This is a genomic window from Kribbella antibiotica (assembly GCF_004349055.1).
In the GTDB taxonomy this organism is placed as follows: Bacteria; Actinomycetota; Actinomycetes; order Propionibacteriales; family Kribbellaceae; genus Kribbella; species Kribbella antibiotica.
The window spans coordinates 1-54,212 of the sequence record NZ_SMKX01000009.1; the positions used below are offsets into that span (position 1 = coordinate 1).

The following is a 54,212-nucleotide window of genomic DNA, read 5'->3' on the forward strand; positions in this document are numbered from 1 at the left end:
CCCCTCGCCCCCGAGCGGCCTGCCCTGTTCCGCGCCCCGCGAGTGAACCCACCGTGCTCTCGCGAGTGAACCCACCGTGCTCTCGCGACTGAACCCACTGGGCTTCCGCGAGTGAACCCACCGTGTCGCGCCGAATCGAGTGGTACGAGCGTGTTGCCGGCAACCGATTTCCGGCGGCAATCTCCGCACGCTCGGTGGCGCGCCTCGTACATTCGCCGAGTGGGTTCACTCGGCGCACCCGCCCGCCGCGAGTGAACCCACTGAGCTTCCGCGAGTGAACCCACTGGGCGAGTGTGCGGAGTCGGCTGTCGAGTGGAAGGAGTGTGTCGCTGGATGGCGCTTTCCGGCGACACACTGCCGCCACTCGAGTGCCGTCGGCCGAGTGGGTTCAGTCGGCGTACCCCGCCCGCCGCGAGTGAACCCACCGGGCTCTCGCGACTGAACCCACTGGGCGAGGGGGCGGAGTGGGGGTCGTGTGGGGAGTGCCGGATCTGCCGCACTGTATGTGCCGAATTTGCCGCTGGTTGGACGCCGAATTCGCCGCAGGTCTCGTGCCAGATCTGCCGTCGGGGTGTTGCGGATTCCTTGACCGGGCCAGCGACCCATGACAGATGTCATCTCACATCTGGTCATCGGAAGGCTTAGCTTGCTGCAAGGTCAATCGTTCTGGGAGAGGTCATCATGGGTATCCGCATCTCGCGGCGGATGGTTGCCGTCGGTACGGCGGCAGTCGCGGTCACGTCGGTGGTCGGGGGAGTGGCGTATTCGGCGGGGGTGGCGGCGCAGCAGCCGGCTATTCAGACGTCGACGCCGCACAAGGAGCGCGATGTCACGAACATCGACGTGTTGCGGCAGCAGTTGCGGAACTACTACGGGGACCCGCTCGGTACCGGGACGTTCGGTGCCAGCAGCAACTATGTGCGGGAGGCCGTGGCGGTGGCGCAGGCTGGGAAACGGTCGTTGGCGGCGCCGCACCACAGCCGGAAGAAGAAGGCGATCCTGCTGGATGTCGACGACACCGCGTTGGCCACCTGGAACTACGAGATTGCCAGCAACTGGGCGTACACGCCGGCGAGCAATGCGGAATTCGTGCTGGGGCAGAAGTTTCCCGCCGTACCGGGGATGGTGGACCTGGTGAAGACGGCCGAGCGGGAAGGGTATGCGGTGTTCTTCCTGACCGGGCGGGGTGCTGCGCAGGAGCCGGCGACGTTGGGGAATCTGACGGCGGACGGGGTTGGCGTCGATGCCGGCTATCCGAAGCCGACCGGGTTGCCGAACGGCGAGGACGGGTTGTTCACGAAGCCTGCGGTGGCGGACTACCCGGCGTACCTGAAGCAGGCTTGTGCGGCGGACCCGAAGGGATCGTGTACGACGATCCACTACAAGTCGGCCACTCGCGCGCACATCGAGTCGCTCGGGTACGACATCGTCGCGAACTTCGGCGACCAGTACTCCGACCTCAAGGGCGGTTACGCCGACCGCACCTTCAAGCTGCCGAACCCGAACTACTACCTGCCCTGATCACTAGCGGGGGAGGACGCCGGTCAGCAGCGTGGTGAGGTGCTCGCGCAGGGTCGGCTCGAACTCCATCCGCAGTGGCGCGAGGGACGGGTCTGCGTCGAAGGCGCAGATCATGGCCGGGGTGGGGTGGGCGTGTGTCCACAGCGCCCCGGCCAGCATGCTGGCCGGGGGGATGAAGCGCATCGCGCCCTCGCGGCCGATCTCCGGCAGCGCGATCGTGACGATCTCGATCATTCGCTCGAACGCGCCGGCCGCCGTTCTCTTGAAGGCGAGTGCCGTCTCGGTCGAGATGTTGCGCTCCAGGACCGACGCCTGAGCGCTGATCAGGTCGCAGAGGACCGGCCGGGCGCTGACGCTGCTGACGACCACCTCCACCAGTAGCGCAGAGCGCTCCGCCAGCGAAGCGGACGACGGCATTGCGGCAACTCCGGCGGCCAGATCGTCGACCCAGGCGAGCAGTTCGGTCCCGGACAGCTCCAGCAGGATGGCTTCGCGAGAGTCGAAGTACTTGAGGACGTTCGACTTGGCCAGACCGACGCGGCGGCTCAGCTCGTTCAGGCTGACGTCGCTGACCGGCATCTCGGTCAGCATCTCCGCGGCCGTGGCCAGGATCGCCTGCCGCCGGACAGCCCGCTGCTCCTCGCTGCGCGCTCGCTGAAAGGTCGTCACGGTCACAGCCTACAGACCGACGGTCTGTTGTTATCGGACCAGCGGTCTGATAACGTCGAAGTCATAACAGACCAGCAGTCTTTTATCTCGGAGGCTCTCATGTACGTCGTTCCCGACCAGACCGGCAAGCTCGCTGTCGTCACCGGCGCCAACAGCGGTACCGGCAAGGAAGCCACCAAGCGGCTGGCCGCGGCCGGCGCCCGTGTCGTGATGGCGGTCCGGACTGTCACCAAGGGCGAGGCCGCCCGTGCCGAGATCCTCGCCGAGGTCCCGAACGCCCAGCTCGAGGTTCGCCGCGTCGACCTGGCCGACCTGGCTTCGGTGCGCGAGTTCGCCGAGGGCCTGGCCGCCGATGAGCCGCACCTCGACCTGCTGATCAACAACGCCGGCGTGATGCACCCGCCGACCCGCTTCGGCACCGCCGACGGCTTCGAGCTCCAGTTCGGCTCGAACTTCCTCGGCCCGTTCGCGCTCACCCTGCACCTGCTCCCGCTGGTGCTGGCGGCGCCCGCCCCGCGCATCGTCACGATGAGCAGCGGGACGGCGAACTATGGCCGAATCAACTTCGACGACCTGAACTGGGACAAGCGCTACAGCGCGGCAATGGCCTACGCCCAGTCCAAGCTCGCCGATCTGATGATGAGCAACCACCTCGCCAAACTCGCCACCGATCGCGGTTGGAACCTGCTGTCCGTCGCCGCGCACCCCGGCTTCACCGACACCAACCTGCAGAGCGCCGGCGCCTCCCTCGGCAACGATCGCTCGGAGCCTTTGGTCAACCGCATCCTCGGCCGTGTCCTCCCCTCCCAGGAAGTTGCCGAAGGCACCGAACCACTCCTGTACGCCGCCACCAGCCCGGACGCCCGCCATGGCGCCTACTACGGTCCCTCGGGCTTCTTCGGCCTGGTCGGCGCCACCAAACTCACCAACCAGCCGAAGCGCGCCCGCAACGAGGCCGATGCCGCCCGCCTGTGGACTGCTGCCGAGAACCTCACCGGCGTGACGCTCACGTCGGCGGTCGCTTAGCCGCTCAGCCAGTCGCTGCGCAGGACGCCGTACAAGAGGTCGTCGGTCCACTCGCCCTTGATCCACGTGTGCGATCGGCGCAGGCCCTCGCGCTGGAAGCCGACCCGCTCGAGGAGTCGCGCGGATGAGGTGTTGCGGGCATCGCACTCGGCCGACACTTTGTGCAGGTTCTTCACGGCGAACAGGTGATCGAGCAGACCGCGCACCGCCTCGATCGCGTAGCCCTTGCCCTGGTACGTCGGTGCGAGGGTGAAGCCGAGGTCGGCCTGCATCAGGTTCTCGTGCAGGTTGACCCCGAGGTCTCCGATCAGTACGCCGTCCAGGTCGGCTGCGTACTGGAACCAGCCGGGCGCATCCGGATCTCCCTCGCCATAGCTGGTCACCGTGGCGAGCGGGTCGGGGATCGGCACCTCCCACCCCTGGTAGCGGGCGACCTCGGGGTTCGATCGATAGGCCTCGAACGCGGCCGCATCGCCGGGGGTGAAACGGCGCAAGGTCAACCGCTCGGTGTGCACGAACATCGCGCCATCATGTCAAAGCTGCACCGCTGGCTCCGTCTATTTATCGAGAGGAGCCTGCCGATGAGATTCCTGTTGATCCTGCACGGCGAGACCCGCGCTGACCTGCACAGATCCACCTTCGAGCAAACAGCTCACGAAGCCGGTGAGCTGATCGGCGGTGAACTGCTGGCCCACCAGCAGCTCACCGTGACCTTGCCCGACCGCGCCGGGCCTGCCCCCATCGACGCCTACTACCTGATCGACGTCGAGGATCAGGCGCGCGCCGTCGAGCTCGCCCGGCTCCTGCCGGACGCCTGCACCGAGGGCCGGTACGTCGAAATCCGCGCGCTGATGCGGCGAGCGCTAACGCAGTACGTCGAATCGTGAAGTGCTGCCGGGGTGAGGCTGGAGCCGGATGTTGCGCCCACCCGGCTCGGCAAACACTCGCGTACCGTCGCCGAGAAAGACCGGCAGGACGAGCAGCAGCACCTCGTCGACCTCATCGGCCGCGAAACACTGGCGAGCGATATCGGCGCCGATGATGTTCACGTACTTGTCCCCGGCCGCGTCCTTCGCCGCGGCGATTGCCTTGGGCAACTGATCGACGTACGTGACGCCTGGTTCCGTTGTCTCCGGCAGCCGATGCGTGACCACGAACAGCGGTCCGTCCCACCCGCCGCCGAACGCCTCGCCTTCGCCCGGCTCACCCTTGTGCGGGTCGTCGCCGTCGTGCGAACGACGACCCACCAGGATCGAACCGATCTGCGGGATCAGCTCATCGATCTCCGCATTCGGTGCCAGGTACGACTGCATCCACTGCATATCGCCGTTCGGTCCGGCGATGAAGCCGTCGGCCGACATGGTCACCGAATACAGGAGTTTTGCCATGGGGAACGAACGTATCAGGAGGCCGGGCCCACATCGGCCGGGTAGAGCTTGCGGGTTGCCGGGGTGACGGCGGTGTACTCGTCTGCGCCGACGTCGGCGCGACCGGATCGGGGCTGACCGTCAAGGTCGAGCGATACCGACGAATAGGTGCGGCTGGCGGCGTCGATGGCCGGGCTCCCGGCGCCCAGCCGCTTGACTCCGTCCGCGAAGTTGGCGAGCTTCGGATCCTGACGGCTGAATCCGCCTGCCGGGATGTTGCCGTTACCGGCGGCGCCCCAGAGGATGTTGCCGGACCAGGTGATGCCCTGCAGGTACGGCATCGAGACCAGCTCCCGGCCGGCCTCGCCGACGAGCAGGTTGTCGGCGATGACGCAGCCCGCGGGAGCGATGGTCCGGATGGACTCGCCACTGATCGCCGTCGGCGACGACAGGACGGTGTTGAGGGCGATCGTCACCCGGTCCGGTGCGTCGTTGCCCTTGCGGCTCTCGGCGGAGTCCTCGGGTTTGTGGTCCTTGACGTTGCCGCTGCCGAGCACGATGCCGGCCAGCGTCAGGTTCTCCAGATAGTTGTTCACCACCAGGTGGTCGTTGCCGTAGATCCGGATGCCGTTGCCGCCGGCGACGACGAAGTTGCCCTCGACCCGGCTCCCGTTGCCGTGCCGCAGCACGATCCCGCCGACACTGTTCCGGATCGTGTTGGCGCGGATCAGGTTGCCCGACGACTTGGTCGAGATCGCCTCCGGGTCGCCGTTGCAGCGCTCGAACAGGTTCTCCTCGACGGTCGCCGCGGCGTCGCTCAGCGACCGGCCGCTGAGCCCGAGCCGGATCGGCTCACCACCGTTGGCGCCGCCGTACGTGTGGTCGGCGAAGTAGTTCCGGACGATCCGTACGCCGCGCGCCATCCCGGCCGAGCCGGGCCCTTCGACGGCGAGGAAGACGCCGAGGGTGGACTTGTGGTGGAAGTGGTTCCGTTCGACGACCGTGTTGTCGGCGCGGACCACGACGTAGTTCACGCCCTCGGTGTTCGCGACCTGGATGTCGTTGCGGCTGATCCGGATGTTGGTGCAGGTGGTCGGGATCTCGAACGTGGTCTTCTGCCGCAGCTTGAAGCCGGACAGCACGATGTACGACGAATTGGCGAGCACGAAGCCGCGGTCGCCGTTCAGCGTCACACCGCCGACCGATGCGGCCCGTACGACGATCGGTGCGGCCGCCGTACCGTGCCGGCCGGAGACCGGGATGCCTTGGCTGCCGCTGACGGTGTAGGTGCCGTTGGCGAGCACGATCTCGGCGCCGGGCTGGGCCGACGCGATGGCCTGGCGCAGCGCGTCGATGCTCTGGACCTGGACGGCTTGGGTGGCGGCGCGCGCCGAGCTGGTCCCGGCGAGGGCAGCGGTGGTCGCGAGAGTGGCGGTCAGGAAGGTACGGCGGCCGAGTGGCATGGGGTTCTCCGGGGGAAATCGGGGCGGTGGAGGCGAAGCTGGCGCTCAGTGTGTGGTCGCCGTACCGGTGCTGGCAAGCGTTTACCACCGGGGTTGCCCGAATCTCCCGCGGGGCGGAAGATTCGGAGTGGGAGTTCCGCGACGCGCCCCGTTTGCGGGCGTGGGCCGGGTGCGCGATAGCCTTCCGGGCAAGTTGGCTTTTCGGATGTTTTTCTCGATAAACGCAGTCGGATTTTTGGAGCGAGGTGGTTCGGGCGATGCCGGAAGGTGACGTCACGCGCCGGATCGGGCCGGAGCTCGATCTTCATCGGCCCTCCGATGCCCGCATCTACGACCTGATGCTGGGCGGCAAGAACAACTTCGAGGTCGACCGGCAGGTCTTCGCCGAGCTGCTCAAGACGGCCCCGGAGATCCCGCAGCTGGCGACCGAGAACCGGCGCTGGATCGCGACCGCGATCGCCCGGATGGCCGAGGCCGGAGTCGACCAGTTCCTCGATCTCGGCTGTGGTCTGCCGTCGGCGCGCAATCTCCACGACGTCGTCCTCGCCGCAAACCCCTGGGCCCGGACGCTGTACGTCGACAACGACGTGACCGCGATCTCGCACGGGCAGGCGCTGCTCGCCGATGACCGGAGCGCGTTCTTCGCGGCGGCCGATCTGCTTGACCCGGCGACAGTGCTGGAGCACCCGGCACTGACCCAGGCGTTCGACCTGAAGAAGCCGGTCGGGCTGATCTTCGGCCTGGTGCTGCACACGCTGGCCGACAACGGCAAGCTGCGGCAGCTCTTCGACGACTACCTGGCCCCGCTGCCCTCGGGCTCCTTCATCGCGCTCACGCACCCGATGAACCCGAACGACGGCACCCGGCTGGCCGGCTTCGCTTCCTCGGTCGAGGGGAAGTTCCGCGAGTACTTCCCGCGGCTGCGGTTCCGCACCTATGACGAGATCACCGAGGCAGTGACCGGCCTGGAGATCTTCGAGCCGGGCATCACGGACCTGGCGCACTGGTGGCCGGCCGGGGAGCAGACCACGCTCAGCCCGACGGGCGCCGCCCGCCTGGTGATCGGCGCGCTCGCCCGCAAGCCGTAGTTATTCGGTGGTGCCATCTGGCTCCGCGATCAATGATGGGCGGCACGCCTGTCCTTGAGGGATTGCCGATGTCCGACTTCGAGATCGCTTGTGACGAATCCGGGTTCTCCGGAACCAACCTGCTCGATCCGGCCGCGCCGGTGATCACTCACGCCTCCGTCGACCTCAGCATTCCGGAGGCGGTCGAGCTCCTCGGCGGTGTCAGGGCTCGGACGACCAAGGAGTACAAGTCGAACCGGTTGCTGCGGCCGGACCAACGGGCGGCGCTCGAACGGTTCCTGATCGCGCTTGACGGCCGGGCGCATGTGCACGTGATCGACAAGACGACGTACGTCGCGACGCGGGTGCTCGAGCTCTTCACGGGAGAACCCTCGTACGGCGATGGGACGCGACTCGGCAGGGATTTCGGCGCGAGCATCGACGTACTGCGGTTTCGAACGGAGTTCCTGCGGGCGTTCTTGGTGCTGACCCGGACCAAGCGGTTGCGGCTGCTCGACCATGAGGCGATCGACCGGTTCTTCGCCTTGCTGCCGAGTGAACTGCCGGATGAGTTGCCGATCGAGCGGAGTCGCGTCGAGGAGATCGTGCTGCGGCTGATCGAGGACGATCCGGCGATCCCGCCGCCGCTGGAGCCGCTGGTCCCCGCGCTGGCCGAGACCGCGCTGTTCTGGAGCGCTGGGCAGCGGTCGGTGGCGGTCGTGCACGATGAGCAAAGTGCGCTGACCCGGCATCGGGTCGCCCGATTGGCCAGTTACCTTGCGGCGTCCGCCGTACCGGCTCTGCCGCCGTTGGTTGGCGTCCGGCAGGTTGATTCGCGGCACGATCCGCGGGTGCAGGTGGCCGATCTGCTGGCCGGTGTGGCACGCCGCGCGGCCGAGGTGCCGGAGCTGGCGAAAACTCTGCGCGCAGAATGTCGAGGACTGATCAGCGGCTCCGACGTCGCGGGTATCCAACCTAGGAGGCTGTCGTGAAGTACCTGATCCTGATCCACTCGAACCCCGAGCCGTGGGGCCACCCGACCATCGACTTCACCGAGATCGGCCGGGCGATTCCGGCCGCCGAGAAGGAAGCGATGAACAAGGATTTCGAGGAGCTCCTGACCGACCTGTCGGCCAAGGGCGAGCTGGTCTCCGGCCAGGCGCTCGGTCCCGCGGCCGGCGCCAAGCTCTACCGGACGGAGGGCCGCCAGCGGGTGACCACCGACGGTCCGTACGCCGAGGCCAAAGATCGTTAGACGCTTGTCGTGGTTTCATTGACACCACGGGAGGTCTGGGGATGAGTCGTAAACGGCACGTGTACGCGGACAAAATGGCGTTGTTGGCTGCTGGCGCTCGGATTATGGCGCTGGTTTATGCGCGCGCTAGTCAGGATGAAAAGAAGCGTGAGAAGTCGGTGGGTGATCAGCTCGACCTTGGAAAGGGAGAAGCTGGCCGGAACGGCTGGACGGTCCTTAAGACGTACTTCGACAACAATATTTCGGCTTCTAAGTATGCTCGGATCAAGAAGCGCCCGGATTATGAGGTTCTGCTAGAGGACATCGAATCCGGTGAAGGCGATGTCCTGATCATGTTCGAATTGGCCCGCAGTAACCGCGACCTCGCGGTTTATGTGCATCTGCGCGAGCTTTGCATTCGGGTCGGCCTGTATTTCTGGCTGATCGGTGGGCAACTGTACGATCTGCGGGTTCGTGCGGATTTGATGAGTCTCGGGTTTCAGGCTGTGCAGGCCGAAGACCAGTCAGTTGCAACTCACGAGAACGTCAAGCGCGGAAAGTATGGCGCTGCAATGCAGGGCCTTCCGCCCGGGAAACTCAACTTTGGCTATCGCCGGATCTATGACGAAAAGACTGGGGCATTCGTCGCACAGCTCCCCGATGATGAGCCGCAAGAGGGTATCCGCGCTGACGGGTCAATCTACCGATACACCCGTGCGAAGATCATCAGCAATGTATTCGAGCGTCTTGATGCCGGTATAGCAATTCATCGCATTGAGGATGACCTAGCGACGAACGGCGTATTGAGTCTCAAGGGTGGCCACATCGGCAGGGCTGTCATCCGGAAGTGGGCACTTAATCCTGTCTATATCGGGAAGAGTGTTCACCTGGGGGAAGTCGTCGGGCAGGGCCAATGGGAGCGGCTGGTTTCGGATGAGCTTTACTGGTCGGTCAATGAACTGCTGAACAGTGAAAAGCGATTCGTGACCCGTGCGGGAAGTGGAAAGTACGTCCTTTCCTACATTGGGTTGTGCGACAACTGCGGTAGCCCGATCAGCGGGCAACCGCCAGTTGAGAAGGGTTCCTACATCACTTTCATTTACAGGTGTTACCGAAAGAACTGCTGGTCCCTGCCCATGGAAGAACTCGACTCGTTCATTCTCTCAACGGTGGCCGCTTGGTGTTCCCGTGAGGACATTGAAGAACTTTTGCTTGCAACGTTCTCTGCGAATGACGAAGCGTTGAGTGATGCAAGGGCAGAAGTGAAGCGAATTGAAAGCGAGTGGGAAGCGTGGCTCAAGGAAGCTGCCCTGGCGAAGACAAAGCCGACGATCATTGCCCGGTTTGAAATGCAGTACGAGGCAGAGATTGCGGCGGCCCGTGACCGCGCCAATGAGCTTTCGATGCCCTCACTTCTGCGGAACGTGATCGGCCCGCAGGCGGAACGCAAAATCATGGCTTTGGAGATCGAAGCAAAGCGTGAGCTGATCCGGATTCTCGGGCCGTTCTCCGTCACGAAGGCGCTGCGCAAAGACAACATTCCCCTGACTGACCGCGTGCAGTGGCACGGCCTGTTGGGATCGGAGTTCGCCAACGGCGAATCGGATTCCTGACCTGCGCGCACAGCAAGACAAGAGGGCTGCAAGCAATTTGCTTGCAGCCCTCAGTCTTTGTTACGCAGAAGTTTTGTCGGGTTTGTCGTATCCGAGTATGCGCGCAATGCGCGCGGCTACCTCGGGTGGCGGTAATGGCATCTTTGCGACTAACGCCAGGATTTCGGGATCGTCCGGTTTATAGATCCGGGGTGGTTTTGGCTTCTCCTTTCTCGCCGTGGATTCGGCGGGGCTGTCGGATTGTTTACGGGCAGGCGTCGGCTATTCACCTCCAATCCGGCGTTTTGTGTTTACCGGCTGGGATAGTGTTTGTGTGTCGCACGCGCTCAACTTCGGAGTCACCTCCGGTCGTTGCGTGAGGCAACGGCAGGGCCAGCGCGTAACCCCTCGCGGTGGCCCTGCCACCGCCTCCCGCCACTGCTAGCGGCGATCGTCACTGACAGTGGCGGTCAGGGAGCATCGTTCCAAATTCTCAAGTTCTCGGATGTGTGCCTCAGCGTGCGGGCGCGCGCGAGATTTTGAGAATTTGAGAAGATCACTCAGAGTGAGATTCGGGGTCTCCTCCCGGCTCGCTCGGGTCGGCTGGGAAGGGGCGCATGGACCGCCACCGGCCGTGGCTGATCTGCGTGGCCTGGTCGGCTGCCCGCAGCGCGTTCAAGCGCCGGTAGAGGCTGGGCACGCTCTGGCCGGTTGCGGCCCGCAGATCGGCCACGGTGACCCCGTCGTCAGGCGCGGCTTGCAGAGCGGCCCAGAGCGCCATTTCCGGCCCCGAGACGCCCGAGGGTGACCCACTGGACCCCCGGACCCCCGAACGGGCCTGAGAACCGCTCTCAGGGCTTCCGGCTGGTCCTGTGTCGGCGTGCCTGGCGTGCAGCTCGGCTGTCACCCGGACTTCGCCGTCCTTGATCCGGTACGCCCTGCCGCGCCGGGGCGTGTCCAGCCCCGGGCCGTGCACGAGGAATTTCCCCGGTCCGTCGAACATGGTCGTATCCCATCCGGCGGAGAGTTTCCCCGCACCAAGAATGAGATCGACGTCCGGCCGCTCATTCACCCGCAGGCAGAACCGGATATTCATTTGGGACCGCAGCGCCGAACCTTCACCCATCGCTTTCTGAGTCGGTCGCTGGGTCGCGATAATCAGGTTCACGCACAACGCGCGGCCACGTCTCGCAATCGAATCCGCGAGCCTCTGACATTTCTTCGAGAGCTCCGCGTATTCGTCGATGATAATGAATAGTGCGGGGGCTGAAATTTTCGGATCCCACTCACGCCGGCCGGAGGCCATCAAAAAATTTGCGCGCTTTTCCAATTCATCAACCGCGGCTGCCAATAATTCTTCGGCAGTTTCGTTGTTCGTGGCAACTGGACGGTCAAGGACTCGCGACCAGGGCGCGAGTTCCATCCCTTCCTTGAGGTCGATTCCCCACATTGCGACGTCGCCACATTCAGCGAGCCGCGCGAGAATCACATTCAGTAGGCCGGACTTGCCCGAATCGGTAGCGCCACCGATCAAGACATGCTTGCGCAGGAACGGCACCGAAATGTCGGAACCATCCTCGAACACACCAACCGTGAGCGGCTGTGTGATCGACTGGTTGCGTTTCCCCGGACGAGGTACCCACTCGATCGGTTCCGCGTGCGGGTCAACCTCAACCATTCGCATTGTGAATGATCCGGCATCATCCGCTACCGACTCGACGCGCAAGGCGCCATTCCGGGCGCCCATGGCCGATTCCAGTTTGGGAATCGCGTTCATTGCTTCGGTCCAGTGCTGACCGCGCCTGAGTTTGATTCGCGCGGTCCAACCCCATTTGTCGATGACCGCCGACACCATTTTTGCGCCGGTGAGTCCGGCAGCGTCGGCGGTATCAGGGAACCGATCCCGCAGAATGCGCACCTTGGTCAGGCGTCGCCTGTCCTCGCGCCAAATCCACGGCACCGCAAACACGCACGTCGCGAGAAACGCGGCAAGCTCCATTCGTCCGGCAGTCGGGCCAATGATGGTCGCGACCGTGAGCCACGCGGAAATAGACAGGATAAATCCGGTTCCCCACAGCCGGACCCGCCACCGATTCAGCAACGGATAGCGAGTGACAAGCGCAACGGGCCGGAAGGCGAGTAGCACCAATCCTGTCAATCCGGCCAGCACAGGCAGGACCCACGCATTCGCCCCAATCCTGTGCAGCCACGCACCCGCCAGCATCGCGCCAATGAGCCAATACACGGGGGCCAGCTCGGCGCGGTAACGCCAGAGGGCACGAAAGAATTCGTCGCCCACGTAGAAGATGTCGCCGCCTTGCCGGACGGGAACAATCCACATTTCATCTCTCCGGCCATGGCGGCCGGGGCGGCCCCTCCCATAGGGAGAGGCCGCACCACGGTAATTCCGCCTGCGCATCACAGGGACTGACCACCCCACCGCCGCGCAGGAATCATCTGTGCCAGCGGGTGAAAAGCCGGAGGCATCGGCAGGGCATCGGTCACGAATACCCACGGGGAATCCGCAAACCACATGTCCAGCGGGCGAGGGTCGTACTCGATCGCCATGCCCAAACCAGCAAGGCAGGCAGCCTCAAGAATCTGCCAGCGTGCCCGCAGCCGGTAAACCTCAGTCACCAGCTCGGGGACATCGCACGACGACAGAACAGCCGCGCGGAAAAGGTCGTCCATCGTGCCCACGCGCAAAGTCGCCTCAAATCGGGCGCGGACAGCATCAATGTCATGAAGGGTCATACGAGGTACAAAAGACAACAGGTCACCACCAAACTCTTAAACACGGAAAATTGGATTCATGCGGTACTCCCTTCTAATCGCTTACTGAAAATGGTTTTCATCAGCCGGCCTGGGCCTAACAAAAAAATTTAGACCTTTATGGTTTTGGGCCGGAAAGGCGCCGGGTCCGGGAACAACAACTCCACCCCGAAAGACCGAACCCGGCAAGTGTTTCCGCGCCGATCAGCTAGCCCCCGTGATTCGCGAAATAAAATCCGCGATCTCAGGTGCCGAGCTCGTGCGGGCCAGGTAGAACCCGAATCCCGCAGCAATCAGGAACTGCAAAAGGCTGGTGCGCTTGAAAAAGAGCATCACGCCCGCAGCGACCCCGAAAGCAACGAACAGAGACACTGACAACAAAGAATCATCACCCCCTCTCGATCTCCTCGAATGTGAGAGAGAGGGCAACCCCGTTGATTGCCTGTGGTGAGGTTCACCGGCAATCTTTTGTGCGAGCGCCGCGCGCATAGCGGTAGCGGCTCATGCACTTCTTGCAGCCAGCTTGGAATTTCGCCTTCGGTGCACCACACGCACAGCGAGTCGAAAACCAACTTTGCTGACTTGAACGCAAGCAATCACCTCCTTCAGTCTTCGCAGCCTCGGGGCGGGTTCCCCTCGATCTCCAGTCCAGCACAAACCGCGCAACTGCGTCAGAAGCCCTGTGGATAACTAGATCCTGGCGCCTTCGATGCTGTCGGCAACAACCTCCCATCCGCTGAACAGGTCGACCATCATTGCCCCGAGCAACCACAGATACAAGACCCTTGGGTCTCGGTTGCAGGAACGTGCAATGGCCATACGCCCGCCTGTCAACCCCTTAGATCACCGTCGAAAGGCTCGCCGGTGAGATCAGCATCTCGCCTGCCGACCCTGCCGACCACCCGGATTACGAAAGCCAGGACTCCTGGTTTGCAACCCGGGGTGGTCGTGGATTCACACTCAGTCGCTGCACACGCGTTCGCATCCGCACTTGCACGTGCATTCGCACGTTCATTGCCCAGAGCAACAAGAAACCCGTGACCGCTACGGCGCACCTACCCTCAGTCGTTCGGGGGTAGGTACACCGTGAGTTGCGGTCACGGGCTACGTTCTTGGGTGAGACTTATTCAGTTGGTGAGTGCGGAATTCAGGCTGTCGGCAACGCGGGCATTTCCTCCGAAGACTCAAAAGCCGTGACCTGAACCCTTGAAGGTCCGTGGATCGGGTGATGCGCGCTAATCTCCAGCGTCACACCTGATTCCTGGTCGATCACGACCTCGATTCTGTCGAACTCACCGCCTGCTAACGAAACGCGGACGGCGGGCCGGTTAAGGAAGGCAAGTTGTTCTTCATCTGCCTGGTAAGGCTCCCGTACACCGAGCCATGCCAGAGCCGCTAAACGGCTCTGTAAGGCGACTGCCTCCGGCGCTGGGTGAGTGAACAACTCCCCGTCATCATCCTCACGGGACACGACCAGCGAGCCGTCCCCATTGCGATAAGTGACCGTATCCCCGAGGTCGAGCCACACCATTGCCCCCGACTGATCGCGCACCACAACATCATCATTCCGGAACCAGCATTCGAGATCCCGGGGCGCGTTCCTAATCGCACCGGTCGCGCGGATGCTGGCGTGCCACACGCTTGCATTTGCAGCGGTCGCAGTGGATGAATCCTCGGACGACATATGCCAATCGGCAGTGGTCATACGGTCACCTGTCTAGTATCCCTGGCACAAAGTTGCCGACTTCGATGAACCGTACGAGTGTACCGCCGCTGCCTCCGGGAACGCGGTCGATCGCGCATACACTCGGAAGATTCCGAACCCAGCTCCCTTGCAGGATTCGGAACTGAAACGATACGACTTCAACTTTACGGTTTCTGCGGAGCACCGATACTTCGTGCGGTCGTAGAACGTCCCGTAGTAGTCCTTCTCTTGCAACTTGATACATGTCTTCTGCGTTCCGAAAGCGCCGAAACACTCGGTGTACGCATCGAATCCAACGCCGGGTGAATCGTCAGCCATGATCACCTTTCCGGGCGGGTCAGCGTGGCCATGACAACCCCACGGCGCAGCGGACGCCTTCGGTGTCTGCTGACTTCCCATCGACCAATCCGCCGGAGGCCGCGACGGCTCAACCTCACCCGCCGACGCGGGAACCGCACTCAACCCACCAGTCAAAGCGAATGCAACCGCCACACAAGCGAACCGCGTAAACCTAGGCATGAAAAACCCTCCCGTAGATTTGGATACAAGCTATTCAGTTGTTGGGCCCCGGTGTTCCCCGCGTGCTCGGGCACGCGGAGAACAACGGGTTTTCACAATTCCTCGCTCGCTGTGAGGGCTGTACAGGGGTACGCCGCGAGCGGGGAATTGCGAGCTTTGGATACGGCAGGGCGCGCGTGGTTCTCTTTTCCGTATGGGCGGAATGGTCACGCCACGCACGCCCCGCCGTCGTCAGGTGTGAACGGGCATCCGGGAAGGCTCGCCCCTTCCCAAATGCTCACCAGGCACCCTGACGGGTCTACTCATATTGACTACGCCTGACTTCTCTTCTTGAAAACGGCCTTTGCCGCGTGAACTTTCGCGGCATCGTTCGGTGATGTGGCCTGACAATTGCATCCGTGCAACTCGTGTTCCGTCGTCTTTCTGCACCGATGCGATTGGAACCCGTCATACCAATAGTGATTGCACGACTTCCCCGACACGATTACTTCATCGGTCGCCGACGTCTCCCGATCACTTTTAGTTTCCGGTGCCTTCATTTCAATCCCCGCTAGTTGAGCTACGATTTACAGCGCTTAAAATCGACGTATGTCAGGGTGTGATGATCACTTCGATTCGACGGAACGTGAGTTCTTCAACGACCTTTAACGGGCTACCCCAGTCGATATCGGCGAGGTGATCAAGACTCGGGACAATGAAATACCTCTGCGCTGTACGGGCCAGTTCAAACAGAGCCGCCTCGAAACTACGTTGGCCCTTCGGTTCGTCGATAAACATGTAGTGGACTGTTAGTCCGCGAGAGTGCGCAGCGCGGAACATTCTCGACTGAAGCTCGGTAATGTCGGATTCCGACAGATGATCGAACCATCGCGCGTAGGCGGCAACCTTCATTAGTGATCCCCGTTATGAATAGCTATGTCCGGTTGCGCTTGTGATGCACCCAAGCCGCAGTGATCCAAAATCCGGCGCCGCAGCAGGCAAGAAAGATGCCAGCTTGCACAAGGGTCTCTTTGAAATCGACACTCATTAGTTGGCTCACTCGCCGATACCTTTGCAGCGGTCGGCGTCGTGCAACGGCCAGCCTTTGCCGTTCCTCGCAGGCTGCGCCGGTTGTGGCAGGGCAGTTCGCGAGATCTCCGGCCCGGCGTCCACCCATTCGATTTCGTAATCTGCGCCGTATTTGCTCAAGACATCGTGAATACCGGCCCAAATCGAGGTCGACGGCGGATATCCGGGGTGGTGCAGAGCAATAGCGCCGGATGACCAGACGGCACCCTCCGCTACGACCTGCGGAACTCTTTCCTTCGTAATCAGGTGAAACCGCCGAGCGGCTTTCCACTCCACCCCCGGACTAGCTTTGCCAACCTTTCTCAACGTCGCCACGCCCTCTGTCATCGCTTCGGCCCCCTGTCGGCTAACCCAAGTGGTATGGGATGGCTACAGTCTGTTACCGCCTAGGGCCGGTCGCTAGTGGCACTGCTAGTGGCAGTTTGATCCCGCGTAGTGACACCCCGAAGCGGTCGGCCGCTTCGCGAGGCACAATGGAGGTATGAGCCTCGGGGCACTGATCAAAGATTTGAGGGTCGCGCGGGGGTGGTCACAAAGCCGCCTCGCCGATGAACTTTGCATGCTGTCGGGCTCAAGCATTTCGCGCGAGTACATTTCCCGTAATTGGGAGTCGGGGAAATTCGAGCCAAGCGCTTTTTGGCTCCGCCACCTGTCCACCGCCTTGGACACGCCCCTGTCCGTGTTGGAGCACGAGTCAATGAAGCGTCGGACCTTCATAGCTGATATTGCGGCTACAGCAATTGCCCCCCGCGTAGCCGCCGACCTGATACAGGAAGGGTTCTCTGCTCGATTACGCGGGGACGGCCCGAGTATTGAAGATTGGGAAGCTAAGCTAGCCGCATATGGAACTGACTATATGTCGATGGGCGCTCAGGATATCCAACGTCGCCTAGCCAGTGAGCTAGTTACTTTGCAGCAACAATTAGACCAGCCTCGCATGTGGACGGTAGCGGCGCGTCTTATGACGCTCTTCGCAAAAACCATTCCTGGTTCGGATGGCGCAAAGGCTATTAGCTGGTATCGAATGGCCGCCGAGGCTGCCGATAGATCCGGTGATACTGACACCCGTGTTTGGGTCCGGGGAAGGGCATCAATCGCTCTGGGGTATGAAGGTTCGTCGCTGGGCATCGCCGACATGTTCGGTGATCAAGCCATGGCTATCTCGGACAAACCCAGCCTAGGAAGGCTGAACGCGGTGTTCGGTAAGGCTCATGCCGCCGCACTCCGTGGCGATCTCGGCACAGCTCGCGCTTTGATAGATGTAGGGCGCCGTTCCTTCGATACAAGCGGCTCATACGAGCAAACTTCTGATTACGCCGTCCCATGGTGGAGGGTGAACGTATTTCTGAGTCTGCTAGCTGCACGGCTCGGAGATGAACGAATTGCAATCGCAGCGCAGGAGGCGGCTGTGCATGAACTGCCCTCTTCGCTACCAAGATTCGCGACTCACCTTGAGCTACATCGTGGCCTGATGATGGCGCGTTCGGGAGATCCAGAAGGCGGCGAGCGCTATGCGCAAGCTGCGCTAGATCTCCTTCCACCTGAGAAGCACTCGCTGACACTGCGCATGCTCATTGACGAGATCAAGAGAGATGAGAGTTTACCGAAATGCTGATCGTTAACACGATTGAGTACAGGCTTGTAGAGTCCGAATATTTCGATGTGTTCGTGGTAGTGAACGAAAATAACCTGAAATTCACGGTGGAAGCCCGAGAGATTGCTGTCCGCTATGTTTCCTCCCCTGACTCGGTAGACCAACCGTCGATCAACGTAGTTGTTCACGGGGTAGAGCGTCTGGACAATGGGAAACTGTCGATGGGCGGACGCTCAACAGGCGTACCCGACCTGACTTCAATGCCGCTTGAGTGGCAAGCCCGCATCCGTCGCCTGACAGACGCTCAGACGCTGGTGACGGCGTCTGACGACTAGGCGGAGCGGGCAGGCTGCGGCGGGGCAGATGCCCTCTGACCTGCGGAAACGTGCTGTGGCGGCTAACGCAACTTGACTGAGGCGAAGGAGCACCTGGCCGGGTTCTTCGTGATCGACGTCGCCTCCCAGGAGCGCGCCGAAGCCATCGCGGAGCAGTTCGCGGGCCCGGGCGACACGATCGAGCTCCGGTCAACAATGTGAACCAGTGATCTAATTCCCATTCCGGCATCGGGCTCGACGTGACGTACGCCGTACCGCAAACAGGCCTGACTCACTTAAAGTGGTCCAACTTACCGAGAGTCAGGAGGCCACACAGTGACGACTGTTGTCCTGATGGGCCCGCCCGGTGCCGGCAAGGGCACCCACGCCAGCACGCTCGCCGACCAGGTCGCCGTACCGGCGATCTCTACCGGTGACATCTTCCGGGCGCATCTTGCGGCTGGGAGCGAGCTTGGCCGGACCGTGCAGCAGTACGTCGACTCGGGGGCTTATGTCCCGGACGAGGTGACGAACGCGATGATTCGCGAGCGGCTGGCCGAGGAGGACGCCCGATCGGGCTTCCTGCTGGACGGCTATCCGCGGACTCTCGACCAGGCCGCCGTACTGGATGGCTTGCTGGAGGCGCAGGGCCGCGACCTGACGGCGGTGATCGTGCTGCGCGTCGACCAGGAGTCGCTGGTGAGCCGGCTGCTGCGGCGCGCCGAGATCCAGGGGCGCTCCGACGACTCCGAGGACGTCATCCGCACCCGGCTCGAGGTGTACACCGAGCAGACCGTCCCGCTCATCACCCTGTACGGCGGTCGCGGGCTGCTGCACGAGATCGACGGCAACGGCGATATCGACGAGGTCCGCGAGCGGATTCTCGAGATCACGTACACGCTCACACCCGCCGGCTGACCATCACACCAGGCACCGGAACAACCCACCTGATCGGTGGGTTGTGATGGGTATGCATGGTGAGTACAAGGTGCCGGGTGGGAAGTTGGTTGTCGCGGATCTGGATGTGGTGGGGGACCACATTCGGAGTGCGCAGGTGAGTGGAGACTTCTTCCTCGAGCCGGATGATGCGCTGGAGCGGATCAACGGCGCCCTAGCCGGGTTGCCCGTGGTGACGCCGGCGGCTCAGGTGGCTGCTCGGGTCCGGGGCGTGCTGGGTGATGGCGTTGAGATGGTGGGGTTCTCGCCGGAGGCGGTGGCTGTTGCCGTACGGCGTGCGCTGACGGGCGCGACCGGGTGGCATGACCACCAGTGGCAGTTTGTGCACGATGTGCCGCGCGAGCCGGCGTTGCAGATGGCGCTGGATGAGGTGCTGACCGAGCAGGTCGGTTCGGGGGAGCGGCCGCCGACTCTGCGGGTGTGGGAGTGGGACCGGAACGCGGTGATCATCGGGAGCTTCCAGTCGCTGCGGAACGAGGTCGACCTCGACGGCGCCGCGCGGAACGACGTCACCGTCGTACGGCGGATCTCCGGCGGCGGCGCGATGTTCGTCGAGCCGGGGAACACGATCACCTACTCGCTCTACGTGCCCGAGTCGCTGGTTTCCGGACTCTCGTTCGTCGAGTCGTATGCGTTTCTCGACGACTGGGTGATCGGCGCACTCAACGATCTCGGCATCGCGGCGACGTACCAGCCGATCAACGACATCACGTCGCCCGCGGGCAAGATCGCGGGCGCTGCGCAGAAGCGGTTCGCGGGTGGCGCCGTACTGCATCACGTGACGATGGCCTACGACATGGACGCGACGAAAATGCTGCAGGTACTGCGGATCGGGCGCGAGAAGCTGTCGGACAAAGGCACGACGAGTGCCAACAAGCGGGTCGACCCGTTGCGCAGCCAGACCGGTCTCGAACGCCGCGAGGTGATCGACCGGATGGCCGCATCCTTCAGCAATCGTTACGGTCTGGCCGACGGCGCGATCGACGCGGACACGGTCGCCCGCGCCGAAGCCTTGGTAGCAACGAAGTTCGGCACCGACGAATGGCTCAAGCGAGTCCCGTAATCGGTACGGCGGTGCCGCTCACCCGGATCCTCGTGTCGTCCAGCCGCAGCTCAACCTGGATGCGGCTGGGCCTGCCCATGTCATCGCCTTGGTGCAGTTCGAGGGTGACTGGCGGCTCCACCAGCTTGAGCTCGCGCAGATAAGCCCCGAACGCCGCCGCAGCCGCGCCGGTCGCCGGATCCTCGACGATCCCGCCGACGGGGAACGGGTCGCGGACATGGAACGTGTCCGCCGACTCCCGCCATACCAGCTGCAGTGTCGTCAGCTCCCGCTCCTGCATGTAGGCGAGCAGCCGGTCGAAGTCGTACGCCAGCTCAGCAAGGCGTTCCCGCGTTGCCGCGGCCAGCACCAGATGCCGAGCCCCGGCGTAGGCGACATGTGGTGGAAGCGACGGATCGAGCTCATCCGCCTGCCAGCCAAGGATCTCCAGTACGTCGCCCAGGTCGCCGACCGCTTCGACGTACGGCTCGACGCTGGTGAGCGTCGCGCGCAATCCGTCGGCCGTGGACTCGACCACCACTGGCACCAACCCGGCCGCGGTGTCGAACGTCCACTCGCCCGGGCCCAACGCGACCGCGGTCGCAACTGTCGCATGCCCGCAGAACGGGACCTCGGACGTCGGCGCGAAGTACCGGACCGGAATCACTCCGGCGATAGGCCGTGGGCCCGCCACCAGGAACGCGGTCTCGGAATACCCGACCTCCGCCGCGATCGCCTGCATCGCGGCCGGGTCCAAGGTACTGGCATTGAGCACAACCCCCGCCGGATTTCCACCGGCAGGGTCGGCCGAGAACGCGGTGTAGCGCAGCACAGTCGTCATGTACTCATCGTCGCAGCTTGATCAAGGTCGCCTTCGGCACGTCCACCGTCGACTCCACCGTGAACTCCCGCAACGCCTCATCGAAAAACCGCTCCCCAGTGCCGACGATGATCGGCGCGATGAACATGTCGATCTCGTCGATCAGCCCGGCCCGCAGATACTGGCGAACCGTCGACGCACCACCGGCGATGACGACGTCCTTCCCGTCGGCCGCCTCGCGCGCCCGCTCCAGCACCACCTCGATCGGCTCACTGGTGAAATGGAACGTCGTACCGCCTTCCATGACCAGATCCGGCCGCACGTGGTGCGTGTGGACGAACGTGGCGTGCTCGTACGGCGGGTTCGCGCCCCACCAACCCCGCCAGGACTCGTCCTCCCACTCGCCGCGCTGCGGACCGAACATGTTCCGGCCCATGATGGTCGCGCCGACCCCGTCCTTGAACCGGTCGAGCTGCTCGACCGCGGGATTGGTCAGACCGCGCTCGCGCTCTGCCATGGCAAGCTCCATCCACTCGTGGAGCTCACCGGCCCGGTCGCCGAACGGTGCGTCCAGCCGCTGGTCCGCGCCGGACCCGTAGCCGTCGAGGCTGACCGTGAAGTTTGCTACCCGCACCTTGCTCATGACCTGCTCCTTCCGAGGGATGTTCACCCCTCGGTCGGAGCGGTCACGGCTGCGTTGACATCACTGGGGACATCAGGCCGGAAAAGTTCCGCCCGGACGTCGGTGGTGGTGCCGGCGGCGGTTCATGCCGCTGAAGATCGCGACCCAGAACACGCCCCACAACAGCCAGGGCGCGGCCAGTGTGACGGCCGTGACGACCAGGCCGACCATCAGGAACGGCAGGATCAAGAAGATCGGCGGCGGCAGCTGCGGATGCCGCCCGCGGACCACCTGCAGCTCACCCGACACCGGCAGATCTTCGAACAGCGGCTCCAGCTCATCGGCGTACCGGGCTCGTGTCGCCGTCTCGCTGCGTTCCTCGAACTCGTCCTGCGTCAGCCGCCCGGCGACGAAGTGTTCACCGAGCGACTCAACCGCGCGGTCGCGCTCCGAGTCGCCGATCCGCACCGCACGTCGCGAGACCCGGTTGGTGCGCTCGTCCCGATCATCGCGACCCGACCGCACCGATCGCAGCGGCCGGTTGCGCCCAGCCGCGTCGTACCACTCGGGGCCCTGCCACTGGGGCGTGCTCATCGCTCTTCGTCTGCCGGTCGGTCGTCGGCGAGGCGGTCGTCTACAAGGATGGCGTACAGCTTCCGCCGCAGCTCGGCTACAGCCTCCTTGGCCTGGGCCTGCTGCTCCGGTGTGCCGGTCGACATGACCTGCCACATCGCTGTGGCGACCTGGCCGAGCATCGGCTTCAACCCGTTGTCGTCGGCCTCCGGGGGCGCGCTCATCGCCTCCCACGGCGCTGCGACCTCGTCAGCGTGCTCTGCGACGTACGCGCGGCCCTCGTCGGTCAGCGTGAACGTCCGGCGCCCGGTCGCGGCGTCGGCCGTCACCAGGCCCTCGTCCTCGAGCTGCTGCAGGGTCGGGTAGATCGAGCCGGGGCTGGGCTTCCACGCGCCACCGCTGCGCTCGGCGATCTCCTGGATGATCTGGTAGCCGTTCATCGGCTGCTCGGCCAGTACGGCGAGGATGGCGGCCCGCACGTCACCACGTCGCGCCTTCGGACCGCGGGGGACCCACGGCGGGGGGCCGAAATGCTGACCGCCGAACATGCCCCACTGGGGGCCGCCGAACCCTTGGTGCCCACCGCGATGCCCGCGGCGGCCGTTCAGTGCGGTCTGCAGTTCCCGCTTGAGGTTCTCGAAGAAGTCGTCACCACAGTTGCGCTGCGCGCCGGCCCAAGGCCACCCCGCTGCATACGCCGATCCCGTCATTCGATCCACCGTCCTCCGAAGTAGCGATAGTTCGACGATATATCGCGAACGATCGGTACCCAACCCCTCGGAGGAGTGAAAAAAACCCGCCGCACCCCTAGGGGTACGGCGGGTGTCAGTCCAGTTTTGCACTCAGGTGGTGAGCTTCAGGTTCGCCGCCGTCGCGACCAGCACGACGGAGCCGCCCTCGATCACGACCTCCTTGAGACTGGCGTCGTACGGGAGTTTGGGCAGTGAGATGCCCCGTGAGAGCCGAGCCTGCAGCACGGCGCGCACGGCCTCGGGCACGCTGTCGGAGATCTGCTCGATCTTCAGCGCGAGCCGGCCCTTGTTTGCCATCGGGGTCACGGTGGCGTCGATCGAGATGCCCCGCAGCGACAGCTTGGTCTTCAGTTTGCCGTCGACGGCCTGCAGTGTGAGCCCGCTCAGCCCGGTGCCGCGCGCGGCCAGCTTCGCGACCTCAGCCGGCGAGAGCTTCAGCCGGATGTCGGTCGTGTCGACGGTGACCGCCGCGCCCGCATCGCCCGTGATCACGCCGCGCGGGACATGCACGCCGTTCATCTTCACTTCGAGGTCCTCACCGGGCACCTCGGAGAACGTCGGCTTCGTCATCGTCATGGTCACCGACGAGAACTCCTCCCGCGCAACCTGCGGCAAGAACCCGAACCCACCGATCTGGACGGAGGTGTCTTGAGCGGTCAGGTCGTACCGGGCCGCCTGCTGCTCGGCCATCGAGGCCAGCCGGTTCTCCGCGGCCCAGGCAGCAGCCCGGTCGGCCGCAACCAGCAGCACCCCGAGCACCACCACAGTGACCACCAGCCGCCGCACCCAGCGACGTGGTTTTCTCGAACTCATCCCAGCCCTTCCGGCTTCGGTGTCCCCGTCGAACCCGCACAGCCTAGGCTGCCTGTCCAACTACTGACGCGCGGTGGACCCTTTCGGTTCGATCATCTCCCGTACGGCGTCCGCCACGGCCACCGGTTCGATGCCGAAGGCAACAGTTGCCGCAGTGCTGTCGATGATGAACGGACGACGCCACTGGTACTGCGTCTCGACCGATGAGCGAGCGGTCTTGTCGACAAGCCCGGCCAACCGCAGCACGAACTCCGGCATCGAGGAGATCCGGGCCGGCGTCGTACCGGCCAGGTCTGCGGTGAGAGCCGCCAACGTGTGCATGGAGACCGGTTCGGGGCTCGGCACATGCCACGCGCGACCCCACGCGGTTTCGTCGCCGGCGACTGCGATCAACGTCCGCGCGACATCACCGACGTACGTCCAGCTGTGCGGCGCTTCCAGATCAGCCGGGACCGAAGCGGCCTTGCCTGCAACGAGTTTCGGGAGGGCAAGCACGCTGTACGGCGACACTGCGCCCGCGCCGAGGTAGTCGGAACCGCGGACTTCGGCAGTGCGGATCCGGCCGGCTTTGTGGGCTTGTAGTGCTTCGGTCCACACCTGCGCGCGGACCTTGCCCTTCACCGTGTTGGGCTGCAGTGGCAGGCCCTCGTGGATCGGGCCGTCAACCTGTCCGTAGCCGTAGAGGTTTCCGGTGGTCACGAGGAGAGAGCTGCTGAGCTCGGCCGCTCTGATCAGCCCGGCGCCGAGTGGCGGCCAGTCAGTGGCCCACTGGTGGTAGGCCGGTCCGGCGCACGAGAAGATCGTCTTGGCGCCCTCGGCAAGGCGTGCGAGATCGTCGCCGTTGGTTGCGTCGGCCGCTACGCCCTCGATGTCTGCCGGAGCGCCGCCGCGCCTACTGATGAGCTTCACGTGATCGCCGCGCTCCGCCAGCAACCGCGCAACCGCCGTACCGACCGGTCCAGCACCGACAACCACCTGCAACGTCATGGCACCAACCTACTGGCGGCTGTTGTGGGCCGGGTGATCACCATGCGTCAATAGTTTCTCCGCCTGCGGTAAGGATCGTCATGGACAGCTTGGTTCTGCAGACCGTCATCGGGCTGCTCTTCGCCTTCGCCGCGTTCTCGGCACTGGTCTCGGTGCTGACCGAGGCGGTCGCGCGCTACATCGGTCTGCGCGGTGAATACCTACTGCGCGGCATCCGGTCGCTGGTCGACGGCAAGAGCGACTTCGCCCTGAAACTGCCCGACCTGGTCCGGCGGACCTCTCGCGAACCGGAGGTCAAACCTGGTGAGCCGGTCCAGCCGATGGTGACGCAGATCGTCGAGCAGCCGATGGTCTCGCGGTCGGCCGACAAGGGTGCGGCGCCGGCCAATGCGGGTAACGCGCGGTTGAGCGCCAAGGACCGGCGGAGTCTGCCGTCGTACGTGTCGGGTCGTTCGTTCGCGCGGGCGCTGATCGGGGTGCTCGTACCGGATGCTTCCGGGACGATGACGATCGATGAGGTGCGTGCGAAGGTCGATGCGCTCGAGGCGGCGAACCCGCTCAAGCAGCCGCTGCTCAGTCTGCTCGCTGAGGCGGGAGAGGACCTGGCAAAGTTCCGCGCCGGCGTCGAGGAGTGGTACGACGACCACATGGCGAGCGTCTCCGGTTGGTACAAGCGCCATGTCAGCTGGATCTCGCTGGCCCTCGCAGCGATCGTGGTCGTGATCTTCAACGTGAACGCCGTCGAACTGACCCGCTCGCTCTACACCGACGAGGCGCTCCGGGGTGCGGTCGTTGCCCAAGCCACCGTGAACGCGGACTGCCCCGGCACGCCCGCAGAGTGTCTGGACAACATCCGCCAGGACATCCGCGACGCCCGTGCATCCGGCCTCCCTATCGGCTGGGGTGTGAACGCCACCTGCGCACGGCCGGACAGCTCCTGCAACTGGTTCGACCGTCACGGTCTCGGCAGTGTGAGCGGCGTACTACTCACCCTGATCGGCTGGGCCCTGATGGCACTCGCCACCCTGCCCGGAGCACGCTTCTGGTTCGATGCGCTGTCCCGCCTCGGCACACTCCGCTCCAGCGGCCCCAAACCACGCGCATCGTAAGCCTTTGGTCTTACGGCATTGAGGTCTTCTGCCTGATGCGTGCTGCCGGTCGGAATTCCTAGCGTGGCAGCATGAACTGGACAATCAGAAGTGTCGTGCTTGCTGCCGCAGTGGGGTTGCTGGCCACCAGCCCGGCGTATGCGATGACAGGCGGTACGCCGGCCCGTAGCGCGGACGCACCGTGGATGGTGGGGATCGCCAATGTGGGGGATACACCGTTTCTGCAGCGGTACCGGTGTGGCGGCGTACTGATCTCGCCGACGCGGGTGCTGACGGCTGGGCACTGCCTGGACTACTCGGCTCCGGGGGATGTGGAGTTCCACATCGGCGGCAAAGTCCTGCAGGCCAAGGCGTTCTCGACACATCCCGACTACCGGATGATGAGCTCGACTGTCGATCCGAACAACCCGCAGGCGGAAGTTGCGGTCGACGACCTGACCATCGTCGAACTTGCGCATCCGGTGGCCGGCGTCCGCCCGCTACCGCTGGCTCGAACCGCGCTGCGGCCCGGAACCACGCTGACCGTCTACGGGCATGGGATCACCGCGCCGCCGGGGCCAGGAACGTCGTACAGCGAGTTGTTGCTGAAGGCATCGCTAAAGGTGCAACCGGCATCGGTCTGCGCTGCCGAGGACAAGTCCGGCGCTGCGAGCGACCCATCGGTCCTGTGTGCGCAGGCGCCCGGTATGAACGTCTGCCCGGGCGACAGCGGCGGCCCGGTGGTCGCCTCCGAGTACGGGAGACCTGTATTGGCGGGGCTGGTCAGCTCCGGCGGCGAGATCGTCGGCAAGGAGTGTGTGCAGGGGGCGATCAACGAGTTCACCAACATCCCAGCGCTGCGTTCCTTCGCCACGCAGGCACACCCGGTCTGGGCGCCGCGCCTGCAGGGCTTGCTCAAGCTCGCCGGCACTCCGGTGATCGGTCAGACCCTGACCTGCGCGATCCCGGGCTGGAAGAACCCCAAGCCCGTCAGCGCGATCGACTACCACTGGGTGCACCGCAAGACTGGCAGCGATGACTGGTACTACGAGATCGACGGCGCCCGCGCGGCATCCTTCACGCTGACCAAGGCGCAGGCTGGTGAAGACGTGCGCTGCATGGTCACAGCGAAGAACCAGGGCGGCCACACCGAATACCTGACCGACCCAGTGCCCATCCCCTGAGTTAGGGCAGGGCGCGGCGCAGGCGGAGCTCGTCGCGGATCACCGGCGGCACCGGCAGTCCGTAACCCTCGAGGGCTGTCGTGTAGGCGACCAGTGCGGTCGTGAGGCGGTCGCCGTTGCTCCGGAGGCCGCCACCTGGTGGTCGCGTGGCGCGCCCGAGCCGCTCGGCCACCCGCGCCGACACGACAGCGGCGTACAGGTGGGAGAGGTCGTGGTCGGCGTTCGAGCGACGGCAGACGTCGCCATAGTCTGATGCCGCCTGCGCCTCACTCACTGTTTCGACGCCTCGATACCCGACAGCATGAACTGCGCCGGTACGGCGTTGTCTTCCGCGCTGGCCCGCTCCATCGCCAGCTCGGCCACGTCTTCCGGCGTGCCCGGCGGGATCGTCAGCAGGTCGAGCCGCCAGCCGTAGGAGTCGCGCATGGCGATCAGCAGGTTGAGCGGCTGGGTCGTGAAGTACCCGACCGTCACCACGCGCCCGGCCACCGTCAGGCGGGCCGGAAAAGAACTCCAGGACGGACGGTGCAGCACCAGCCGGGTGACCTGGCCGTCGCCGAGCTCGTCGAGTGCCATCACCAGCCCGGGAAGCTCCGCCACCGGGTCGTCCGAGCGCGGCCACCAGGCCCCGTTCAGCGGCAGTTCCTTGTTGGACGCAGACCGCAAGCGGACCCGCGGTGTGGACGGCTGCTGCTCAAAACCGGCTACTCGTGACACTGACTGAAACCCACTCACGACGCGGACATGGACTCGAACAAAACCTTCATGGCGCATCCCTATGGGTGGCCGGCACACCGGCACCTCAAGTGGGATGTCGACGACTCCGGATACCCCTACCTTACGCCCTGTGTTCCACCCCCACCTCCTCCCTCGCGTGCCCACCATCGACCAGAGCGCCGAACCCCGCCTGGGTTCGGCGCTCTGGTCCGAGCGTGATCAGAAGCAGGTGAAGGCGTCCTTGATCACCACGAACGACGATGGGTCGTTGAAGATGCTCGGTGCACCGTGGCGGACGGCGAAGGCCGTGATGCGTGGACGGCCCGGCTTGTCCGCCCAGGCGCCGCTGATCTTGCCGACGCCTTCCTTCACTGCGGAGCGTGGAATCGTGTACTTGAAGACGCCGTAGTTGTACGGATCCATGGTTGCTGCAGCCCAGCCGACGAGGTCCTGTGCGGCCTTGCAGTCGGAGACGAAGTACCGCAAGCCGGTGGACGGGATGTCCTTCAGCTTGCCGCTCTTGCGGACTTCGGCGACCTCGTTCGGCGTACCGATCTGGTAGAGCGTGATCGTCGGGCTGGTGCCGTTGAGGATGTCGGAGCCCGGCGTCCCGAACGGTGCCGGGAGCGAACCTACGTCGGGTGAGTTCATGGCGCCGGGCGAGCCGGTGCTCTCGACGGTATTGAACCGAATCGAGAACCTGCCGCCACTCGGGCAGGCCGGTGCAGTCAGGTTCGCCTCGACCTTGAGGGCGTCGAGGATCCAGTAGTTGAACATCGTCGTACCGGGCGCCGGCTCCAGCGTGGTGCTCAACTGGCTCGACAGATTGACGGGCGCCGCGGCTCCGCAGATCCACTGCCACGTATAGACCAGGGTTGCTTTCGCATCCGATGGTTGGCCTTGCGAGTTGAACTCCGGCCAGGCACCGAAGTACGCCGTCACATGGACCGGCTTGGTCGTGTCCACCCACAGCTTCGCGAGCAGATGAGCGTCCCACAGGTCGTCGTAGGTCACCCCCGTGTATCCACCGCCGAACTGCAACGACTTACCGAGAGCCGTTGGCGCCTTCGGAGGCGCCGCTGCGGCCGAGGCCGGTTGCCGCTCTGCGGCCGTGGCGGGCGCTGTCGCTCCCACCAGCAAGGTGAAGGCAGCAACCACTGCCGTCACGATCAACTTCCGCTTCCCTTGTCGCATACCGCTCGTCCTCCCGAGTGACTGTCGGTAACCTCAGTCAGCCTAGGAGCCGCAACAGTTGCCTCGGAAGAGCGATCGTCTGCAAGAAGATGCAAACTGCCCAGTCAGTCTTTGCGGCCCTTCAGGCGGCGGCTGACGGCGCGTTCGGTTTCGCGGTTTGCCTCGCGCTCGGCGAGGGCGTGGCGTTTGTCCCAGGTCTTCTTGCCGCGGGCCAGCGCGATCTCGACCTTGGCGCGGCCGTCCTTGAAGTAGAGCACCGTCGGGACGATGGTCAGGCCGCCCTCGTTCACCTTGCGGTCGATCTTGTCGATCTGGGCCCGGTGCAGCAGGAGCTTGCGCTTGCGGCGGGAGCCGCCTTCGAACCAGCGGGCCTGCGCGTACTGCGGGATATGCACGCCGTGCAGCCAGATCTCGCCGCCCTCGACCTGCGCGAAGCCGCCGACCAGCGAGGCCCGGCCGGCCCGCAGGCCCTTGACCTCCATGCCCTGCAGCACGATCCCGGCTTCCCACGACTCGCCCAGCTCGTACTCGTGCGCCGCCTTCCGGTTGCGCGCGATCACGGGGTCGGTCTCCGGCTTCTTCACCCGACGATTCTGCCCGCACCGGCGCTTTGGGTCGACTTGTTACGCTAGGTGATTCCCTCCTAGCCAACAATGACTGAAGGGTTCTCCCTCATGGGCATCTTCGACTCGCTCAAAGACAAAGCCACCGAGCTTCTCGCCGGCGCCACCGACAAGGTCACCGAAGCGACAGGTATCGACCTGTCCGGCGCGACCGACAAAATCGCCGAGACCACGGGCGTAGACGTCAGTGGCGTCGCCGACCAGGCCACCCAAGCAGGCGAAGGCCTGACCGAAGCAGCCCAAGGCCACGCCGAAGCCGCTCAGGACCAGGCCAACGCCTTCGGCGACCAGGTCACTGGTGCCACCGGCATCGACCTCCCCACCGAAGGCCTCACCGACCAGGCAACCGAAAAATTCGGCGAAGCCACCGGCCGCTGACCAACAGCCAAGCCCTGTCATCGGCTCCCGCGGTCACCGGGGAGCCGATGTATCACCAGGAGCCGAGCCGATGCTGAACGTCCGCGGAATCTCCTACCTGATCGGCGCGGACAGCGGCGACGTGCGCCGAGATCTCGAGGTCATCGCCCGGGAGCTGCACTGCACCACGGTGATGCTGATCGGTGCGGACGGAGCGCAGTTGATCGGCGCCGCCCGCACTGCTCTCGACCTCGGTCTCGGTGTCTATCTCCGGCCCAACGTGCCCGAAATGCCTCAGCCGCAACTGCTGGCGCATCTGGACCTCGTCGCCGAGGCAGCCGAGGAGCTTCGCCGAACGCACTCGGACCAGGTGACGCTCTTCGTCGGCAGCGAGTTCTCCCATACCGCTCCCGGCATTGTTCCCGGACCTCGATCGTTCCTGCGGCTGAAGCTCATTCTGCGGTTCCGACGCGTTCTGCAGCGAAGGATCGATCGGCGGCTCCACAAGCTGCTCAGCGCCGCCGTGGCTACCGCCAGGCGGCGTTTCCACGGGCCCATCACGTACTCCGCGGCCGGATGGGAGAACGTCGACTGGTCGCCGTTCGACCTCGTCGGCGTCAGTCTGTACCGCGGCCGTCGCAACTACGACACTTACACGGACCGCGTGCGCAGCCTCGTCGGTGACAACGACAAGCCCGTCGTCGTCACCGAATTCGGCTGCGGTGCCTTCACCGGCGCCGAGCGCCGGGGCGCTGGTTCGTTCCAGATCGTCAACTGGTTCGCCGAGCCCCCACGCATCCGAGGCGACCACCCTCGCGACGAGGCCGTACAGGCCAGGTATCTGGGCGAACTCATCGAGCTGTACGACGCGGAGGGTGTGCACGGCTGTTTCGTCTTCACCTACGCCATGCCCGATTTCCCACACCGCGATGCTCCAGAGTTCGACCTCGACAAGGCTGGCTTCGGAGTCATCGCAGTAACCGAAGACGGCACGCGCCGCCCCAAGCAGGCGTTCGCCGAGGTCGCACGGCGGTACGCCGACCTGGCCCAGAGGCGGACCAGCCCTTAGGTCCCTCGGGCTAGAGGGTTCCGGCCAAGGCCAGGTTTCCCGTGCGGCCGGTCAGGCCGGTGCCCGGGATGCTCCTGACTGGGGTCCAGGAGCCGTCGGCGCGGCGGACGTTGTGTCTGAGGATCTGCTTGGAGTCTGCCCAGTCGATGATCGCGACCTGCAGTTCGCCGCCGACGTTGGCTGCGCTGACGGAATAAGGCGAGTAGTTGGCGAACGCGGTCACCTTCCTGAACCGCTGCCAGGATCCGTCCGCTCTACGGATGGCGTGGTAGGCCTCCATGGAACTGCTCAGCGCTACGACGTGGAGCTGCGAGCCGAACCCTGCCAAGGCCACCTCGAGGACGCCGTTCTCGATCTCGCCGGCCACGCTCTCGATGTTGCCCCAGTTGCTCCAGGTCCCGTCCGAGGATCGAATGGCGTGGAAGAGATTGCCATCAGTGACGACCGCGGTGTCGATCGTCGTACCGACCCGGGCGGTGGCGACCTGGCTGATGAGCGTCCCGAAGGTCCGGAGAGTCACCCAACTGGGCTGCCAGTTCCCGTCTGCGTCGCGGACGGTGTGGTAGAGGGTGTTGCCACGCTCGGAACACCCGAAGACGTGCAGCGCTTTTCCGAGGGAAGCTACCGCGACGCCGGGCGCGCCGGTGGGGCCCGATTGCAAGGGGATGGGCCTGAATGCCGTCCAGGAACCGTCGGAACCGCGCCTGGCGCAGTGGCTCACGGTATTGCCGTCGACGGATGCGACCACGTGGAGGTCCTTGGATATGCCGGCGCAGGAGAGGCTGTACAGCGCGGCGTCAGGAGTGCTGGCCTCCTCCCAGCTCGGCTTCCAGGTGCCATCTCCAGCCCTCGTTTGGTGCTTGAGGCCGGGGCTGCTCGGCACGCCCGCAAGAAGATGCGCGTTCCAGTCGGCGGGGGCAGCCGAGACCGTCCGTGAGGCGAGTACGCCGACGCCCGTGCCGACCAGAGTGGCAGCGGGGACGGCGATGAGCGCACGGTTGAATTGCCGGCGGTTGAGCGAGGTCATGTAGTTCCTTGGTACTCGAGTGAGCGTGCGGGCCAATGCAGTCTGCTGACTGGCCCTGCCACACCACTGCCCGTACTCCGCCCGTACCGTTCCAGCCGGATCCGACCTGGTTTGTGTGGGCGGGTGGCGCGGCGCTCGGACTCGGGCTCGGCGACCAGAGGCGTGCCCACCACAGGAATTCTCGTCAGCAAGGCTCGAAATTTGTGCATAGACGTTAGCCAGGTCGACCGCCGTATCGGCGACACGGACGAAAAGGCGGGCCTTCGGCTGTCGAATGCATGCGTGGACGGACCGCATTCTGTAGCCAATATCTTTGATCAAACGCCCGCTCGGCTACCTGCAATTCCGGAAAGAGCGTTCTGAAAGCAGATAACGACCGCGGGCCCCCTGCGCCAACAGGAGGCCCGTGTGGTTCTTTCGAGGATGCCCACACCAGGACACAGACCTCGGAGGTCAGATTCGGGTTAAACCTCGATCCGACAGATCCGATACTGCTGGATCACAATCGCACTAGACAGCGGCCTGGACAGGTCGGACACCTTGGCTCTTGTCTTACCTGCGATTTGGCGGCCCGGCAAGCCGCTGACCAGGCCGTTTGTGTTCGGGCAGTTCAAATCGGGCTGGTGGCTCGAAAGAACCAAGTTGTTCTTGCCTTGATTCTTCCGGAGCTTGGACGGTCACGGAATGACAACACCGCAGCTCGGAGTGGGACACCGCCAACGCGGATCCGCAAGTTCTTAACCGGTTCGCAATCGATAACCCGTCCGGGTGGACCGCTACTGTCTGTCTCGGGTCCAAGACCTTGACGCAGCGCCAACTGCCGATATCGCGATTGGAATTGCCCACACCAGAGGCTTCTCGCGCATCCGCGGGGAATCACCGACCTAGAAGTTAGAGGTTAGACAGGTATGTCCCGAATCGTATTGCCCCCGGCGGATCCGCCGGGACCGGAGAGGTGGCCGCGCAGACGCCGACGCTCTCCGATGCTGACCGTGGCCGTCGTGCCGCCGGCGGAGGTCCTGCAGTTCGGCCGGATGACGAGTGCCGGGGTGTTCGCCCTGACGCTGCTGCTCGTGTTGCTGGGCTACGACCTGGCGGCCATCGCCACATTTGTAGCCGCGATCACCGCGGCTGCGACGACGGCGTACGTCCGGGTGACCTCGATGCTGCTAGGCCGCGTCGCCTAGAACGGACGAGGATGCCCCGCCGAGAGGTCGGGCTGGATGAACGCCCGCAGCACCTTCGTGAGTTCGCGGAGGCGCTGCGGGACGTCCGCCGCCAGTCGGGCCTCACTCTGAAGGTGCTCTCCACGCTCACGCACTACGCGGAGAGCACTTTGTCGCGCGCCACGAACGCCCTCGTCCTTCCTCCGTGGCCGCAGGTGAAGGCGTTCGTGCTCGCGTGCGGTGGCGGCGATATCGATCGGTGGAAGAACCTGTGGGAGGCCACTCGTCGGCAGCACGATCTGTTCGTATCTGAGGGTGTCACTGAGGCACCGACGTCGAAGATCGCTCAAGCCGTACGTAAACAGGAGCTGGAGTATGTGACGAGCGCCGAGCGGCCGGCGACGCTGAGCGCGTTCCTGCAGAAGGCAGAGACCGCGCAGGATCTCGTCCGTGCCATACGTCTGCTCGGCGAGCGGACCGGAACCGTGTCGCTGCGGCAGATGGAGGCTCGTTGTCAGGCGGTGCACGTGCGCATCGCCAAGTCGACCATTCGGGACTGGTTGGCCGGCGAACGCCGACCAACCAAGCTCGATCAGCTCGTCGCCGCCCTTGGTGCGACGACGACTGAGCAGCGGCATTTCGCCCAATGTCTGGAACGGGTGTGGGCGCAGAACCCGCCGGTGCTTCAGCTGAGCCTCCGGCCACGGTGGGATCAGATCGGTACCAAGCGAGGCGGTCACTGCATTACGCTGCGCCTCGTCTCGGATCGAGCGCTGATGGGAGGTCTTGCCGCCGTCTTGGCTAAGGCCGAAGGGCAATCCGCTGCGGCACAGGAGATCCTCGGTGTGAGCATCGGCCCGGAGCACGCCATGATCGACGGTCTGGTACTGCTGCCTGAGGTTCGACGCAAAGGTGAGTTCGAGATCGGGCTCTGGGTCAGTGCGCCGCTGAAGGTCGCCTCCCAGACTGTGGAGCTGTCGCTGCAGCTGAAGACCACCGATCAGCGAGGATGGCCGAGCAAGCTCAAACTCCACCTGCCCTCGTACACGCCCCCGCTGGTCGCGGAGGCCGCAGCTGTGAAGGTGCCGGAGGTTCCTCCAGCCAGGGTCCGGCGGGTGGTAGAGGTCTCTTCCGTCAAGGCGCCTGCGCGCCGGCAGGCCGGCGTCCGGCGGGGCGTCATTCCCGCGGTCAACGTCGACAAAGCCGGACCTCCGATCCTTGCCGGGGTCGGGATTCCGCTCCGGGCCCCAACCAGTTGGGCACTGCTCGAGCCTCGTCCGGCAGCAGCGCCGACCGTCGCGCGGACGTCACCGCCGAGTCGCCGCGATGGCATCGCCGTAGTACCGCTGAGTCCGGAGGTGGCATCGACGGCGAGACGTTCGCGGCCGGCTATGCAGGCTGAGCTGGGAAGCATTTATCAGCCCAAGCACCGCAGGGCGGTACCTCGCCGGGGGCTGGTGCGACGGCTCTTTCGCTGGTCAGGCGATGAGGACTGAGTAGCTTCCGCAAGCGATGAGCTGCACGCGACCACGCGGAATCGTGAGAAAGGTGCGCAAGTTCGGCCCGACCTGCTCCTGGAGCTACCCCGCTTCGCTCGACCGGGCTCAGGCCCAACTGCGAGAGCCTCCGGCTCCAGACGCCGATCAGGAGGTGTGACCGATGGGAGAGCAGTCTCGACTGGGACGGCTTGGCCGGATGGCGTCGTGGCACGCCGCCCGCGGGCTGTCCGTGTTCCCACTCAGCCCCGCAACGAAGATCCCCGCCCTGGAGAAGGTGAACTGGCAGGACGTCGCGACGACCGACCAAGCTCAGATTGAGCAGTGGTGGCGCGCTGCCCCCTACAACATCGGTGTCGCTACAGGTACGTCTGGTCTGCTGGTCGTCGATCTCGACATGCCGAAGAATGCCGGACAGGTAGTGCCTGATCAGTGGCGAAGCAGCGATGTGCACAGTGGGTACGACGTACTTGTAGCGCTCGCAGCCAAGGCCCACCAGGAGCTGCCACGGACGTGGAAAGTAACCACGCCGTCGGGAGGTATGCACCTGTACTTCCGACAGCCTGACTGCTTCGAGCTCGGCAACAGCGCCGGCCGACTCGGCTGGAAGATCGACACCCGAGGAATCGGCGGTTACGTCGTCGGTTCTGGGTCGGTAGTTCGGGGTCAGCGTTACCGGGCTGCCATGATCCGGCGGCCGGTGCCGCTTCCCGACTGGATTGCCTCGCGGCTCGCGTCGCCGATGAACCAGAGCAGCCGCCGCAGCGTTCAACCTGGACGGTACGGGCATACCTACGGGCTCAAGGCGCTTTCCAACCACCTCGAAAAGCTGCTCGCCTCGGCGAATGGCCGACGCAACGATGACCTGAACTTTGCCGCCTATGCCCTTGGCAAGGTGGCCGCCCGTGGGGCGCTTGAACCCGGCACCATCCGGGACGAGCTGCTCGCTGCGTCGCAGCGAATCGGGCTTGGCCGGCGGGAAGCGGAGCGGACGATCGAATCCGGCCTCGAGGCGGGACTTCAAAGCAGGATTTAAGTGTTTTTGCGGGCCGCTGCCGGGGAGCTACAGCCACTCGAAGGGCTGGACCGGGCCATATCGCTGGAGGCCTCCCATGCCTGCTGGTGGCGGCCCGCCAGCCGTTTCACGCGGTTCGGTTGCGGCGGAGGGCAGGCGGTTAGCCGTTACTGACTGCCTGTGCGGCGTCCATTCGGTGGCGGGTTCAACAGGGGCAGCCACGATTTCCAACCACAGGGCCATCTGTCCGGCCTTCCCGTGGTGACATTCCCGTCTCGTAGCGCGTGCGTCGGCCGATGATCAGCACTGAGGGCGTCCACATGACGCTCAAACCGAGACACCCAGCTCTCGGTCGTGGCAACATGGCAGCATGTTTCCCCACCACCGCCGCCGATAGGAGTTGACGCTACGTGCCGACGGTGCCTCTGGACAGTGACAGCCTGACCATCGTGGTGAAGGGTCATTTCAAGGCCGCGATCTTCTCTCCTGCGTGGTTGTGGAAGCAGGAGCTGATCGGGCCAGAGGAATACGAGGCTGCAGTGGTCGAGATCATCTCGCCCGATGTCGCCAAGTTCAGTTGCTTATGGCTGAATTGCCTTATCACCGGGGATACGTTGCAGTTCGGCACTAACGACAATGACGAATTCGAGCGCGTCAGAGACGCCGTCGTCGGCGTGCTACGCATTCTCGATCAGACGCCAGTCGGTGCGCTCGGCATCAATAGAGCAGTAGGGTTCCATGTGGAAACGATTTCCGAATGGCATGCTATTGGGGACGCCTTAACACCGAAAGTGCCGTGGGAAGAAGTCCTTAAACTCCCTGGCATGTCCAATATCGCTATGTGGGGTGTGCGCGAGGATCTCTATAAGGGGCGAGTGGTGATCGCCGTCGAGCCAGCGGGCGAGCGCGGTGTTTCAATCATCCACAATGATCACTACGACCTGACCATGGTAGAGAGTCAGGCTACAAGCCGAGATGATCCTAACCTATATAACGCGGCATTGATGGGTACGGCCACGCAAGAGAAATTGCCTGTAGCACTGGAAATCCTACGCGACAGCTTTCAAGCTTCAATATCGCGCTCAACGCAGGCTGTTAGTCATATCTTTGCAATTGGGGGGAAGAAATGACCGTTGTCAATGAGAGAACCGGGGTGGCCCACCCGACCATTCTCACGGGGCCAGCAACCTCGTCGATTCTCGAACAGCTCGTTGCTGACTTTGGTGATCAGGGAAAGTTTGAGACAGCGACCGCTCCGGCTCACATCGAGCGAATTTCCGACACAGGGAGCATTGACTCCCAGATCGATGCGCCGAAAGCAGCGCGGAAGATACTGGCCGAGTCTAGGGGGCGCCGGGCATCTGCTGCTTCGGATGTTGTGGTCACTGGGATGGAGAAGTGGGAAGGGAGGGTAATCAGTGTCGAGGATGGGCTATTCACGGCCGAGCTGACGCCCCTCGACGACACCGGTGGGCCGGTCGTTCATGCTGATTTCAATATGTCGAAGATTGCTCCCGAGACGGTCGAAGCCGGTGATGTGGTCTACGTGACAGTGAGAACAGTCAGACAGCGGGGTGGGTTGACCACTACCACGTCTGCCATACGCCTCAGACGACTTGGTGTGTGGACTTCCGAAGAGCTCGACGGCATCCGCGCGCGTGCCGCTAAAAGGGCAGAGAGCGTTGCCAAAAGCTTCAGGTGATCCGCTAAAGGCGGGGCTGCCGGATTCCGGTGAGATCGAGGTCTCAATCTTCGGCCCAGGCAAAGGTGAGTCGATCCTGGTCCACCTGGGCGCGAATGAGTGGATGGTCGTCGATTCGTGTCTGAATCAATCTGATAAGTCGCATCCGACGCTGGAGTATTTGCAGGGTCTCGGTGTCGACATCGCAACGCAGGTTGTGCTGGTCGTTGGAACGCATGCGCATGACGATCATATCGCAGGCTTAGCGGCCGTGTTTGCTGCTGCCAAAGGGGCAAAATTTGCCGCGTCGGCAGCCGCAACAACTGAAGAATTTTTTGCGCAGATGGAAGTAGATCTTACGATCGAGCCACATTTGCGAAGCTCAATTCGAGCTGAATACGCGGAGATCCTAGCTGAGGTCGATCGGCGAGTCGACGCTGGATTGTACGCCATGGCGCGCCGCGAACTATGGATTCGCAATAGCGGCTCTAGTGGCCCAAGTGGTCGAGTCGTCGCCTTATCGCCGTCGGACACGGCCTTCAAGAGGGCGCAAAAACGGTTGGCTGCTGGTACGGCCAATCTTGACGATCGTGTAAAGCTTTCTAAAGGTGACCCTAATGAGATGGCCGTCGCTCTGTGGGTGGAGGTCGGAAATCAGGTGGCACTGCTGGGGGCAGATCTTTTGAAGGGACCTGCTGGGTGTGGATGGGGTGCAGTTCTCAGCGATCTCAAGTCGCCGTTCTGGACGCCGACAGCGAAGGCGTCATTGTTCAAGGTTCCCCATCACGGTGCGCCCAATGCTCATCATGACGGTGTGTGGAATGACATCCTGGAGCCGGAGGTCGTGGGTGTGATGGCGCCCTATAGGGCTGGCGTGACACCCCGCCCGGCCCCGGACGATATTCAGCGAATCCTTGCCCTAACGCCACATGCTTTCATAACCGCAACACCGACAAGACCTGAACCGAAGGCGGTCAGGAAGACCGCAGCGAGCCTGAGGGAGTTAACCGCCTCGGTTCGTGAGCCGTGGGGGGTACCCGGCCATGTGCGAGCTAGGAGGCGAGATGGCGCTGCCGACTGGACGGTCGAGACCTTCTGGCCAGCCCGGCACCTCTCTCAGGTCTAGGTGCGCTCCGCAGCGCGGAAGATCTGACAGGGTTGGTCCAGGCATGAATTCGTAGAGGCCTGAGCTGCCTCTACGGCTGCTGGAGCCTCATTCGCTACAGATCACGACGCCTTGTGCTCAGTCAATCTGACCGGTGGTACGCCTGAGTGCCGCCATGACCAGGCGAACGTCGCCCACACGCCGGCGAGGTAGGCCGCCCGGCCGATGTCGCCCGGGTTCTTCACTTCAGCCTCGGCTGCCAGCGCTTCGGTCTCGATCAGCTCGGCGTAGGCGACGCTTTTCCGCCCAGTGATCGGCGACGCGACGTTGTCGAGAAGCCCCGTTTCGGCCGACCGGGAGAAGCCGTTCGCGATCCAACGGCACGCGCTCTGCACGCCTGCCACGAAGTCGCTCGGACTTCCGGCAGCCACGAGTTCGTCGCCTCGGGCCTCAGCGGCCAGCCAGACAGCCGAGAACTCCTCCCCTGACACCCCTCGCAGGTTGTCCTGCCGGATCCCGTCGAGATCGAACCGCGTGAGCTCCATGCCACAACACGATCCCAGACCCCACGGACACTTTCCAGACCCCGTAGTCGGCGCCGAGTTGGAGCAGTAGCGGTCAGAACAGTGGAGGCTGTACGTGCGCGGCCAGCCGCCGCAAGGCCGCGTGTTCGCCGGTTGGCCGGACCACGATGCGGGATAGGACGAATCGGTTCAACGCAGAGGTCTCTGCGGCGTCGGCGGCGATCTTGCCCTCTTCAGTGCTGGTGACGATCCGGTTCACCAGTTCTTCCAGGTCAGCCATGCACTCTGGGATCGGGTCGAGTGCCATCAGGGCGTCGCGGAGCGTTTGGTCTCGGACTGTATGGCGCTCGTCTGGATCGAACAGCAGCCCCTGGGCGAGGCCAATCCGGTAGTCAGGTGTCCACATCGCCTCGGTGTCGTCGCTCTCCAGGCATGCGATGACACCGCCGTCTCGTATGACGAAGGTTCCGCTCGCCGCTCGCTGGCCAACGGCGACTCCGAGCGCTCGCTGATGTCGGGACTCAAGGTTCGGAAGGTTCGCTGCTTCCAGCCGCCGGGCAATCCCACCTGCGCGGAACATTGCCCGATCCTCGACAAGGTCGCGAATCAGCGACTCGGGGCGACCTTCGGAGAATAGTCCGAGACGACGCAGCGCCCAGCGGACCCAGATCAGTCCGCCGTCGAGCGCGAGGTCGACCATCTCATCGCGGATGCGAGGCTGCCGTGCCCGACCGTGACCGCCACCGAAGTGGTTGCGGACGTTGCCGAGGTTCCTGGCCATCTTGCTCGCTTGAGTCGCAAGCTTGCCGTACTCGGATTCGTAGGCGACATGGTGGCCAGGTTGTTTGGCGAGCAACTCGTGAGCGTGGCCCACAATCGTATCGAAGGACGCCTTTGGGTCAGCCGGCTGCCCCGCGATGTCGAGCGTGACCCTAGCCACCGACTCGACCAGGCACTTAACGTCTCCGATGGCTTGAGAATCGTCCTCGGCTTCGAGTGCCCGGTGAAGGCGATCCACCTCAGCGGCGATGCTGAGCCAGTGCTCCTCCCCGAGATACTGCGGTCGCTTGACCTGAAAGCGCTCATACCGCCCTGCTGACAACGCTGCTCCCTATCTGAGTCGGCATCTAGCTCTTGATCAGCTTGTGTTTATGGACGCTGCCTGCAGCGACTCGAAGTAGTTCTTGTTGGCACCCACTCTGCATTCCCCCAGGTGTGACGATTTAGGTACCGAGGATACGAGTTGCGCTACTCGCCGGGGCGCGCCCGGCTAGGCCGCTGCGGCGCCGGGAAGACCGAGCGTCTCGAGGACCTGGCGAGCGCACCCGCTCTCCAACGCCGGATGCTTGCCGGTGTCGGGGCAGAACATCACCGCGACCAGGCGCACCTTGAGCGACACGGTCGCCAACGGCGCCAGCGCCGGCCCCAGGGTCAATATGGCTACTCGACCTGCCACCATCGAGGCAGCCTTGCTCCGCAATGGGCCCCACCCGGCCTTGGTGCACCCGTCGTACACCTCGTCGGCGACCATGCCGCCGATGTCGCCGAGCTCGTCGAGCATGTCCGCGACCTCGGACAGGATCTGGCACAGCCAGTGCCGCCGCCCGGCCTTGCGGCGGCGTGGCTGCTTCTCCCACAGCCGGTCCCACGCCTTGTCAGCGACGATCTCCTGCACCACGGCGTAGAGCTGTGCCGAATCGTCAGGGGACCGCTGGATCACTTCAGCCAGTACGTCGACCGCGGCCCGCGCAGGGCGGCCGACGATCTCGAATGTCTTCGATTCCGTGTAGCTGCTGGCCATTGACCGGTACAGGTGCGCACCGACCGCGCCGTGCAGACTTCCTCCGCACGAACACTTGCACCGCGTTGACGTTGATTCCGAGCACGCTCGACCGTGGGACATGGCGAATCCTCCTGAAGGGCACCACCTGGATTGTTGTCACGCATCGCTGTGACGCGGCTACATTCAGTGTGGTTCCAGACAATTTCCGGCGCATGCCCAGCGCGCGGCGCAGCTACTCAGCGGGTGCGCCCGTCTCCCTGACCGCCCCATTCTCTGACCAGCCAGGCCGGCGGCAAGGGTGCTCCGCATCCCCGGTCGGGGATCGAGCGCAGCTCGACCCTTGCCTCCGCCCCCGATCCGGTTCAGGAATCGGCGACTATCAAGTAGAAAGGAGGGAGGTGTGGTGACCGTGCTCGGCTCATGCCGGCCGCGCCTCTGGGTCGCAGTATCTGCGGGACCGCGTGGGATCAATCGTGGTGCGAAACGGTGTAAATCGCATCGACCCGGAGTGACTCAGGCGCCAAGTCAATAAGACTCCTGCGACTCAGCGGCACTCCTGAAAATGCCATCACACCCCCTTTTAATCCGCGGGCTCCGTAGTGGCGTCACTTGAACGATGTCTCGAGCGCGAGGCCTGCTACAGAGGTGTCGACGGACTTTGACCGCCTGCTACGTTCACAGGCTTCTCGCTGAGCTGCGCGTACCTTGCGGCACTCACGAGGACGGCTTCGGTGCGGCCATCTCGTCCAACTGAAACTGGATCGGTCGCACCCGCATGGAATTGCTTCAGTACTCGCCTGAGGTTGGTCTGAAACTCGGCCATAGAGATGGGCGCCGGCAATGGCGGCAGTTCCGTGGGCTTCGGTGGGTGACGCCACCGCCACACAGCGAGCGCCCATCCCAACAGCGCCACCAGGGCAGTACCGATGCCGAGGAGTCCGTTCGCGATCTCCTTCGTCCAGCTCCATCCAGTCTTGACAGTATGCGACGACGTTGACCCGACGTTGACGTGAATAACTTGCCTGGTGTTGTCGTAGATGACCTGCTCACCGGACTCATTCAGCACCGCAACGACCAGGTTCAACGTGAATTTGCCGGGCCGCTTTGGGCGAACCTCCCACGACCACTGCCCATCCATTGTTGGGCCCAGGGTCCGCTCCTGGCTCGTCAGCGGCGTTATCTCGCCGGGAAGGCTGGGTCCGGACAGGGTGATCTTGACCCGAGACCCCACGCGCTGATTGGTGTTCTTGACCGGCGCTTCGCCCCCATCGACTGCGGCCTGGATGATCTGCGGGCAAAGCCCCATGAGGAGGTGCACATCAACCCAGGTCGGCCGATCAACAATGGTGTCAAGCACCTTTTGAGGCGTCTGCAAACATCCCGCGCTCAGTGCTGGAACGCTGGGCTTCACGGACGGTGACCCGCCTGGAGTAGTGGGCCGCACGGACGGTGACCCGCCCGGAGTGGCCGTGGGGGTCGGGGTGGTGGTCGGAGGATCGTCTTGGGTTGCGTTGCGAAGGTTAAGAGCAGCAACTGCGATAGTCGAAAGTCCGCAGACTGCGAGCAGGGCAATCATCCAACGCCGCGGAATCGTCCCCATAGCAGCCCCCCTGCTGAAGTAGACAGCAATGGTACGGCCGTGTCCGTCTGGCTGGGCACTCTGCGCGCGTCGCAACGGCTCCCTGCTGACGAAAGGGCCCGGCACGCCGCGGGCCTCTTCGAGGCCACAACACAAGCAGTCGGAAGACCTTCAATTCACTCCAGCTCACTGCGACCCACTGGGTTTGGCCCCACGCTTGATGCTTGTTCGCGGTTGCTCGTCAGACGACCATTCGTCTGACCTGCGCTTTCAGGCTGTGCCCCCAGCAGGATTCGAACCTGCGACGCACGGTTTAGGAAACCGACGCTCTATCCCCTGAGCTATGGGGGCGCATTGCGGAGACAGCTTAGCGGAGGCTCACGGGCCGCAGGGCGTGGGCGGTGTTGGCGGCGACGGTGATCGGGTCTGTGGGTGGTCGGTCCAGGAGCGAAGCGAGGTCGGGGCTGGCGGTGTTGAGGAAGCCGTGGCGGATGCTGGTGGCGATCGAGGTCAGCATTGCGGGCTGGAACGGCAAGAGGCTCGCGTCGGAGAGCAGCCGGGAGCGGTATTCGGTGAGGCCGACTGCTCGGTGGGTCACGCCGAGCCGGGTGGCGACATCGTCGGCGCTGATCGGGTCGCCGACCAGATCGTAGGTGGTGTTGGCATGCGCGCTGGGGGCCTGGGCGATGGTGGCTGTCACCGCGGCCAGGTCCGTTCGCGCCACCGCGGCCAGGCGGCCTGAGCCGAACGGCGATTCCAGGCCGTCGGAGCTCCAGGAGATCAGGGCGCCGAACAGTTCCGCGTACAGGCCGTTTCGGAGGATGGTCCAGGCGAGGCCGCTGGTCTTGATCAGTTGCTCGGTGGATCGGTGCGCGAGTGCAAACGCGAGATGATCCCCGGCGCCGGTGAGGCTGGTGTAGATCACGTGACCCACGCCGTCCCGGACCGCGGCTTCGAGCACAGCCTGATGCCGCGCAATCACCAGGTCGTCCTCGGCGTACCCGGCCGAGACGAGGACCAGGGTGGTGATGCCGGCCAGGTCGAGGGTGGCGGGATCGTCGAAGTCGAGAAGGCGCTGCCCATCTGCCGGGGTGCGAGTGCCTCCGACGGCCCGAATTCCCCGCTCAGCCAGCTGTGCCAGCGTGAGTGATGCGAGCTGTCCGCTCGCTCCGGTCACCATGATCATAGAAGTTGCCGTCCTCACAGGTTGGTTCTCATCAGTAACTACCCTGGAGATACTGGACGCCCGATCGCGCGTCCCACAAGGAGGCAGTTCCGTGTCAGTGAGGCACACCGAAGTAACCGTCGGCGCTTCCGATCTCGATCCCTGCGGCAAGGTCGGTCACCCTGATTGCGGCATCCGCGATGTTCTGGATCGGGTCGGAGACAAGTGGTCGGTCCTGGTCATCGTCGAGCTGGCGAACGGTGTACGGCGGTTCCGGGAGCTGCAACGGGCCATCGACGGGATATCCCAGCGGATGTTGACGCTGACGGTCCGCAGGCTGGAGCGGGACGGACTGGTGGTGCGCACCGTCTACCCGACGGTTCCGGCGCAGGTCGACTACCGGTTGACCGAGACAGGCACGAGCCTGACCCATCTCGTCAAGGCACTGGCCGACTGGTCTCTCGACAACCGGGCAACCATCGCCGAGGCCCGCCACAGCTATGACACCGAACACCCAGACAACGACATCCGCTAAGAGGTCAGCCGGTGAGGGCGCGGACTCCCAGATGGCCGGTGATGGAGGCGTAGCGCTCGGCGTAGAGGGTGGTGCAGCGGGAGGAGGTACAGCCGGCGCCGGCGAAGGTGATGCCGCGGATGGTGGCGGTGGTGGAGCTGGGGCGGCTGTAGACGGGGCCGCCGGAGTCGCCGCCCATGATGGCGATCTGGCCGCCGCGGGTGGCGCGGATGACGTAGGTGGTGCAGCCGTCGACGTCGCAGTACTTGGCTGAGGTGGAGCGGACGGTGAGGCCGCAGAGTGAGGTGCTGAAGCTGCCGGACTGGCAGATGACGGCACCGACGCCGGGGTCTGCGCCGCCGGTGACGGTGCGCTTGGAGGCGGAGTCGCCGGGGCCGTCGGTCCAGATCCGGGGGCCGTAGCTGCTGCCGGTGAGCAGCGACTGGTCGTAGTCGGGGTAGTTGGTGCGGACCGACGTGGTGCCGTAGAAGTTCGAGCCGGACTTCCACTCGGTCCCGACACCGCCGCAGTGGCCGGCGGTGACAGAGCCTCGCTTGCCATCGGAACGCCGTACGACGGAGAAGCCGGCCGAGCAGTTCTTCGAGCTGGACGAGATGCGGGCGCCGCCCCAGTGACCGCCCTTCGGGGTGTCACTCAGCCGGGAGGTGCGCTCGAGGCCACCTGCAGTCACCTGTACGCCGGTTAGTCCGCGCAGGCCCTCGACGGATTCGGGGGAGGTGCTGGCCTGGTCGTACTCGACCACGATGTTCTCGCTGGCCGGGTCGAGGTCGGCGGCGAACGTGGTGCGGTTCGCGTCATCGGACCAGGCGCGGGCGCCGACTGTGTTCCACGCGTCGGCGATGGCCTTGGCCGAGCGGCAGCTGCGCTCCACGCCGACCATCTGCTTGCCGGCGGCCGGCACGTTCTTCGAGAGGGCGGCCCTGACCTTCTTCTCGTTCAGGACCTGGGTGTCGACGACGACCTTGTATCCGGTCGACGCCGTACCGATGACGCCGATCACGCCCTGGCTGAGCCCGAAGGGCAGCCCCGACGTCGGGCGGCCGGTGGCGTCGAGCGGCTCCAGGGCGCGGACGGTGACGCCGATGCCGTCGGCCATGGTCTCGCCGAGCGGGCGCGGATCCGAGGACGAGGTCGGCTGGGACAGCCGCTTCGCCATCGCCGCGCTCGCGCTCGGACCGCCGTGCGAACAGGCTGTCTCGGTCGTCGCGCCTGCTGGTGGACGTCCGGACGCAGTGGCGGTGAGGCCGACTGCGAAGAGTGAGACTGAGCCAAGGGCCAGCAGAGGGACGGTGGCTGAGAGTCGCACAAGGCTCCTTTATCGGTGGACGACCTCGGTCAATCGTCCGCGCAAAGACTCCGCTCAGTCAATAGGTTGTTACCGTCCGCAAGCAAATTTGACTACCGTGCGCGAGCGTATCTGGCAAGCTCGTGACCGTCCGCAGCAGCGAACGTGAGCGTGTCCGCGGTGACCTCGATCCGCTTGGCGGACTGCAGGACACCGGTGTGCGGAACGTTCTCGCAGCCGATCATGTGCTGCGGGCCGCTCTTCGCGGCGAACTCGCCCCGCTGGCCGATCGTGAACGTGCCCTGCAGCGGGTTGCAGCCGTCCGAACCGGACCAGGTGCCGTCCGCCTTGAAGACCAGAATCGGGTCGTCCGGCCGGGCCGACTTCAGCGACTTGGTCCCGGTGATCTGGGTGGCCCGCCACGTCCCCGCGATGGTCTTGGCCGAGAGTGGCTGGACTGCAGCCGTGGTCGGGTTGCTGCTCTGCGGCATTCCGGGAGCGGCCACCGGCGGCTGCTCCGGCGTGTTGCCGCCGGTCAGCGCGAAGCCGGCAATGGCGACAGCGGCCACTGCGGCCGCGGCCACACCGGAGACCATCCAGGTCCGGCGGCGGGCCTGCTGAACTCCGGTCGTGGCGCGGTCGGACAGACCCGTCGCCTGCGGCACGGAGGCTGCGGCGCGGTCCAGCGTCCCGCGCAGGTCATCCTCAAGATCGGGGTTACTCACGACAACCTCTCATCAACACGGTTGGACTGCCTGGTCTGCCTGAGCGTGGCCAGCCCGCGGCTGGCCGTCGACCGGACGGAGGACGGTTTGATGCCGAGCAACTCGGCGATCGTGCGGTCGTCCAGGTCCTGGTAGTAGCGCAGCACCAGAACGACCCTCTCCCGGGCCGACAACTCCTGCAGGGCATGCCAGAGGTCGTCGGAATCCACGATGCCGGTGGCGGGATCGGGCACCGTGCTCTGCGGGTCGATCTCGGCGGTCGGCGCCTCCGTGAAGGAGCGCCGGCGCGTCATCGACAGATACTCGTTGACCAGGATCCGCCGCACGTAGTGATGCGGATCGTCGGCCTTGCGGACCTTGCGCCAGGAACGGAACGCCTGCATCAGCGCCGTCTGCGCCAGGTCCTCGGCTCGTTGGTAATCGCCCGAGACCGTGAAACCGAGCCGCACCAATTCCTGTCCGCGCGCGGACACGTACTCCTCGAACTCCACTCGTCACTCCCGGGCTGGGCGTACAACACCTCACATCTATTAGATGCATCGAGGGGCCCAGAGTGCTGCACAGGTGCTGCATTCGTTGCCGCACAGTCTGATCTCACCGTGCTGAGATCAAGCGGTGCCCAGAGTTGAACGCACAGAGGTGAACGCGCGGTCCAGACCGGGTGAACCGGTCTGGACCGCGGTGTGACCCGGTCCGGACGGCTTCGGGGGGCGCGTCCGGCGCCGGGTCAGCGCAGGCCGAGCGACTTGATCAGCTCGGGGGATGCCTGACGCGCGGCCGGCAGGGCGCCAGGCTTGCCCGGTCCCTCCAGCGAGGTCGCGAGCAGGCGGCGGCAGCCGAAGGCTTCCACGGTGACGGAGAGCACTCCGCGGTCGTTGTCGGTGAATCGCAGGACCCAGGTCGGTCCGAGTTCCTTGGTGCAGAAGGCCGGCTTCTTCGCGACCGGCTTCGAGGCGTTCACCAGCGCGAACAGCTCGGTCGCGTGGGCCGCGGTCCGCTTGGTGGTGACGTTCGCGTAGACCGGGCCGGTGGCGCCGGCGTCGTACTGGCAGACCGTCACGGAGACCGGATGGAACAGCGACTTCGCCGGTCCGGTTCCCCAAGTGACCTTGTCGGCCGCGGTCTGCACCGACGCGATGGTGTCGGGGCAATCCATGCTGGGCGTGCTGCTCGGCGCCGAACTCGGTGTCGAACTCGGGCCGGAGCTCGGCGGGTTGGTGGTCGGCGTACCGGTGGGCTGGGCGGCGGGCGGGGACGCGGAGTTCTCGGAACCGCAGGCGGCGGTCATCCCGAGAACTGCCACGACGAGCGTCGCACCGATCAGGCCCCGTGTCCGTAGTGCACTCACGACTGGGTCCTTCCGGTTGGCAAGGCCCCCATGATGCTCGACAGGGGTCTCACAGCGGGCGCCAAACCATCACGGCGGTGTGTTGTTCAGGTCACGCCCAGGGATCGTGGGACAACCGAGGCGGACCTGTAACGCGCACGCGCTGTACCCGATTGCGGACTACGATGCTGTCCCGTGGGCCGCAACGACAACAGAGCCGGTACGGCGCAGCGCGAGCGCGACGAGTGGCAACTCGGCGTCGACTGGGCGCGCTGGCTGCTGGCCGGGAACCATCCGCAGCCGTTGACCATCTACGGTCTCGTCCTCGAACCGGGCGAGGTCGCATATGTGAACACCCCGGCGCACTACGCCCGGTTGTACCGGGGTAGCGGTCGCTACACGACGAGCGGCGGTTTCATCATCGGCCACCCGGCCCTGGTGGTCGGTGCGCTGGCGGCCAACGCTGCCGTCAATGCCAGCCGCAAGGCCGCAGCGAAGCGCAACACCGAGCTGATGTGGCGAGACCTGCAAGAGGTTCCGACCGTCGCGACCAACTACCGGATCCTGTGTCAGCTCCCGGGCCGTGGCTGGTTGAGCTTCTACTACAACTCCGTTCAGGAGTTCTATCCCGATCCTGCGAACTGGCGGATCACCTTCGGGTTCCAGGAGGCGGAGCCGTTGCAGCTGGCCGGCCTGGCGTCGCCGACGCTGGCCGTGCTGACTGCGTGGTGTGTGCTTGGAAGCGACCGCTGGCATGGTGAACCGGGAATTCAGCCGCTGCTGCAAGCTGCTTACGCCCCGCAGATCGACCCGAATGCGGTGGTCGGCGAGGTCGTTGACGAGGAACGTCGTCAGCTCGACACCGGAGAGCCCCCGCAGGCTCGGTAACCTGGACCCATGACAAGCCCGTACGAGGACGATGAGCCGGTGCTGCCCGACCAGACCCGTGACGACGACCCGCGCAGCTGGGGTGAGAGCGACTCCGGTAGTGACGACGACGATCGCATCCTGCGCGAGGTCCCGCCGCACCACGGCGGATGACCGCCACCGTTCTGCTGATTCACGGCGGCCTGTGGGAACCCATGGACGCCCAACGGTTCTGGGGTGCGCCGGGCATCACTGACGGACTCACCGCTGCCGGTCTGACCGTGCTCGCCCCGGACCGCCCGAAGCATCCGGGCAGCTGGGACGTCGAGTTCGACGCCCTGAGTGAACTCCTCACGAACCGCGCCGAACCGGTCACGATCGTCGGCGCATCCAACGGGTGCACTGTTGCCGCGCGGCTTACGTTGGCCTACCCCGATCTCGTCGACCGCCTCGTGCTCGCGTGGCCTGCCACCGCTGGTGACGCCGAGGTCGACACTCTGACTCTGGCCGGCCTGCTGGGCCGCGGTTGCACACCCGGCGACGCCGCCCGGCTTCTGGCTGGTGACACTCTTCGCGGTACGACGGACGCCGAGCTGGCCGGTCTGGCCCGGCTCCCAGTCGCCGTTCTGCCGTCGCTGATGGAGAACCCGATGCACCAGCGCGCAACGGTCGACGCCTTGCTCCAGTTGGTCCCGGGAAGCCGGGAGCTGTCCGGCTACCCGGAACCACCGCGCCCCGACTTCCCGCCGTACCTGGACCAGTTCGTCCGGTCGATCGTGGAGTTCGTGAACTAGGAGGAGCGCCGCTGCAGCGCGTCGCGGATCTCCACCAGCAGTTGCTGGTCGGTGGTCAGCGGCTCGTCAGAAGGTGCCGGCTCCTCGCCGCGCTTGCGACGCTCGGCCAGCTTGTTGAGCGGGAAAATGATGAAGAAGTAGATGGCTGCGGCGACGAACAGGAAGCTGAGCAGCTCGTTCAGGATCAGGCCGATGTGGAACTCTCCCTTGCCGATGGCGAAGTTCCCGACGCCGCCCAGATCGGGCTGGCCGAAGATCGCCGCGACCAGTGGGTTGATGAAGTTCTTGACGATGGCGTCGATGATCTTGCCGAACGCTGCGCCGATGACGACGGCGACCGCGAGGTCGACGACGTTGCCGCGCATGATGAATTCTTTGAAGCCCTTGAGCATTGCAGTGCCTCCACGAAGCCGATGGTGTACTTCGGTCAACGTAGGACTGCACCGCAGGTCACGCGAGGCCACGCGCCGCAGGCGATCAACTCGTGTCCGGCGTCAGGGCCACGCTGATTCTCGAGTTCGTTGTGGCCTGGGCCAGTTTGCCGGCCACCGCTGGGGACACCCCCACCACGATCAGAGCGCCGGTTGACCGCGAAGCCGGCAGAGCGATCACCGGTACGGCGTGAGCCACCCGCCCAGCCGTGGCAGTCGCCGTACTGGTCCCGGCGTAGAGGTCGATGCGGTCGCCGACCCGGAGTAGAGCGCTGACGGCGGCATCGTCGATGCGGAACGGATAGGCGACCGACCCCGATGGAACGAGGCCAGGGCCGAGGAAGCGCGCGTCGGTGAGAGGCTCGCCGGATCTGACCGGCCCGCTCAGCACGCGTGTGGCCAGGTCGGCGCCGGGTTTCAGCGCTCCGGTCGGCACAGCATCTGCCGGCAGCTCGAGTGATCGAAGATCGCCGGGATCAGGCGGGGCTCCGCCGGGAAGGTCGCGGGCGGCAGCCAGAACGGCCACCGTCGGGGGAGCGGCGGGAGCAAGAGAAGTGAGGCCGAAGTAGACGGCTGCCGCTGCGGCGACACCGGCGAGAAGACGCCGGTGCCAACGAGCGGCTCGGGACAGGTCGCGGAGGAACGAAAGTTGCTTCATGCCAGAGAAAGTACGAGTTTCTCCGGCCCTGCTTTCAGTTGTCCACAGGCCAAAAATCAGGCAGCGCTGGTGGAGCTGGACGAGCTTGACGACGAGGAACCGCCCGAGGACTTCGACGACCCGGAGTCCGAGGACGAGGAGGTGGACGACGTGCTGGAGGACGACTCGGACTTGCTCGACGACGACTCCGACTTGCCCGACGACGACTCCGACTTGGCCGGGATCGTGCTCGTACCGCTCGAGCGGCTGTCGTTCCGGTAGAAACCGGAGCCCTTGAAGACAACACCCACTGCGTTGAAGACCTTACGCAGCGTGCCCTGGCAGTTCGGGCAGACGGTCAGCGCGTCGTCGGTGAAGCTTTGCCGCACCTCGAGCGCCTCACCACAGTCGGTGCACTGGTACTGGTACGTCGGCACGGTTTTGGTTCCCTTCAGGCCGCTGGCACTCCTACTACTCGACTGCTAATAATGCGTCAGCGGCCCGAAGTATTCCAAACTTCACGCTCAACTCCGCCTCACAACCGCCTCGGGAACGCAGAGCAACGCAAAGTTCAGGCCGACCCCATTTGGGCCCCGGGTCCGCATTCTCTACGGTTGGGTCCGTGCGTCGCCTGCTTCGAGCCGTCATCATCTGCGGTATAGCGCTCACCACGGTCCTTGTGGTGATCGCTGGTACTGCTGTCTTCGTGGTCCGCCACTCGTTCCCCTCTTACGACGGGACGATCGAGCTGGCGGGTCTGGACGCCGATGTCGAGGTGGTCCGGGATGCCAACGGCATCCCGCAGATCTACGCCTCCAACCCGGCCGACCTGTTCGCCGCGCAGGGCTATGTGGCCGCGCAGGACCGGTTCTTCGAGATGGACTTCCGCCGGCACGTCACCGCGGGCCGGCTGAGTGAGCTGTTCGGCGCGGACGCGCTGGAGACCGACAAGTTCGTCCGCACGCTCGGCTGGCGCCGGGTTGCGGAGAAGGAGCTCGGCCTGGTCAGCCCGTCCACCCGGCAGTATCTGGACGACTACGCCCGTGGTGTGAACGCCTATCTGGACAAGCACGCCGGCTCCGGCCTCAGCCTGGAGTACGCCGTACTCGGTCTGAGCCCGAATGGCCGTGGCTACCGTCCGGAGCCGTGGACCGCAGCTGACTCGCTGGCATGGCTGAAGGCGATGGCGTGGGGCCTCGGCGGCAACATGAGCGAGGAAATCAACCGGACCAAGCTGCTGGCGACACTGCCGTCGAAGAGTGTCGACGGGCTCTACCCGCCCTACCCGTACGACCGGAACGAGCCGATCCTTCCGGCCGCCTCGGTCGCCACGGACGGCAAGTTCAGCGCCACGCCGCCGACCGGATCTGAGCTGCGGCGCGGCATGCTGACGCTGGACCTGCTGAAGTCCCTCGACTCGGTGGAGAAGGTCGTCAAGGGCCTGCCGCAGCTGCTTGGCCAGGGCGAGGGCATCGGCTCGAACTCGTGGGTCGTGTCCGGTGACCACACCACCAGCGGGAAGCCGCTGCTGGCCAACGACCCGCACCTGGGCGCCACCATGCCCGGTGTCTGGACGCAGGTCGGTCTGCACTGCACCAGCGTCAGCCGCGCCTGCCCGTACGACGTCTCCGGCTTCAGCTTTGCCGGACTGCCCGGTGTGGTGATCGGCCACAACGGTGCGATCTCCTGGGGCTTCACCAACCTCGACCCCGATGTCCAGGATCTCTACCTGGAGAAGGTCGAGGGGGACAACGTCCTCTACAACAACCGCTGGAAGCCGCTGACCAAGCGCGAGGAGACCTTCCAGGTCGCCGGCCAGGACGACCCGGTGAAGATCACTGTGCGGGAGTCCCGGCACGGCCCAATCATCTCCGACCTCGATGACAAGAGCACCGAGACCGGCAAGCTGGCAGCAGAGCGCGAGAAGGTCGCCAAGCCGTACAGCGTCGCCTTGCAGTGGACCGCGCTGCGCCCGGGCAAGACCGCCGACGCGCTGTTCGCGATCAACCGCGCGCAGAACTGGGACCAGTTCCGCGATGCCGCGAAGCTCTTCGACGTCCCGTCGCAGAACCTCATCTATGCCGACACCGAGGGGCACATCGGCTACCAAGCGGCCGGCCAGGTCCCGATCCGCAGGGTCGCCAGCGGGAAGTGGCCGGTCGCCGGCTGGGACCCGAAGAACGACTGGGACGGCTACATCAAGTTCGACTCGATGCCGACCGAGTTCGACCCGGCTGACGGCATCATCGTCACGGCGAACCAGGCCGTGGTGCCGAAGACCTACCCGTACTTCCTGACCGACAGCCGGGACTACGGCTACCGCTCGCAGCAGATCCTGGACCGGATCAAGGCGGCCGGCACACTGGACGTCGCCAAGATGGCGGAGATCCAGCTCGACACCAAGAACCGGGCCGCCGAGATGCTCGTGCCGTCCCTGCTCAAGATCGGGATCAACGACGCCTTCGATCGGCAGGGACAGGACACGCTGAAGGGCTGGGACTTCACGCAGCCGGCCGACTCCGCGCCCGCGGCGTACTTCAACGTCGTCTGGCGGAACCTGCTCGCGCTGACCTTCCACGACCAGTTGCCGAAGGAGGCCTGGCCGAACGGCGGGTCGCGCTGGGTGGAGGTCGTGCACACCCTGATCGGCCAGCCAACCAGCAGCTGGTGGGACGACCTGCGGACGCCGCAGAAGGAGAGCCGCGACGACATCCTCCGGCAGGCGCTGGTGGATGCCCGGACCGAGATCACCAAGAAGATGGCCCGTGAACCTTCCAACTGGAAGTGGGGTCAGCTGCACACGCTCACACTGGAGAACCAGACCCTGGGCACCTCCGGGATCGGCGTGGTGGAGAAGCTGTTCAACCGCGGTCCGTACGAGCTCGGTGGCGGCGCATCGATCGTCAACGCAACCTCCTGGGACGCATCCGTGGGCTACGAGGTGACCGCGGTGCCGTCGATGCGGATGGTCGTCGACCTGTCCGACTTCGACAAGTCACGCTGGATCAACCTGACTGGTACGTCGGGCCACGCGTTCTCGAAGAACTACACCGACCAGACCGAGCTGTGGGTCAAGGGCGAGACGCTGCCCTGGGCGTTCACCCGTGGTTCCATCGAGGCAACGCGTAAGCACACGCTGACCTTCACCAGCAAGCCCGAGCGGTAAGTCAGCACAGCGCTAGCCGAGCGGAAGCAGCCCGGTAGGTGTGAGCGCCGCATGGACCAGATGGTCGTGCGGATCGGACGGTAGGGCGTCGACAACCTCGGAGTCGTAGACGGCCGCCCAGATCGGCGTACCGGTGGTGACGCGGGTGAGTGCGCGGTCGTAGGAGCCCCCGCCGCGGCCGAGCCGGACGCCGTCGTGTGCAACGGCCAGGGCCGGGCAGATGACCAGGTCGGCGGTGCTGATCGCCGCCGAACCCAGATCGGTTCGCGGCTCAGACAGTCCGAGCCGGCCGGGGACCAGGTCGGCTGCACCGGGCGCGATACCCCAGCCGAGGTCATTGTCGGCGTACAGGATCGGTAGCAGGACCTCATGGTTGCCGGAGAGCAGCCAGTCGATCAGTGCGCCGGTCTTCGGTTCCGGGCCCATCGAGACGTACAGGGCGATCCGCCGTGCGCTCTGCACGGCCGGGAGTGAGCGGGCACTTGGCAGCAGGTCCCCCGCAGGCCTCGCAGTGCGGGCGGAGAGGAAGTGCTGACGCGCAACGGCCTTCGACGCGAACACGGCTTGATAGTAGGCGGGCGTGACGCGGTTAACACTGCGATTGGCCCGTGTCCCCTAGGGTTGCTTCATGAGTGAGGCGGGGTTACAGCAGGCTCAGGAGAAGATGCGGGCGGCCGGTACGGCGGAGGTCGCTATTCGCGTGTTCACGCACTACTACCGGTTGCTGGAGTCCGGACAGCTGGGATCGATCCGCGAGGAAGACATCGATCCGGTTGGCGATCTGCCGCATCTGGACCACCTGGACCCTGAGCCTGACGCGATGCGCGCCGCACTGGCCGAGACGGTGGTGATCAAGCTCAACGGTGGCCTCGGTACGTCGATGGGTGTCACCGGACCGAAGTCCGCGCTGCCGGTCAAGGACGGTCTGAGCTTCCTCGACATCATCGCCCGGCAGATCCTCACCACTCGGCGCCAGTACGACGTACCGCTGCCGCTGGTGCTCATGAACTCCTTCCGCACCAAGGAGGAGTCTCTGCAGATCCTGAGCGAGTACGACGGTCTGGCGGTTGACGGTCTGCCACTGAGCTTCCTGCAGAACATGGAACCCAAGCTCCTCGCGGATGACCTCACGCCGGCCGAGTGGGACGCGGATCCGGAGCTGGCCTGGTGCCCACCGGGCCATGGCGACCTGTTC

Annotated in this window: 61 protein-coding genes and 1 tRNA gene (1 of these 62 running past the window's edge); 28 read left to right on the forward strand and 34 right to left on the reverse strand. The window is 64.8% G+C overall.

The window, feature by feature from the left end; genetic code table 11:
- Positions 1-681 precede the first annotated feature (681 nt).
- Positions 682-1,521: an HAD family acid phosphatase gene (locus E1263_RS04950; RefSeq protein ID WP_132165832.1), complete on the forward strand. Its 840-nt coding sequence runs from the start codon at positions 682-684 to the stop codon at positions 1,519-1,521.
- A gap of 3 nt (positions 1,522-1,524) precedes the next feature.
- Here E1263_RS04950 and E1263_RS04955 read toward each other — a convergent pair whose 3' ends face one another.
- Complete coding sequence (locus E1263_RS04955; protein ID WP_132165834.1) at positions 1,525-2,190, reverse strand: TetR/AcrR family transcriptional regulator; 666 nt, start codon at positions 2,188-2,190, stop codon at positions 1,525-1,527.
- Between the two features lie 99 nt (positions 2,191-2,289).
- On the opposite strand from E1263_RS04955, the gene E1263_RS04960 reads away from it, so the two are divergent.
- Entirely contained in the window at positions 2,290-3,216 is a 927-nt protein-coding gene (locus E1263_RS04960; RefSeq protein ID WP_132165836.1) for an SDR family oxidoreductase, read from the forward strand.
- Here E1263_RS04960 and E1263_RS04965 read toward each other — a convergent pair.
- Entirely contained in the window at positions 3,213-3,737 is a 525-nt protein-coding gene (locus tag E1263_RS04965) for a GNAT family N-acetyltransferase (RefSeq protein ID WP_132165838.1), read from the reverse strand. The genes E1263_RS04960 and E1263_RS04965 overlap by 4 nt on opposite strands.
- Positions 3,738-3,797: 60 nt before the next feature.
- On the opposite strand from E1263_RS04965, the gene E1263_RS04970 reads away from it, so the two are divergent.
- The gene (locus E1263_RS04970) at positions 3,798-4,103 is read left to right on the forward strand and encodes a YciI family protein (RefSeq protein WP_132165840.1); all 306 of its coding nucleotides are present in this window, start codon (positions 3,798-3,800) and stop codon (positions 4,101-4,103) included.
- Here E1263_RS04970 and E1263_RS04975 read toward each other — a convergent pair.
- Positions 4,080-4,604 (reverse strand): dihydrofolate reductase family protein, encoded by a 525-nt coding sequence (locus tag E1263_RS04975; protein ID WP_132165842.1) that lies wholly within the window; start codon positions 4,602-4,604, stop codon positions 4,080-4,082. The two genes, E1263_RS04970 and E1263_RS04975, sit on opposite strands and share 24 nt — an antisense overlap.
- A gap of 14 nt (positions 4,605-4,618) precedes the next feature.
- Positions 4,619-6,046 (reverse strand): polysaccharide lyase 6 family protein, encoded by a 1,428-nt coding sequence (locus E1263_RS04980; protein WP_132165844.1) that lies wholly within the window; start codon positions 6,044-6,046, stop codon positions 4,619-4,621.
- A 257-nt stretch (positions 6,047-6,303) separates the two neighbouring features.
- On the opposite strand from E1263_RS04980, the gene E1263_RS04985 reads away from it, so the two are divergent.
- The 4 genes from E1263_RS04985 (at position 6,304) to E1263_RS05000 (ending at position 9,960) form a co-directional block, all read left to right on the forward strand.
- Positions 6,304-7,134, forward strand: coding sequence for an SAM-dependent methyltransferase (locus tag E1263_RS04985; protein ID WP_132165846.1), 831 nt, complete (start codon positions 6,304-6,306; stop codon positions 7,132-7,134).
- 68 nt (positions 7,135-7,202) lie between these two features.
- Positions 7,203-8,105 carry a hypothetical protein gene (locus tag E1263_RS04990; protein ID WP_132165848.1) on the forward strand — a complete coding sequence of 301 codons (903 nt, stop codon included), beginning with the start codon at positions 7,203-7,205 and terminating at the stop codon, positions 8,103-8,105.
- Positions 8,102-8,368, forward strand: coding sequence for a YciI family protein (locus E1263_RS04995; RefSeq protein WP_132165850.1), 267 nt, complete (start codon positions 8,102-8,104; stop codon positions 8,366-8,368). Before E1263_RS04990 ends, E1263_RS04995 begins: the two co-directional genes overlap by 4 nt.
- A gap of 41 nt (positions 8,369-8,409) precedes the next feature.
- Positions 8,410-9,960: a recombinase family protein gene (locus E1263_RS05000; RefSeq protein ID WP_132165852.1), complete on the forward strand. Its 1,551-nt coding sequence runs from the start codon at positions 8,410-8,412 to the stop codon at positions 9,958-9,960.
- A 535-nt stretch (positions 9,961-10,495) separates the two neighbouring features.
- On the opposite strand, the gene E1263_RS05005 is transcribed toward E1263_RS05000, so the two are convergent.
- The 5 genes from E1263_RS05005 to E1263_RS05025 form a co-directional block, all read right to left on the reverse strand.
- Entirely contained in the window at positions 10,496-12,280 is a 1,785-nt protein-coding gene (locus E1263_RS05005; protein ID WP_165956476.1) for an FtsK/SpoIIIE domain-containing protein, read from the reverse strand.
- A gap of 77 nt (positions 12,281-12,357) precedes the next feature.
- Positions 12,358-12,693, reverse strand: coding sequence for a hypothetical protein (locus tag E1263_RS05010; protein WP_132165856.1), 336 nt, complete (start codon positions 12,691-12,693; stop codon positions 12,358-12,360).
- 1,165 nt (positions 12,694-13,858) lie between these two features.
- The gene (locus E1263_RS05015; protein WP_132165858.1) at positions 13,859-14,416 is read right to left on the reverse strand and encodes a hypothetical protein; all 558 of its coding nucleotides are present in this window, start codon (positions 14,414-14,416) and stop codon (positions 13,859-13,861) included.
- Between the two features lie 1,110 nt (positions 14,417-15,526).
- Positions 15,527-15,826, reverse strand: a complete 300-nt coding sequence (locus tag E1263_RS05020) for a hypothetical protein (protein WP_132165859.1) — start codon at positions 15,824-15,826, stop codon at positions 15,527-15,529.
- Positions 15,827-15,970: 144 nt separating this feature from the next.
- Positions 15,971-16,330: a hypothetical protein gene (locus E1263_RS05025; protein ID WP_132165861.1), complete on the reverse strand. Its 360-nt coding sequence runs from the start codon at positions 16,328-16,330 to the stop codon at positions 15,971-15,973.
- Positions 16,331-16,484: 154 nt separating this feature from the next.
- Here E1263_RS05025 and E1263_RS05030 point away from each other — a divergent pair, with 154 nt between their 5' ends.
- The 5 genes from E1263_RS05030 (at position 16,485) to E1263_RS05050 (ending at position 19,931) form a co-directional block, all read left to right on the forward strand.
- Positions 16,485-17,618, forward strand: a complete 1,134-nt coding sequence (locus E1263_RS05030) for a helix-turn-helix domain-containing protein (RefSeq protein WP_132165863.1) — start codon at positions 16,485-16,487, stop codon at positions 17,616-17,618.
- Positions 17,612-17,932, forward strand: coding sequence for a hypothetical protein (locus E1263_RS05035; RefSeq protein WP_132165865.1), 321 nt, complete (start codon positions 17,612-17,614; stop codon positions 17,930-17,932). The genes E1263_RS05030 and E1263_RS05035 overlap by 7 nt, the downstream gene beginning before the upstream one ends.
- Before the next feature lie 72 nt (positions 17,933-18,004).
- Complete coding sequence (locus E1263_RS05040) at positions 18,005-18,133, forward strand: YciI family protein (RefSeq protein WP_202868725.1); 129 nt, start codon at positions 18,005-18,007, stop codon at positions 18,131-18,133.
- Between the two features lie 114 nt (positions 18,134-18,247).
- Complete coding sequence (locus E1263_RS05045) at positions 18,248-18,829, forward strand: adenylate kinase (RefSeq protein ID WP_238161081.1); 582 nt, start codon at positions 18,248-18,250, stop codon at positions 18,827-18,829.
- A 46-nt stretch (positions 18,830-18,875) separates the two neighbouring features.
- Positions 18,876-19,931: a lipoate-protein ligase LplAB gene (locus tag E1263_RS05050; protein WP_337590270.1), complete on the forward strand. Its 1,056-nt coding sequence runs from the start codon at positions 18,876-18,878 to the stop codon at positions 19,929-19,931.
- Here E1263_RS05050 and E1263_RS05055 read toward each other — a convergent pair.
- The 6 genes from E1263_RS05055 to E1263_RS05080 form a co-directional block, all read right to left on the reverse strand.
- Positions 19,915-20,751, reverse strand: coding sequence for a PhzF family phenazine biosynthesis protein (locus tag E1263_RS05055; protein WP_132165867.1), 837 nt, complete (start codon positions 20,749-20,751; stop codon positions 19,915-19,917). The genes E1263_RS05050 and E1263_RS05055 overlap by 17 nt on opposite strands.
- A gap of 4 nt (positions 20,752-20,755) precedes the next feature.
- A complete protein-coding gene (locus E1263_RS05060; RefSeq protein WP_132165869.1) occupies positions 20,756-21,373 on the reverse strand; it encodes a dihydrofolate reductase family protein in 618 nt (205 codons plus the stop codon).
- Positions 21,374-21,445: 72 nt separating this feature from the next.
- The gene (locus E1263_RS05065; protein WP_132165871.1) at positions 21,446-21,946 is read right to left on the reverse strand and encodes a DUF1707 SHOCT-like domain-containing protein; all 501 of its coding nucleotides are present in this window, start codon (positions 21,944-21,946) and stop codon (positions 21,446-21,448) included.
- Positions 21,943-22,635 carry a PadR family transcriptional regulator gene (locus E1263_RS05070; protein WP_132165873.1) on the reverse strand — a complete coding sequence of 231 codons (693 nt, stop codon included), beginning with the start codon at positions 22,633-22,635 and terminating at the stop codon, positions 21,943-21,945. The genes E1263_RS05065 and E1263_RS05070 overlap by 4 nt, the downstream gene beginning before the upstream one ends.
- Before the next feature lie 132 nt (positions 22,636-22,767).
- Complete coding sequence (locus tag E1263_RS05075) at positions 22,768-23,490, reverse strand: LmeA family phospholipid-binding protein (protein WP_132165875.1); 723 nt, start codon at positions 23,488-23,490, stop codon at positions 22,768-22,770.
- 60 nt (positions 23,491-23,550) lie between these two features.
- Positions 23,551-24,477, reverse strand: coding sequence for an NAD-dependent epimerase/dehydratase family protein (locus tag E1263_RS05080; RefSeq protein WP_132165877.1), 927 nt, complete (start codon positions 24,475-24,477; stop codon positions 23,551-23,553).
- A gap of 80 nt (positions 24,478-24,557) precedes the next feature.
- Here E1263_RS05080 and E1263_RS05085 point away from each other — a divergent pair, with 80 nt between their 5' ends.
- The gene (locus E1263_RS05085) at positions 24,558-25,586 is read left to right on the forward strand and encodes a hypothetical protein (protein WP_132165879.1); all 1,029 of its coding nucleotides are present in this window, start codon (positions 24,558-24,560) and stop codon (positions 25,584-25,586) included.
- Positions 25,587-25,657: 71 nt separating this feature from the next.
- Complete coding sequence (locus E1263_RS05090; protein ID WP_132165881.1) at positions 25,658-26,749, forward strand: S1 family peptidase; 1,092 nt, start codon at positions 25,658-25,660, stop codon at positions 26,747-26,749.
- A gap of 1 nt (position 26,750) precedes the next feature.
- Here E1263_RS05090 and E1263_RS05095 read toward each other — a convergent pair whose 3' ends face one another.
- From E1263_RS05095 to smpB, 4 genes are all read right to left on the reverse strand, one after another.
- Entirely contained in the window at positions 26,751-27,023 is a 273-nt protein-coding gene (locus E1263_RS05095) for a hypothetical protein (protein ID WP_132165883.1), read from the reverse strand.
- Positions 27,020-27,466, reverse strand: a complete 447-nt coding sequence (locus tag E1263_RS05100) for a DUF5994 family protein (protein ID WP_132165885.1) — start codon at positions 27,464-27,466, stop codon at positions 27,020-27,022. The genes E1263_RS05095 and E1263_RS05100 overlap by 4 nt, the downstream gene beginning before the upstream one ends.
- 219 nt (positions 27,467-27,685) lie before the next feature.
- Entirely contained in the window at positions 27,686-28,660 is a 975-nt protein-coding gene (locus E1263_RS05105) for a hypothetical protein (RefSeq protein WP_132165887.1), read from the reverse strand.
- A 104-nt stretch (positions 28,661-28,764) separates the two neighbouring features.
- Positions 28,765-29,244 carry an SsrA-binding protein SmpB gene (gene smpB, locus E1263_RS05110; RefSeq protein ID WP_132165889.1) on the reverse strand — a complete coding sequence of 160 codons (480 nt, stop codon included), beginning with the start codon at positions 29,242-29,244 and terminating at the stop codon, positions 28,765-28,767.
- A gap of 90 nt (positions 29,245-29,334) precedes the next feature.
- Between smpB and E1263_RS05115 the strand changes: the two genes are divergently transcribed.
- Both E1263_RS05115 and E1263_RS05120 read left to right on the forward strand, forming a co-directional pair.
- On the forward strand, positions 29,335-29,661 hold the full coding sequence (locus tag E1263_RS05115) for a hypothetical protein (protein WP_202868726.1): 327 nt from the start codon (positions 29,335-29,337) through the stop codon (positions 29,659-29,661).
- Positions 29,662-29,731: 70 nt separating this feature from the next.
- Positions 29,732-30,709 (forward strand): glycoside hydrolase family 113, encoded by a 978-nt coding sequence (locus tag E1263_RS05120; protein WP_132165891.1) that lies wholly within the window; start codon positions 29,732-29,734, stop codon positions 30,707-30,709.
- A gap of 10 nt (positions 30,710-30,719) precedes the next feature.
- Here E1263_RS05120 and E1263_RS05125 read toward each other — a convergent pair whose 3' ends face one another.
- Positions 30,720-31,736 carry a PLL family lectin gene (locus E1263_RS05125; protein ID WP_132165893.1) on the reverse strand — a complete coding sequence of 339 codons (1,017 nt, stop codon included), beginning with the start codon at positions 31,734-31,736 and terminating at the stop codon, positions 30,720-30,722.
- Positions 31,737-32,719: 983 nt separating this feature from the next.
- On the opposite strand from E1263_RS05125, the gene E1263_RS05130 reads away from it, so the two are divergent.
- The 6 genes from E1263_RS05130 (at position 32,720) to E1263_RS05155 (ending at position 38,220) form a co-directional block, all read left to right on the forward strand.
- Complete coding sequence (locus tag E1263_RS05130; RefSeq protein ID WP_132165895.1) at positions 32,720-32,923, forward strand: hypothetical protein; 204 nt, start codon at positions 32,720-32,722, stop codon at positions 32,921-32,923.
- Between the two features lie 11 nt (positions 32,924-32,934).
- The gene (locus E1263_RS05135; protein WP_132165897.1) at positions 32,935-34,398 is read left to right on the forward strand and encodes a helix-turn-helix domain-containing protein; all 1,464 of its coding nucleotides are present in this window, start codon (positions 32,935-32,937) and stop codon (positions 34,396-34,398) included.
- A gap of 163 nt (positions 34,399-34,561) precedes the next feature.
- Complete coding sequence (locus tag E1263_RS05140) at positions 34,562-35,434, forward strand: bifunctional DNA primase/polymerase (RefSeq protein ID WP_132165899.1); 873 nt, start codon at positions 34,562-34,564, stop codon at positions 35,432-35,434.
- 389 nt (positions 35,435-35,823) lie between these two features.
- On the forward strand, positions 35,824-36,543 hold the full coding sequence (locus E1263_RS05145) for a hypothetical protein (RefSeq protein WP_132165901.1): 720 nt from the start codon (positions 35,824-35,826) through the stop codon (positions 36,541-36,543).
- Complete coding sequence (locus E1263_RS05150) at positions 36,540-37,115, forward strand: hypothetical protein (RefSeq protein ID WP_132165903.1); 576 nt, start codon at positions 36,540-36,542, stop codon at positions 37,113-37,115. The genes E1263_RS05145 and E1263_RS05150 overlap by 4 nt, the downstream gene beginning before the upstream one ends.
- A complete protein-coding gene (locus E1263_RS05155; protein ID WP_132165905.1) occupies positions 37,096-38,220 on the forward strand; it encodes a ComEC/Rec2 family competence protein in 1,125 nt (374 codons plus the stop codon). Before E1263_RS05150 ends, E1263_RS05155 begins: the two co-directional genes overlap by 20 nt.
- A 101-nt stretch (positions 38,221-38,321) precedes the next feature.
- On the opposite strand, the gene E1263_RS05160 is transcribed toward E1263_RS05155, so the two are convergent.
- The 6 genes from E1263_RS05160 to E1263_RS05185 form a co-directional block, all read right to left on the reverse strand.
- A complete protein-coding gene (locus E1263_RS05160; protein ID WP_132165907.1) occupies positions 38,322-38,744 on the reverse strand; it encodes a hypothetical protein in 423 nt (140 codons plus the stop codon).
- 73 nt (positions 38,745-38,817) lie between these two features.
- Entirely contained in the window at positions 38,818-39,597 is a 780-nt protein-coding gene (locus tag E1263_RS05165) for an abortive infection family protein (RefSeq protein WP_165956477.1), read from the reverse strand.
- Positions 39,598-39,993: 396 nt separating this feature from the next.
- A complete protein-coding gene (locus E1263_RS05170; protein WP_132165911.1) occupies positions 39,994-40,524 on the reverse strand; it encodes a hypothetical protein in 531 nt (176 codons plus the stop codon).
- A 619-nt stretch (positions 40,525-41,143) separates the two neighbouring features.
- Entirely contained in the window at positions 41,144-41,863 is a 720-nt protein-coding gene (locus E1263_RS05175; protein ID WP_132165913.1) for a type II toxin-antitoxin system Phd/YefM family antitoxin, read from the reverse strand.
- A gap of 500 nt (positions 41,864-42,363) precedes the next feature.
- Positions 42,364-42,436, reverse strand: a tRNA-Arg gene (locus E1263_RS05180).
- Positions 42,437-42,452: 16 nt separating this feature from the next.
- Positions 42,453-43,271, reverse strand: a complete 819-nt coding sequence (locus E1263_RS05185) for an NAD(P)H-binding protein (RefSeq protein WP_132165915.1) — start codon at positions 43,269-43,271, stop codon at positions 42,453-42,455.
- Between the two features lie 91 nt (positions 43,272-43,362).
- Here E1263_RS05185 and E1263_RS05190 point away from each other — a divergent pair, with 91 nt between their 5' ends.
- On the forward strand, positions 43,363-43,785 hold the full coding sequence (locus E1263_RS05190) for a winged helix-turn-helix transcriptional regulator (protein WP_132165916.1): 423 nt from the start codon (positions 43,363-43,365) through the stop codon (positions 43,783-43,785).
- Positions 43,786-43,789: 4 nt separating this feature from the next.
- On the opposite strand, the gene E1263_RS05195 is transcribed toward E1263_RS05190, so the two are convergent.
- From E1263_RS05195 to E1263_RS05210, 4 genes are all read right to left on the reverse strand, one after another.
- Positions 43,790-45,091, reverse strand: coding sequence for a S1 family peptidase (locus tag E1263_RS05195; RefSeq protein ID WP_238161082.1), 1,302 nt, complete (start codon positions 45,089-45,091; stop codon positions 43,790-43,792).
- 92 nt (positions 45,092-45,183) lie between these two features.
- Positions 45,184-45,795, reverse strand: a complete 612-nt coding sequence (locus E1263_RS05200; RefSeq protein ID WP_132165918.1) for an META domain-containing protein — start codon at positions 45,793-45,795, stop codon at positions 45,184-45,186.
- Positions 45,792-46,286 carry a SigE family RNA polymerase sigma factor gene (locus E1263_RS05205; RefSeq protein ID WP_132165920.1) on the reverse strand — a complete coding sequence of 165 codons (495 nt, stop codon included), beginning with the start codon at positions 46,284-46,286 and terminating at the stop codon, positions 45,792-45,794. The genes E1263_RS05200 and E1263_RS05205 overlap by 4 nt, the downstream gene beginning before the upstream one ends.
- A 236-nt stretch (positions 46,287-46,522) precedes the next feature.
- Positions 46,523-47,143, reverse strand: a complete 621-nt coding sequence (locus E1263_RS05210; RefSeq protein ID WP_238161083.1) for a hypothetical protein — start codon at positions 47,141-47,143, stop codon at positions 46,523-46,525.
- 174 nt (positions 47,144-47,317) lie between these two features.
- On the opposite strand from E1263_RS05210, the gene E1263_RS05215 reads away from it, so the two are divergent.
- Genes E1263_RS05215 through E1263_RS05220 form a run of 3 tightly spaced genes read left to right on the forward strand, consistent with a single transcriptional unit; the run spans position 47,318 to position 48,783 of the window.
- On the forward strand, positions 47,318-48,010 hold the full coding sequence (locus tag E1263_RS05215; protein ID WP_132165922.1) for a hypothetical protein: 693 nt from the start codon (positions 47,318-47,320) through the stop codon (positions 48,008-48,010).
- A gap of 9 nt (positions 48,011-48,019) precedes the next feature.
- Positions 48,020-48,163, forward strand: a complete 144-nt coding sequence (locus E1263_RS42545; RefSeq protein ID WP_165956478.1) for a hypothetical protein — start codon at positions 48,020-48,022, stop codon at positions 48,161-48,163.
- Entirely contained in the window at positions 48,160-48,783 is a 624-nt protein-coding gene (locus E1263_RS05220; protein WP_132165924.1) for an alpha/beta hydrolase, read from the forward strand. Before E1263_RS42545 ends, E1263_RS05220 begins: the two co-directional genes overlap by 4 nt.
- On the opposite strand, the gene mscL is transcribed toward E1263_RS05220, so the two are convergent.
- The 3 genes from mscL to E1263_RS44210 form a co-directional block, all read right to left on the reverse strand.
- Positions 48,780-49,175: a large conductance mechanosensitive channel protein MscL gene (gene mscL, locus E1263_RS05225; RefSeq protein ID WP_132165926.1), complete on the reverse strand. Its 396-nt coding sequence runs from the start codon at positions 49,173-49,175 to the stop codon at positions 48,780-48,782. The two genes, E1263_RS05220 and mscL, sit on opposite strands and share 4 nt — an antisense overlap.
- Before the next feature lie 85 nt (positions 49,176-49,260).
- On the reverse strand, positions 49,261-49,872 hold the full coding sequence (gene cpaB / locus E1263_RS05230) for a Flp pilus assembly protein CpaB (protein ID WP_132165928.1): 612 nt from the start codon (positions 49,870-49,872) through the stop codon (positions 49,261-49,263).
- A gap of 56 nt (positions 49,873-49,928) precedes the next feature.
- Entirely contained in the window at positions 49,929-50,288 is a 360-nt protein-coding gene (locus E1263_RS44210) for an FmdB family zinc ribbon protein (protein ID WP_132165930.1), read from the reverse strand.
- A 185-nt stretch (positions 50,289-50,473) separates the two neighbouring features.
- On the opposite strand from E1263_RS44210, the gene E1263_RS05240 reads away from it, so the two are divergent.
- Entirely contained in the window at positions 50,474-53,017 is a 2,544-nt protein-coding gene (locus E1263_RS05240; protein ID WP_132165932.1) for a penicillin acylase family protein, read from the forward strand.
- Between the two features lie 12 nt (positions 53,018-53,029).
- On the opposite strand, the gene E1263_RS05245 is transcribed toward E1263_RS05240, so the two are convergent.
- The gene (locus tag E1263_RS05245) at positions 53,030-53,578 is read right to left on the reverse strand and encodes a 5-formyltetrahydrofolate cyclo-ligase (RefSeq protein ID WP_132165934.1); all 549 of its coding nucleotides are present in this window, start codon (positions 53,576-53,578) and stop codon (positions 53,030-53,032) included.
- Positions 53,579-53,645: 67 nt separating this feature from the next.
- Here E1263_RS05245 and E1263_RS05250 point away from each other — a divergent pair, with 67 nt between their 5' ends.
- On the forward strand, positions 53,646-54,212 hold the 5' end (the start) of the coding sequence (locus tag E1263_RS05250; protein ID WP_165956479.1) for a UTP--glucose-1-phosphate uridylyltransferase. Its footprint extends 825 nt past the window's final position; 567 of the gene's 1,392 nt are visible here — the first part of the coding sequence; the start codon lies at positions 53,646-53,648; the stop codon falls past the right edge of the window.

What these genes read in the sequence shown, in the direction of transcription:
- E1263_RS04950 (WP_132165832.1), top strand. Translation starts at nt 682, where the DNA reads ATGGGTATCCGCATCTCGCGGCGGATGGTTGCCGTCGGTACGGCGGCA.
- E1263_RS04960 (WP_132165836.1), top strand. Translation starts at nt 2,290, where the DNA reads ATGTACGTCGTTCCCGACCAGACCGGCAAGCTCGCTGTCGTCACCGGC.
- E1263_RS04965 (WP_132165838.1), bottom strand. Translation starts at nt 3,737, where the DNA reads ATGTTCGTGCACACCGAGCGGTTGACCTTGCGCCGTTTCACCCCCGGC.
- E1263_RS04970 (WP_132165840.1), top strand. Translation starts at nt 3,798, where the DNA reads ATGAGATTCCTGTTGATCCTGCACGGCGAGACCCGCGCTGACCTGCAC.
- E1263_RS04975 (WP_132165842.1), bottom strand. Translation starts at nt 4,604, where the DNA reads ATGGCAAAACTCCTGTATTCGGTGACCATGTCGGCCGACGGCTTCATC.
- E1263_RS04980 (WP_132165844.1), bottom strand. Translation starts at nt 6,046, where the DNA reads ATGCCACTCGGCCGCCGTACCTTCCTGACCGCCACTCTCGCGACCACC.
- E1263_RS04985 (WP_132165846.1), top strand. Translation starts at nt 6,304, where the DNA reads ATGCCGGAAGGTGACGTCACGCGCCGGATCGGGCCGGAGCTCGATCTT.
- E1263_RS04990 (WP_132165848.1), top strand. Translation starts at nt 7,203, where the DNA reads ATGTCCGACTTCGAGATCGCTTGTGACGAATCCGGGTTCTCCGGAACC.
- E1263_RS05000 (WP_132165852.1), top strand. Translation starts at nt 8,410, where the DNA reads ATGAGTCGTAAACGGCACGTGTACGCGGACAAAATGGCGTTGTTGGCT.
- E1263_RS05005 (WP_165956476.1), bottom strand. Translation starts at nt 12,280, where the DNA reads ATGTGGATTGTTCCCGTCCGGCAAGGCGGCGACATCTTCTACGTGGGC.
- E1263_RS05010 (WP_132165856.1), bottom strand. Translation starts at nt 12,693, where the DNA reads ATGACCCTTCATGACATTGATGCTGTCCGCGCCCGATTTGAGGCGACT.
- E1263_RS05015 (WP_132165858.1), bottom strand. Translation starts at nt 14,416, where the DNA reads ATGACCACTGCCGATTGGCATATGTCGTCCGAGGATTCATCCACTGCG.
- E1263_RS05020 (WP_132165859.1), bottom strand. Translation starts at nt 15,826, where the DNA reads ATGAAGGTTGCCGCCTACGCGCGATGGTTCGATCATCTGTCGGAATCC.
- E1263_RS05025 (WP_132165861.1), bottom strand. Translation starts at nt 16,330, where the DNA reads ATGACAGAGGGCGTGGCGACGTTGAGAAAGGTTGGCAAAGCTAGTCCG.
- E1263_RS05030 (WP_132165863.1), top strand. Translation starts at nt 16,485, where the DNA reads ATGAGCCTCGGGGCACTGATCAAAGATTTGAGGGTCGCGCGGGGGTGG.
- E1263_RS05035 (WP_132165865.1), top strand. Translation starts at nt 17,612, where the DNA reads ATGCTGATCGTTAACACGATTGAGTACAGGCTTGTAGAGTCCGAATAT.
- E1263_RS05050 (WP_337590270.1), top strand. Translation starts at nt 18,876, where the DNA reads ATGGGTATGCATGGTGAGTACAAGGTGCCGGGTGGGAAGTTGGTTGTC.
- E1263_RS05055 (WP_132165867.1), bottom strand. Translation starts at nt 20,751, where the DNA reads ATGACGACTGTGCTGCGCTACACCGCGTTCTCGGCCGACCCTGCCGGT.
- E1263_RS05060 (WP_132165869.1), bottom strand. Translation starts at nt 21,373, where the DNA reads ATGAGCAAGGTGCGGGTAGCAAACTTCACGGTCAGCCTCGACGGCTAC.
- E1263_RS05065 (WP_132165871.1), bottom strand. Translation starts at nt 21,946, where the DNA reads ATGAGCACGCCCCAGTGGCAGGGCCCCGAGTGGTACGACGCGGCTGGG.
- E1263_RS05070 (WP_132165873.1), bottom strand. Translation starts at nt 22,635, where the DNA reads ATGACGGGATCGGCGTATGCAGCGGGGTGGCCTTGGGCCGGCGCGCAG.
- E1263_RS05075 (WP_132165875.1), bottom strand. Translation starts at nt 23,490, where the DNA reads ATGAGTTCGAGAAAACCACGTCGCTGGGTGCGGCGGCTGGTGGTCACT.
- E1263_RS05080 (WP_132165877.1), bottom strand. Translation starts at nt 24,477, where the DNA reads ATGACGTTGCAGGTGGTTGTCGGTGCTGGACCGGTCGGTACGGCGGTT.
- E1263_RS05085 (WP_132165879.1), top strand. Translation starts at nt 24,558, where the DNA reads ATGGACAGCTTGGTTCTGCAGACCGTCATCGGGCTGCTCTTCGCCTTC.
- E1263_RS05090 (WP_132165881.1), top strand. Translation starts at nt 25,658, where the DNA reads ATGAACTGGACAATCAGAAGTGTCGTGCTTGCTGCCGCAGTGGGGTTG.
- E1263_RS05105 (WP_132165887.1), bottom strand. Translation starts at nt 28,660, where the DNA reads ATGCGACAAGGGAAGCGGAAGTTGATCGTGACGGCAGTGGTTGCTGCC.
- E1263_RS05115 (WP_202868726.1), top strand. Translation starts at nt 29,335, where the DNA reads ATGGGCATCTTCGACTCGCTCAAAGACAAAGCCACCGAGCTTCTCGCC.
- E1263_RS05120 (WP_132165891.1), top strand. Translation starts at nt 29,732, where the DNA reads ATGCTGAACGTCCGCGGAATCTCCTACCTGATCGGCGCGGACAGCGGC.
- E1263_RS05125 (WP_132165893.1), bottom strand. Translation starts at nt 31,736, where the DNA reads ATGACCTCGCTCAACCGCCGGCAATTCAACCGTGCGCTCATCGCCGTC.
- E1263_RS05130 (WP_132165895.1), top strand. Translation starts at nt 32,720, where the DNA reads ATGCTGACCGTGGCCGTCGTGCCGCCGGCGGAGGTCCTGCAGTTCGGC.
- E1263_RS05135 (WP_132165897.1), top strand. Translation starts at nt 32,935, where the DNA reads ATGCCCCGCCGAGAGGTCGGGCTGGATGAACGCCCGCAGCACCTTCGT.
- E1263_RS05140 (WP_132165899.1), top strand. Translation starts at nt 34,562, where the DNA reads ATGGGAGAGCAGTCTCGACTGGGACGGCTTGGCCGGATGGCGTCGTGG.
- E1263_RS05150 (WP_132165903.1), top strand. Translation starts at nt 36,540, where the DNA reads ATGACCGTTGTCAATGAGAGAACCGGGGTGGCCCACCCGACCATTCTC.
- E1263_RS05160 (WP_132165907.1), bottom strand. Translation starts at nt 38,744, where the DNA reads ATGGAGCTCACGCGGTTCGATCTCGACGGGATCCGGCAGGACAACCTG.
- E1263_RS05170 (WP_132165911.1), bottom strand. Translation starts at nt 40,524, where the DNA reads ATGGCCAGCAGCTACACGGAATCGAAGACATTCGAGATCGTCGGCCGC.
- E1263_RS05185 (WP_132165915.1), bottom strand. Translation starts at nt 43,271, where the DNA reads ATGATCATGGTGACCGGAGCGAGCGGACAGCTCGCATCACTCACGCTG.
- E1263_RS42545 (WP_165956478.1), top strand. Translation starts at nt 48,020, where the DNA reads ATGACAAGCCCGTACGAGGACGATGAGCCGGTGCTGCCCGACCAGACC.
- E1263_RS05220 (WP_132165924.1), top strand. Translation starts at nt 48,160, where the DNA reads ATGACCGCCACCGTTCTGCTGATTCACGGCGGCCTGTGGGAACCCATG.
- mscL (WP_132165926.1), bottom strand. Translation starts at nt 49,175, where the DNA reads ATGCTCAAGGGCTTCAAAGAATTCATCATGCGCGGCAACGTCGTCGAC.
- cpaB (WP_132165928.1), bottom strand. Translation starts at nt 49,872, where the DNA reads ATGAAGCAACTTTCGTTCCTCCGCGACCTGTCCCGAGCCGCTCGTTGG.